This window comes from Idiomarina aquatica, assembly GCF_003987185.1.
GTDB lineage: Bacteria > Pseudomonadota > Gammaproteobacteria > Enterobacterales > Alteromonadaceae > Idiomarina > Idiomarina aquatica.
Genome location: NZ_PIPS01000001.1, coordinates 57,672 through 114,391 on the forward strand (window position 1 = coordinate 57,672; position 56,720 = coordinate 114,391).

General features: G+C 49.5%; 56 protein-coding genes, 5 tRNA genes and 2 pseudogenes (2 of these 63 cut by a window edge). 31 read left to right on the forward strand and 32 right to left on the reverse strand.

What is annotated here, in order from left to right; all coding sequences use genetic code 11:
- On the reverse strand, position 1 holds a 1-nt sliver of the coding sequence (locus CWE23_RS13925) for a hypothetical protein (RefSeq protein ID WP_275046260.1). 125 nt of this gene lie to the left of the window's left edge; just 1 of its 126 coding nucleotides falls inside the window; only part of the start codon is in view: it crosses the left edge, with 1 base visible at position 1; its stop codon lies beyond the left edge, outside the window.
- Between the two features lie 80 nt (positions 2-81).
- Here CWE23_RS13925 and CWE23_RS00305 point away from each other — a divergent pair, with 80 nt between their 5' ends.
- On the forward strand, positions 82-936 hold the full coding sequence (locus tag CWE23_RS00305; RefSeq protein WP_126819087.1) for a restriction endonuclease: 855 nt from the start codon (positions 82-84) through the stop codon (positions 934-936).
- Between the two features lie 197 nt (positions 937-1,133).
- Here the strand turns inward: CWE23_RS00305 and CWE23_RS00310 are convergent, their stop codons facing one another.
- The 3 genes from CWE23_RS00310 to CWE23_RS00320 all read right to left on the reverse strand — a co-directional run bounded on the left by CWE23_RS00310 (position 1,134) and on the right by CWE23_RS00320 (position 8,643).
- The gene (locus CWE23_RS00310; RefSeq protein ID WP_126819088.1) at positions 1,134-1,757 is read right to left on the reverse strand and encodes a hypothetical protein; all 624 of its coding nucleotides are present in this window, start codon (positions 1,755-1,757) and stop codon (positions 1,134-1,136) included.
- A 121-nt stretch (positions 1,758-1,878) separates the two neighbouring features.
- Positions 1,879-5,229 carry a DEAD/DEAH box helicase gene (locus tag CWE23_RS00315; RefSeq protein WP_126819089.1) on the reverse strand — a complete coding sequence of 1,117 codons (3,351 nt, stop codon included), beginning with the start codon at positions 5,227-5,229 and terminating at the stop codon, positions 1,879-1,881.
- Positions 5,230-5,262: 33 nt separating this feature from the next.
- Positions 5,263-8,643, reverse strand: coding sequence for a DNA methyltransferase (locus CWE23_RS00320; protein ID WP_126819090.1), 3,381 nt, complete (start codon positions 8,641-8,643; stop codon positions 5,263-5,265).
- Between the two features lie 845 nt (positions 8,644-9,488).
- Here CWE23_RS00320 and CWE23_RS00325 point away from each other — a divergent pair.
- Positions 9,489-9,737, forward strand: a complete 249-nt coding sequence (locus tag CWE23_RS00325; protein WP_126819091.1) for a hypothetical protein — start codon at positions 9,489-9,491, stop codon at positions 9,735-9,737.
- A 12-nt stretch (positions 9,738-9,749) separates the two neighbouring features.
- On the opposite strand, the gene CWE23_RS00330 is transcribed toward CWE23_RS00325, so the two are convergent.
- Both CWE23_RS00330 and CWE23_RS00335 read right to left on the reverse strand, forming a co-directional pair.
- Positions 9,750-10,643: a hypothetical protein gene (locus CWE23_RS00330; protein WP_126819092.1), complete on the reverse strand. Its 894-nt coding sequence runs from the start codon at positions 10,641-10,643 to the stop codon at positions 9,750-9,752.
- A gap of 70 nt (positions 10,644-10,713) precedes the next feature.
- A complete protein-coding gene (locus CWE23_RS00335; protein ID WP_206750259.1) occupies positions 10,714-11,286 on the reverse strand; it encodes a DUF2939 domain-containing protein in 573 nt (190 codons plus the stop codon).
- A gap of 380 nt (positions 11,287-11,666) precedes the next feature.
- Between CWE23_RS00335 and CWE23_RS00340 the strand changes: the two genes are divergently transcribed.
- A complete protein-coding gene (locus tag CWE23_RS00340) occupies positions 11,667-12,269 on the forward strand; it encodes a hypothetical protein (RefSeq protein WP_187346281.1) in 603 nt (200 codons plus the stop codon).
- Positions 12,270-12,293: 24 nt separating this feature from the next.
- Here CWE23_RS00340 and CWE23_RS00345 read toward each other — a convergent pair whose 3' ends face one another.
- The 4 genes from CWE23_RS00345 to CWE23_RS00360 form a co-directional block, all read right to left on the reverse strand.
- On the reverse strand, positions 12,294-12,725 hold the full coding sequence (locus tag CWE23_RS00345; protein ID WP_126819093.1) for a hypothetical protein: 432 nt from the start codon (positions 12,723-12,725) through the stop codon (positions 12,294-12,296).
- 84 nt (positions 12,726-12,809) lie between these two features.
- Positions 12,810-13,010 carry a hypothetical protein gene (locus CWE23_RS00350; protein WP_126819094.1) on the reverse strand — a complete coding sequence of 67 codons (201 nt, stop codon included), beginning with the start codon at positions 13,008-13,010 and terminating at the stop codon, positions 12,810-12,812.
- Positions 13,011-13,125: 115 nt separating this feature from the next.
- Positions 13,126-13,581: a cupin domain-containing protein gene (locus CWE23_RS00355; protein ID WP_126819095.1), complete on the reverse strand. Its 456-nt coding sequence runs from the start codon at positions 13,579-13,581 to the stop codon at positions 13,126-13,128.
- 150 nt (positions 13,582-13,731) lie between these two features.
- Positions 13,732-15,837 carry a TonB-dependent receptor gene (locus tag CWE23_RS00360; RefSeq protein ID WP_126819822.1) on the reverse strand — a complete coding sequence of 702 codons (2,106 nt, stop codon included), beginning with the start codon at positions 15,835-15,837 and terminating at the stop codon, positions 13,732-13,734.
- 532 nt (positions 15,838-16,369) lie between these two features.
- Here CWE23_RS00360 and CWE23_RS00365 point away from each other — a divergent pair.
- The 4 genes from CWE23_RS00365 (at position 16,370) to CWE23_RS00380 (ending at position 19,660) form a co-directional block, all read left to right on the forward strand.
- Positions 16,370-17,137: a hypothetical protein gene (locus CWE23_RS00365; RefSeq protein WP_126819096.1), complete on the forward strand. Its 768-nt coding sequence runs from the start codon at positions 16,370-16,372 to the stop codon at positions 17,135-17,137.
- A 100-nt stretch (positions 17,138-17,237) separates the two neighbouring features.
- Entirely contained in the window at positions 17,238-18,596 is a 1,359-nt protein-coding gene (locus tag CWE23_RS00370) for a hypothetical protein (RefSeq protein WP_126819097.1), read from the forward strand.
- 31 nt (positions 18,597-18,627) lie between these two features.
- Positions 18,628-18,957 carry a hypothetical protein gene (locus CWE23_RS00375; RefSeq protein WP_126819098.1) on the forward strand — a complete coding sequence of 110 codons (330 nt, stop codon included), beginning with the start codon at positions 18,628-18,630 and terminating at the stop codon, positions 18,955-18,957.
- Positions 18,944-19,660 (forward strand): serpin family protein, encoded by a 717-nt coding sequence (locus CWE23_RS00380; RefSeq protein WP_126819099.1) that lies wholly within the window; start codon positions 18,944-18,946, stop codon positions 19,658-19,660. The genes CWE23_RS00375 and CWE23_RS00380 overlap by 14 nt, the downstream gene beginning before the upstream one ends.
- Positions 19,661-19,824: 164 nt before the next feature.
- Here CWE23_RS00380 and CWE23_RS00385 read toward each other — a convergent pair whose 3' ends face one another.
- Positions 19,825-20,565, reverse strand: coding sequence for a thioredoxin family protein (locus tag CWE23_RS00385; protein ID WP_126819100.1), 741 nt, complete (start codon positions 20,563-20,565; stop codon positions 19,825-19,827).
- 340 nt (positions 20,566-20,905) lie between these two features.
- Between CWE23_RS00385 and CWE23_RS13870 the strand changes: the two are divergent.
- The 9 genes and pseudogenes from CWE23_RS13870 to CWE23_RS00430 all read left to right on the forward strand — a co-directional run.
- Positions 20,906-20,959 (forward strand): annotated as a pseudogene (locus CWE23_RS13870) (hypothetical protein); the annotation flags it as partial.
- A gap of 12 nt (positions 20,960-20,971) precedes the next feature.
- Positions 20,972-21,742, forward strand: coding sequence for a LysR family transcriptional regulator (locus tag CWE23_RS00395; RefSeq protein ID WP_241970559.1), 771 nt, complete (start codon positions 20,972-20,974; stop codon positions 21,740-21,742).
- A gap of 32 nt (positions 21,743-21,774) precedes the next feature.
- Positions 21,775-22,308: an acyloxyacyl hydrolase gene (locus tag CWE23_RS00400; protein ID WP_126819101.1), complete on the forward strand. Its 534-nt coding sequence runs from the start codon at positions 21,775-21,777 to the stop codon at positions 22,306-22,308.
- A 15-nt stretch (positions 22,309-22,323) separates the two neighbouring features.
- Positions 22,324-22,923, forward strand: a complete 600-nt coding sequence (locus tag CWE23_RS00405; protein ID WP_126819102.1) for a GNAT family N-acetyltransferase — start codon at positions 22,324-22,326, stop codon at positions 22,921-22,923.
- Positions 22,924-22,939: 16 nt separating this feature from the next.
- Positions 22,940-23,584: pseudogene (alkB, locus tag CWE23_RS00410) on the forward strand (DNA oxidative demethylase AlkB).
- A 10-nt stretch (positions 23,585-23,594) separates the two neighbouring features.
- Positions 23,595-24,458 (forward strand): hypothetical protein, encoded by an 864-nt coding sequence (locus tag CWE23_RS00415; protein WP_126819103.1) that lies wholly within the window; start codon positions 23,595-23,597, stop codon positions 24,456-24,458.
- Positions 24,428-26,020 (forward strand): intermembrane phospholipid transport YdbH family protein, encoded by a 1,593-nt coding sequence (locus CWE23_RS00420; protein ID WP_126819104.1) that lies wholly within the window; start codon positions 24,428-24,430, stop codon positions 26,018-26,020. Before CWE23_RS00415 ends, CWE23_RS00420 begins: the two co-directional genes overlap by 31 nt.
- A 12-nt stretch (positions 26,021-26,032) precedes the next feature.
- Entirely contained in the window at positions 26,033-26,218 is a 186-nt protein-coding gene (locus CWE23_RS00425) for a YnbE family lipoprotein (protein WP_053953607.1), read from the forward strand.
- A gap of 18 nt (positions 26,219-26,236) precedes the next feature.
- Positions 26,237-26,602 (forward strand): YdbL family probable chaperone protein, encoded by a 366-nt coding sequence (locus CWE23_RS00430; RefSeq protein WP_126819105.1) that lies wholly within the window; start codon positions 26,237-26,239, stop codon positions 26,600-26,602.
- A 366-nt stretch (positions 26,603-26,968) separates the two neighbouring features.
- Here the strand turns inward: CWE23_RS00430 and CWE23_RS00440 are convergent, their stop codons facing one another.
- The 11 genes from CWE23_RS00440 to CWE23_RS00490 form a co-directional block, all read right to left on the reverse strand.
- Positions 26,969-27,187, reverse strand: a complete 219-nt coding sequence (locus tag CWE23_RS00440) for an addiction module protein (RefSeq protein ID WP_058579207.1) — start codon at positions 27,185-27,187, stop codon at positions 26,969-26,971.
- Positions 27,188-27,255: 68 nt separating this feature from the next.
- A tRNA-Leu gene (locus tag CWE23_RS00445) sits at positions 27,256-27,342 on the reverse strand.
- A gap of 24 nt (positions 27,343-27,366) precedes the next feature.
- Positions 27,367-27,440, reverse strand: a tRNA-Cys gene (locus tag CWE23_RS00450).
- A 6-nt stretch (positions 27,441-27,446) separates the two neighbouring features.
- Positions 27,447-27,522 (reverse strand) — tRNA-Gly (locus CWE23_RS00455).
- A 96-nt stretch (positions 27,523-27,618) separates the two neighbouring features.
- The gene (gene pgsA / locus CWE23_RS00460; RefSeq protein WP_105306312.1) at positions 27,619-28,167 is read right to left on the reverse strand and encodes a CDP-diacylglycerol--glycerol-3-phosphate 3-phosphatidyltransferase; all 549 of its coding nucleotides are present in this window, start codon (positions 28,165-28,167) and stop codon (positions 27,619-27,621) included.
- Positions 28,168-28,193: 26 nt separating this feature from the next.
- On the reverse strand, positions 28,194-30,017 hold the full coding sequence (gene uvrC / locus CWE23_RS00465) for an excinuclease ABC subunit UvrC (RefSeq protein WP_126819107.1): 1,824 nt from the start codon (positions 30,015-30,017) through the stop codon (positions 28,194-28,196).
- Positions 30,001-30,663, reverse strand: a complete 663-nt coding sequence (locus CWE23_RS00470; protein WP_105306310.1) for a LuxR C-terminal-related transcriptional regulator — start codon at positions 30,661-30,663, stop codon at positions 30,001-30,003. Before CWE23_RS00470 ends, uvrC begins: the two co-directional genes overlap by 17 nt.
- 178 nt (positions 30,664-30,841) lie before the next feature.
- Positions 30,842-31,432: a DNA-3-methyladenine glycosylase family protein gene (locus CWE23_RS00475; protein WP_126819108.1), complete on the reverse strand. Its 591-nt coding sequence runs from the start codon at positions 31,430-31,432 to the stop codon at positions 30,842-30,844.
- A 4-nt stretch (positions 31,433-31,436) separates the two neighbouring features.
- A complete protein-coding gene (locus CWE23_RS00480; RefSeq protein ID WP_126819109.1) occupies positions 31,437-32,231 on the reverse strand; it encodes a thioesterase family protein in 795 nt (264 codons plus the stop codon).
- A 29-nt stretch (positions 32,232-32,260) separates the two neighbouring features.
- Entirely contained in the window at positions 32,261-33,226 is a 966-nt protein-coding gene (locus CWE23_RS00485) for a DUF3667 domain-containing protein (RefSeq protein WP_157982893.1), read from the reverse strand.
- Positions 33,227-33,364: 138 nt separating this feature from the next.
- Positions 33,365-33,456, reverse strand: a tRNA-Ser gene (locus CWE23_RS00490).
- A 298-nt stretch (positions 33,457-33,754) separates the two neighbouring features.
- Between CWE23_RS00490 and CWE23_RS00495 the strand changes: the two genes are divergently transcribed.
- The 6 genes from CWE23_RS00495 (at position 33,755) to CWE23_RS00520 (ending at position 38,598) form a co-directional block, all read left to right on the forward strand.
- A complete protein-coding gene (locus CWE23_RS00495) occupies positions 33,755-34,426 on the forward strand; it encodes a Bax inhibitor-1/YccA family protein (RefSeq protein WP_105306306.1) in 672 nt (223 codons plus the stop codon).
- A gap of 87 nt (positions 34,427-34,513) precedes the next feature.
- Positions 34,514-34,858, forward strand: a complete 345-nt coding sequence (locus tag CWE23_RS00500; protein WP_126819111.1) for a DsrE family protein — start codon at positions 34,514-34,516, stop codon at positions 34,856-34,858.
- 50 nt (positions 34,859-34,908) lie between these two features.
- Positions 34,909-35,217, forward strand: coding sequence for a hypothetical protein (locus CWE23_RS00505; protein WP_241970500.1), 309 nt, complete (start codon positions 34,909-34,911; stop codon positions 35,215-35,217).
- Positions 35,214-35,471, forward strand: a complete 258-nt coding sequence (locus CWE23_RS00510; protein WP_126819112.1) for a hypothetical protein — start codon at positions 35,214-35,216, stop codon at positions 35,469-35,471. The genes CWE23_RS00505 and CWE23_RS00510 overlap by 4 nt, the downstream gene beginning before the upstream one ends.
- A 20-nt stretch (positions 35,472-35,491) precedes the next feature.
- A complete protein-coding gene (locus CWE23_RS00515) occupies positions 35,492-35,821 on the forward strand; it encodes a TusE/DsrC/DsvC family sulfur relay protein (protein ID WP_105306302.1) in 330 nt (109 codons plus the stop codon).
- 80 nt (positions 35,822-35,901) lie between these two features.
- Positions 35,902-38,598, forward strand: coding sequence for a cation-transporting P-type ATPase (locus CWE23_RS00520; protein ID WP_126819113.1), 2,697 nt, complete (start codon positions 35,902-35,904; stop codon positions 38,596-38,598).
- Here CWE23_RS00520 and serS read toward each other — a convergent pair.
- From serS to lrp, 6 genes are all read right to left on the reverse strand, one after another.
- Positions 38,595-39,887, reverse strand: a complete 1,293-nt coding sequence (gene serS / locus CWE23_RS00525) for a serine--tRNA ligase (protein ID WP_105306300.1) — start codon at positions 39,885-39,887, stop codon at positions 38,595-38,597. The two genes, CWE23_RS00520 and serS, sit on opposite strands and share 4 nt — an antisense overlap.
- Positions 39,888-39,894: 7 nt before the next feature.
- Complete coding sequence (gene crcB, locus CWE23_RS00530; RefSeq protein ID WP_105307709.1) at positions 39,895-40,281, reverse strand: fluoride efflux transporter CrcB; 387 nt, start codon at positions 40,279-40,281, stop codon at positions 39,895-39,897.
- Positions 40,277-41,632 carry a replication-associated recombination protein A gene (locus CWE23_RS00535; RefSeq protein WP_126819114.1) on the reverse strand — a complete coding sequence of 452 codons (1,356 nt, stop codon included), beginning with the start codon at positions 41,630-41,632 and terminating at the stop codon, positions 40,277-40,279. The genes crcB and CWE23_RS00535 overlap by 5 nt, the downstream gene beginning before the upstream one ends.
- Positions 41,619-42,233, reverse strand: coding sequence for an outer membrane lipoprotein periplasmic chaperone LolA (gene lolA, locus CWE23_RS00540; RefSeq protein ID WP_105306299.1), 615 nt, complete (start codon positions 42,231-42,233; stop codon positions 41,619-41,621). The genes CWE23_RS00535 and lolA overlap by 14 nt, the downstream gene beginning before the upstream one ends.
- A gap of 19 nt (positions 42,234-42,252) precedes the next feature.
- Positions 42,253-44,676, reverse strand: a complete 2,424-nt coding sequence (locus CWE23_RS00545; protein ID WP_105306298.1) for a DNA translocase FtsK — start codon at positions 44,674-44,676, stop codon at positions 42,253-42,255.
- A 75-nt stretch (positions 44,677-44,751) separates the two neighbouring features.
- The gene (gene lrp / locus CWE23_RS00550; protein WP_105306297.1) at positions 44,752-45,243 is read right to left on the reverse strand and encodes a leucine-responsive transcriptional regulator Lrp; all 492 of its coding nucleotides are present in this window, start codon (positions 45,241-45,243) and stop codon (positions 44,752-44,754) included.
- A 142-nt stretch (positions 45,244-45,385) separates the two neighbouring features.
- Between lrp and ald the strand changes: the two genes are divergently transcribed.
- A complete protein-coding gene (ald, locus tag CWE23_RS00555; RefSeq protein WP_105306296.1) occupies positions 45,386-46,513 on the forward strand; it encodes an alanine dehydrogenase in 1,128 nt (375 codons plus the stop codon).
- Positions 46,514-46,584: 71 nt separating this feature from the next.
- Here ald and CWE23_RS00560 read toward each other — a convergent pair whose 3' ends face one another.
- Positions 46,585-47,292, reverse strand: a complete 708-nt coding sequence (locus CWE23_RS00560; protein WP_105306295.1) for a nuclease-related domain-containing protein — start codon at positions 47,290-47,292, stop codon at positions 46,585-46,587.
- A gap of 228 nt (positions 47,293-47,520) precedes the next feature.
- On the opposite strand from CWE23_RS00560, the gene trxB reads away from it, so the two are divergent.
- The 4 genes from trxB to infA are packed head-to-tail and all read left to right on the forward strand — an operon-like array spanning position 47,521 to position 50,212.
- A complete protein-coding gene (gene trxB, locus CWE23_RS00565; RefSeq protein WP_105306294.1) occupies positions 47,521-48,480 on the forward strand; it encodes a thioredoxin-disulfide reductase in 960 nt (319 codons plus the stop codon).
- Positions 48,481-48,521: 41 nt separating this feature from the next.
- Positions 48,522-49,229 carry a leucyl/phenylalanyl-tRNA--protein transferase gene (gene aat / locus CWE23_RS00570; protein WP_126819823.1) on the forward strand — a complete coding sequence of 236 codons (708 nt, stop codon included), beginning with the start codon at positions 48,522-48,524 and terminating at the stop codon, positions 49,227-49,229.
- Entirely contained in the window at positions 49,226-49,942 is a 717-nt protein-coding gene (locus CWE23_RS00575) for an arginyltransferase (protein WP_198678789.1), read from the forward strand. Before aat ends, CWE23_RS00575 begins: the two co-directional genes overlap by 4 nt.
- A 51-nt stretch (positions 49,943-49,993) precedes the next feature.
- Positions 49,994-50,212, forward strand: coding sequence for a translation initiation factor IF-1 (gene infA, locus CWE23_RS00580; RefSeq protein WP_105306291.1), 219 nt, complete (start codon positions 49,994-49,996; stop codon positions 50,210-50,212).
- A gap of 72 nt (positions 50,213-50,284) precedes the next feature.
- Here infA and clpA read toward each other — a convergent pair whose 3' ends face one another.
- Together clpA and clpS are read right to left on the reverse strand one after the other, a co-directional pair.
- Positions 50,285-52,555, reverse strand: a complete 2,271-nt coding sequence (clpA, locus tag CWE23_RS00585; RefSeq protein WP_105306290.1) for an ATP-dependent Clp protease ATP-binding subunit ClpA — start codon at positions 52,553-52,555, stop codon at positions 50,285-50,287.
- A 58-nt stretch (positions 52,556-52,613) separates the two neighbouring features.
- Positions 52,614-52,928, reverse strand: coding sequence for an ATP-dependent Clp protease adapter ClpS (gene clpS, locus CWE23_RS00590; RefSeq protein WP_105306289.1), 315 nt, complete (start codon positions 52,926-52,928; stop codon positions 52,614-52,616).
- Between the two features lie 225 nt (positions 52,929-53,153).
- Between clpS and cspD the strand changes: the two genes are divergently transcribed.
- Entirely contained in the window at positions 53,154-53,369 is a 216-nt protein-coding gene (cspD, locus tag CWE23_RS00595) for a cold shock domain-containing protein CspD (protein WP_105306288.1), read from the forward strand.
- 65 nt (positions 53,370-53,434) lie between these two features.
- Here cspD and yejK read toward each other — a convergent pair whose 3' ends face one another.
- Positions 53,435-54,478 carry a nucleoid-associated protein YejK gene (yejK, locus tag CWE23_RS00600; RefSeq protein WP_126819115.1) on the reverse strand — a complete coding sequence of 348 codons (1,044 nt, stop codon included), beginning with the start codon at positions 54,476-54,478 and terminating at the stop codon, positions 53,435-53,437.
- Positions 54,479-54,549: 71 nt separating this feature from the next.
- Between yejK and CWE23_RS00605 the strand changes: the two genes are divergently transcribed.
- From CWE23_RS00605 to CWE23_RS00615, 3 genes are all read left to right on the forward strand, one after another.
- The gene (locus tag CWE23_RS00605) at positions 54,550-56,196 is read left to right on the forward strand and encodes a DUF3413 domain-containing protein (protein ID WP_126819116.1); all 1,647 of its coding nucleotides are present in this window, start codon (positions 54,550-54,552) and stop codon (positions 56,194-56,196) included.
- 82 nt (positions 56,197-56,278) lie between these two features.
- Positions 56,279-56,355: transfer RNA gene (locus tag CWE23_RS00610), tRNA-Pro, on the forward strand.
- Between the two features lie 85 nt (positions 56,356-56,440).
- Positions 56,441-56,720, forward strand: partial view of an aspartate/glutamate racemase family protein gene (locus CWE23_RS00615; RefSeq protein ID WP_157982894.1) — the 5' end (the start) only. Its footprint extends 413 nt past the window's final position; only the first 280 of its 693 coding nucleotides appear in the window; the start codon lies at positions 56,441-56,443; the stop codon falls past the right edge of the window.

Consider the following 56,720-nt stretch of genomic DNA (forward strand, 5'->3'; position numbering starts at 1 on the left):
TGACGCCCTGGTAGCAGTCAGAATTTTTTTGTATTAAATTAATGAGCTGATCATCCACTACCGATTGCCCAAGGAAGGACAATGGCGCGCAGACGAAGCGGTAAATCATTAATAGAGGGACTCCTCGATCTCTTTGTGACTTGGCCCTGGTATGTCAGTCTTGCTCTCGCAATATGCATATTTTTTGGCATTGATACTTATCAGCAATTAACGCCCGAGGCCGCTGTTCGGCCTAAAAGCAGTAATCCGGGCGATGTTGTGGTTGCCGCATTTGAACCGGCTAAAGCGATGGCGCTTACGTTAGTAAAGATCTTTTTGCCGATATTGCTGGCAATTGCAAGTTTTGTGTCATTTATCAAGTCATTGCTAACGCAAAGACATTACCACTATGTTGAGCAGTCGCCGACATCAGCTTCACTAAATGAAATGTCATGGAGCGATTTTGAATCGTTAACCGGTGAATACTTTAAACGCGAAGGCTATACCGTAAAGCCCACAAAAAAAGGTCCTGATGGCGGTGTTGACTTACGCATAAAAAAAGACGACCGACTGTACCTGGTGCAGTGTAAACAATGGAAAATGCGTAAAGTACCCGTTGCGGTCGTTCGAGAGCTTTATGGACTCATTGCCGCTGAAAACGCCGCCGGTGGTTTTATGGTGACTTCAGGAGAATTGACACGTGAAGCACTCGACTTTGCGAAAGACAAACCCATTTACATGATTGACGGCACCACTTTTCACCGGTTTATCCGCCAACGTGAAAAAGACGCCGTTACATTTCCCCCTAACCATGTCAGTAAAGTTACCGTCATACATTGCCCTAACTGCAATAGCCCAATGGTTAAACGCACCGCTCGGAACGGCGCCAATGCGGGAAGGCAATTTTGGGGCTGCCGACGCTTTCCACGGTGTTATGGGACGCGGGATATCCAGTGAACATTTACTCGATGGAACCACGTGTTGGTTGCGAATATCTTCCCAATGGCCGCACACCAAGTAACTCAGACTGTCTAGTTGGTTATTAAACAATTAAACTGAGTGTCGGCGCCCCACAATCCCATTCGGGAACCTGATCTGGTACTTTGAATCCTGGCCATCTCGTGAAGAATTTCTTTTATTTGAGGTTCACCGGCTCACTCAGACTTCTTTTCAAACAGTTTTATGTAATGGGTAGCGACACGATTTATTAACTTATCGGCCAGTTCAGCAGCTTGATCGACGTTTGCTATACGCTTACGTTCACCAATATCAATCGACTCATCGTTGATGCGCGGGTCAACCAAAATATCCGCTCCAAACGACTGCTCTAACGCTGCTTTTAAACTCGTCTTAAACGAACCGGAACCCTGCGGGTCAGCAATGATTGACGCCGCGATGTAATCATACTCGTCATCGCAGTCATTTTCTTTACACATTGTACCTGCAGGGTCTTCGTTAAAAAGCGCCACTGACAAGTCACGGGTTAATTCAGACTCATGGGCAGCAACCAAGTCCGTTGCCCATTCATGAGCAAGCTTTTGACTCGTGCCGTCTTGCGCAAGCCCATCTGGACCTAGCTCAGACACACCCCACTCACGCCGTTTCGCATTCATCCTATCGGTGTATTCCTGGCTCATTGGGTTATTACCTCGGCGCCTTTCCTTAGCGTCCGAGATAGAGTCATAATGGAAGTCATACTCCTCAGAAAAATACTTTCCATGTAGACGGTTAGTTAAGGATTCTAATAACGTTTTTGTAAACGGTGATTCCATGCTCATGTTGCTATCCCATATTTGATCTTTAAATCTGTTATGCCCTATCTCGAGCTGCTGTTTACAAGTTTACGCATCCTTGCGTCATCTTGTGTCGCATATAGCCAAACAGTATTGTCTATGAAGACTACGCCTTCCTCAAAACACTCATTACTTGCTTTATATACTGCTCTTTATCTGACATAAAAAACACATGGCTATTTTCTAGATCGTTAGCTGTCACGTTCCACTGCGCCTGAATCATTTCACGTGTTGTTTTCGGCGGACTAATGATAATGCTTTCCAGCTCCACCTCATTATTCAAACGAGTTTGCACGTTTTTGATTTTTTGGCTGAATTCAATTTTGTCATCACCGATACCTGTGCGCAGAATACCGTGCGGATCAACAAACGCTATCCGCTGTTTTAGCTCACCTTGTTCATCTTTCCATAAACGCCAAAGAATAAAATCGGGGTAGAAACCACCTGCTTCAAAAAAACCAATACCTTTTCGCACGAGGTTTCTCAACAGATACACTTCTTCACCAGATTGCTCCAACAATCTTTGGTGACTAGCAAGCCAGTCCTTTAAGTCCTCAATAAATTCAAACTCGGAGAGCTCAAGGCCAACAGGTCGCACTTTTATTCGATCTGAAGTGGCACACAACAGTGGGTTAAAAAGGTGTTCGTTTAGCTTAATACCTTTGATTGATTCTCTGCCTGAGTCAAACAACTCTTCGGAGTGCTGTTCAAATGCTTCTTTGAGCTGTTGAATATCGTCAACCAAAGCCGAGCTGCTCGCATCGACGGTAATGGTATACTCGTTATCAATTGGTAAGTTATCGTTGGCTGAATCCAGAGTAACAAGCTCAAGGCGCGGCTCTAAATAACTGCGTTTGTGAAAGTTATGAATTTTGTCGGCCAGTGAACATAACAACTCAAGTGCAAGCTCTTGCCAGACTCGAATATTATTAGAGGCCATATTCCACTGATTATCTGGGATGTAAATGTCATACCAAGAGTGGCTCAGCAGTAATGACTGCAGCCGGCCTTTTTGTACCAATAAATTTGCATACCCTCTGCTTTGTACGTAACGATTTAAAGCTAGGTATAGTTTATCGTAGCGTAGAAGGTTTGCCCGCGTTGTGTCGAAATGAGCGGCTCTGGGCTCAGTAACCTGCAGAGCTGAGTTAGCCTCTTCGAGCTCTTTCGCGGTCATTGTTCGCATATTAGGACAGCGATCTAAAATAACCTTCCGCCCTCGCTTCAAAATATTAGGTGGAATACCTAAATCGTTACCAGTTCCCCCCAGCAAAACAAGGGGGCCATCCTTACTGAAGGAATAGGCTTTCTGGGTGTCCTGTCGTACTTTAGGGCGTAACATTTTCAGCCGTTCGCCCATACCTTCAACCACACTCAACTTAACATTCTCTATGTAAGTATCTTCGTTGCCGGGTAAACCTTCGTCAGCAAGGTAATCCTTAAAGCTCGCGATAAAGTCTGAGCCAACACCAAAAACATTGAGGGTTTCTAACAGTTGCACGTACTTTGGTGCTGAAGCCGGCAAGTAGCGGCTTGAGCGCATCAAGCTCATGTCTCGGCCACGCAAACGCACGCCGCGACCAAATAACTGGATAATCTGCGAACCTTCCTTTTTCCCTGTGTTCATCAAGCCCATTGATGACACGCGCCAGGAGTTCCAGCCCTCAACGAATTTTTTAGAGCCAATAAGAATATTAACTGGCGAATTTTCAGCATTAATTTCAGCAAAAAGCGGGCTAGCGAATTCTGATTTTGCAATCTGGATATCACAATCTAATTGTTCACGCTCTTGGTCATGACTAAGGCTAGACTCTAAATGGTCAGCCAAGCCTTTTGCATCACCTACGTTAATCAAGCCAAATGGCTTTGAGCTGTCACCCACTTTCAACAATAGCTCGCCCGAATCGCCCGTAATACGTTCAACAACAAGCTGACCGCCACTATTGCTTTGAAATACTTTTTGGCACAAATCGGTAAATATTTGACTGGGCGACAATTTCAATTCATTTTTTAAGTATGGGAAACTTGAACCAAAAATGTCATAGCCCTTTTCGTCTGTCAGTCCTGCTGTTTTAGCATTGGTATTCAAAACTGAATCAATCGCTTCAATTGCTTGCGATTGGTTAGACAAAAACCATCCAAAAAACTTTAAAACCTTGGCGATATCAGATGCGCGTTCACTGTAATTTTTAGCTGACTCTGTTTTGCCGTTATCCTTGATGACACTTGCACCAACGAAAACCCATAACGGCATTTCTAGATTAAAGTGCTCGAACTCAGACTTTCGATCCTGGAACAGTCTTAGTTGTTGATAAAACGCCAGTAACGCCGCCGTTAAATAAGGTTTTTGATGAATGATTTCTTCTTGTTTATTGGCTAAGTTAAAAATACGGTAATCCTTACCATAGCCATCCTCATAAAAGTATCGGTAAGCATAATCAAACACGACCGACTTGGCATAATCCATCTCAACTTTTGAATTTTTCGCAGCAACGACAGCTTCTTTGAAGGTAGCAGAATACTCAAAGGTAAAGCCGTTACCCGCAAGTTGTCGCCTACTGGCTAACCAACCGGTTTCGCTATCTGCTGTGCCAAGACCACGATGCCCCTCATCAACCAGCAACAAATTCTGGTCGCCAAAGCTGGCGGCATCCATCACCTTATCGCCCTGAGTGTCGCTTAACTTGGTTATTTCAGTCAGCTTAATGTCAACAAAGGGCGAGTCACCACTTGATAATGGCTGCTGGACGCTCTGTACAAGCCGACTCGGGTTGAAACCACTATCAGATAATTCAATTAAGTGCTGCTCGCTCAAACGCTCGTTTGGGCTTATTAGAATCACTTGGCTATAATCATCCAACTGCGCGAATCGCTTAGCATAGTGCTGAAACTGCAACACATTACAATGCATTAATAGGGTTTTGCCACTACCTGTTGCATTTTGTAAGCACAGCTTGTTTAAATCTTCGTATGCGTATGGCGTCAACGGCGTTTCATAACCTTGTTCATGATAATAGTTGTTGAACGCTGAAAGGTAGTTATTAAGCTTATTCAGCAAACTGTATCTATCGTTAAAAAACTCATACAGGTATATTTCAACGAATAACAAACTCAACCACTGAAAATACTTCCATTCAATTGCGTTGTCACGGCCCTCGTTAATTAAGTCCAAGTGCGCAACGATATTTTCATCAAACTTTCTTAACTGCTGTTCACTGTATTGCCAGCTCGGTTGCCAATGAGTTAATAGATCGGCCAAGTAAAAATGATGCCGGTCAGCTGCGAGACCAGATTTTGATTTACGAAGCGTATTTGCCAAAACATCCAGCGCGCGCAAACTGCCAGTTTTCAGAAATTTTTCATCTAACGGATTAATACCGAATTGCGTCGTTAACCACTGATTCAAAGCCAGCTTTTTATTAAAATGCTTGGTTTCAAGTTTCTTTAGTTTCGCCATGCTAACTCCTTACTATAATCTTGAAGAAACGCATTACGCGTCTTCCCACATTTTGGTCATGAAGGTGTCTTCAAGAGAGAGTAAACGAGTCTTTGCACTACCACGAAGTTGCAAGCCGTGTGGGCCATTGATATAAATCTTGTCAAACTGACTATCCGATTCAATAATTTTGCCGATGTCAGCCTTCTCTGAATCGAGCAATGCTTCTAAAAAGGCTGAATCTTTCTCTGGATCATCGCTTAAGTTACGCCAAATCACTAACACTTTATCCCGCAATTCATCATTACCGGGAATTCGACGCACCCAACCTTCTACCACACGAATCTGATAAATAGGGGCGTCTTCAGCATAGGCATTAGCTTCTGTCATCTGACTGACTTTCAAACGCGTGTTCTGGTCTTGCGGCAATTCAGGGTCTTGCTCGCGCTCAAACTCACAATCATAAGCACGCCATTTATCTAGCTTTTCTACGTGCAAACCTATTAGCCAGTTAAAGGTTTCGACTAAATCAATTACCTGTGGTGATGACTGATCGGAGTTGGGTTTCTTGATTTGTAATTTGTAGTTTCGAGGGTTACTGAACTGTTCCAAATTCAACAAAGACGGGCTTTCTGCTGTTTCTGCTTCCAATAAATACGACAGCATAAAATCTTTGGGAACAGATTCAGGGTTGTAAGAGTTGCCATCTACTAAGTTGTTGAGAGTATCTTCGTACTGTTCCAAGCGCAGATATTTGAAACACTGGCTAACGCCACCGGCTTTGCCTTCCTTATCAAAAATTGGTCTACCATCTTTCCAGCCCTCTGCGTAGATCGCTTTCTGAACTCGTGGTTTAGTGACTGCATCAAAATAATTACCCATTTCAACAAGAACAAAACGTCTGTTACCATTATCTTCTTTATTCAACCTAATAACTGCATGCCCAGTGGTTCCTGAACCGGCAAAATAATCTAATACATACCCTGATGTGTCGGACGCTGCGAAAATTGAGTCTCTTACAGTATACAAAGACTTAGGAAAGTCAAAGAGAGATTTATCTATTCCCATGTTTGTTAATATACTAGTTCCGTAATCACCTGCGTTATATTTTGAGTCATACCACATCGTTTTAAATTGTGAATCATTCTTTGCCTTTTTGATAGACAAATCCCCGTTTCTTGCCTTATCGACTTTTAATAAACTGCTAATTGATTGAACGGTATCTCTTGAATATCTCCATTTTCTTTCAATACCTTGCTCATCTATAGGGTAAATTTCGATAATACCATTTTCCCTCAGAATATTCGCAGATACAGGGCTGTAACTGTCTTCACACACATCGCCGAACCCAACAATTCGACCATTCTTTACAAGAATAGGATAAAAACACGTCTTCCCATCCGCTCTTAGAGATTCGCCGCCCCAATTTCTTAAATTAGAATACTCCCATTCAGATTCTGGCAATATAGCCCGATTTAACTTCTTCCTTTCCGGCGGTATAGCAAATATTCCAAATTCACTGGAGTATGAAAAATGGTTACCCTGAATACCTTTTTTATTATGTTGAATTGCTATTTTCACAACTTCAAATTGGGGAAATAGTTCGTACATTAGGCGTTCTAGCCCGTTAGCTTCATTTTCGTCAATAGCTACAATAACAGAGCACTTTTCATCTTGTAATTTCCTTGCAGATGACAAGCGATTTTCCATAAGACTCATCCACGAAGAGTGTTTATATTCATTTTTATAAGCAATCTGACTTGACGGAGAGTTGTAAGGAGGATCAATGTAAATACAAGAAACTGATGACTCAAGTTTGTTGGTTAACGCATTTATTGCTTGAAAATTCTCAGAGTGAATCATGATCCCATCAACTTTATCATCCAGTAATGTAATCCTCGACAATAAATCATCGCGATATGCTGGTAAGTAAAATTTTGTATCTATTATTAACTTGCTAAATCTCTCATCGTTGAATAATTTATCAGCGCCTTGCTCTCGCAATTTATCCATTTCCTTTAAGTCAATTCCAAACAAGTCGACCCACTCTTTTCGCTGAGCGTCATTCGATAATGCAGTTTCAAGCAAGTCAGTATGGCAGGCTAACCGATCCAAAGTGATGCAATAATTAGTTTCTGTCACAAACTTTTTTTTCAGCCAAAGTTTCTTCTGAAAATTTTCAATTTGAGCTAAAAATTTAATGATATCTTTTGCAACGCTACGTAGCGTTTTAATTTGTTTAAGCAATCGTGCATAGTTAGCCTCACTCGCTTGCTCAATATCATCTAGTCGCATTATTTCGTTTTTAATATAGAAATCTAACTCGCGCTGTAAAAATCCACCGAGGTCTTTATGAATAAAATAATCCATGGTGTTTTTACTAGTGTAGTTATTGATGTATTTTGTGATGAGAGGGCGCTGTTTGACTTTATCTGTCGGTGCAAGGATCTGAGCAAAAGTAATGAAATCTTCAGTACCCGCCTGTGATTGCATCGCTGATAGTTCATCTTGAATCACTTGCGTGATATACAAATTTGGTAAATCACCTTTTTTGCTTGCGCCGAATCGGGTCTTAAGCTGTTTTTCTCTCTCTGCGGTTATCGTGTCGGCTTTTGTTGCAACTCGGAATTCAAAGTATACTTCAAGCTCACCTTCATCATTGAGTGCAACGGGTTGCTCTGCTCGAATGAAAAACTGCCGTTTTTCAGACTCTTTATTATTGTTGTGCTCACCTTGAGCGGCATCCACCAATTTAAAATGAATGCGTTTATTGGCAAGCTGCGTGGCCTCTTCAAAATTAAGCAGCCCTGTTTTTGCTGACTGACCGAATGATTCAGCATGTTTTTTAGCAGCTTCGGAAATATCAAAGCTGTAGAGGTTAAAACTCTCGGTAGTTTTTATGTAATATTGATCTTTATTCGCCCAATGCAGATAAACTTCGCTACCATCGTAAGGCACGGCATAAACTGCGGCTCTAGACTTATTCTCCGCAACGTGGTAGCGGCGACTCATAAAATCACCGCCGTCATAGTAACGTTTAAAGAAGCGGATGAGGTGGTCATAAATCACCGCTCGTTCACTTAAATTGCCTTTAGTAGCTTTCGCTTTCTCTACCGCATTTAAATAATCTTTAGCAGCTGGAACAGTTTTAAAATGTTCAGCTAACTCGTCATTTTCATCAAATGCGCTGTAGCCCAGTTGGGTGATCAATTTCTGCTTAGCAGCCTCAATCACTTGGTTTTGGTTCGCTTGATCAGCGTCTTCAAATACTGCGTCAATTTGCTGAGCCAATTCGGTTTCTAAAAAACGGTTAATCCGATCCGCTTTGGCATGCATAATACGGTACAGACCAAAGTCCAACTCTGGCTGGTCCAACTGAAACATCGACTTCAGTACTTCAGTAAATTTGCTTTTCAACTCTGTTGCGTTAGCCATGGTTAATCCGTTTGTCCATTTTAATTCTTGTCTTATTAAATCTGTGAAAACGAGCTGTATCACACAACTCGCCAGCAAATCTCTGTTCTCTAACTGTCTGTGCTACTCGTGTATTTATTGCAACCACATGTAAATACAGTGCTCTTTTGAAGCTAAATTTCAGCCGAAAACACCTCATCTTAGGCGCTATATCGGACGTAGCTCGTTGCTCTCGCCATTCAATGGAAATCATAGTAAACGACATTGACTTATCGTTAAATACTGACTAGTCTGACAGGAGAAATTTTGTCAATAGTAAGAACAACTTTTGTACTCTATCGAACTACTTCGCGAATTTTGTGTTCCAGCGAGTAACAACTCATAATTGTATTCGTCATAATATTCTAGTTGCTTGACTCTCAGACAATATTTCCAACATTCGATGTTCGGCCTCGGCTCTCCAAAACTTACTCCAGTATTTACCCCATCTATTATCAGTTCTACCGTGCCTGTACTGACTTGAAAAGTGACTGATAAAGGCTTGCTGCAGTGTCTATCTGGTGAGATTTTGGCGATAACATCACAAAAAGCCAGCATGAAATACGAATAGGTGCTCTACTACATTACCAGACGACTATTGAAAATGGCACTATCAAATTTGTTAGTCTTTAAGTTCCTTAATTTCTACTCAAGCAGCCTCACGACCCACTCACTTCCCTCGTGATGTCCATATTAGATAGACTAATTCATAGCTGCGTCATTTTGCGTCGCAGCTGGTACTGAGGCAAAAGCCCCTCGTTTAAGACATTAGGTGACGCACCAAACTGTCACAATAACACTATCTCAAGCAATCAACGAGGTCTTATATGTTGTGGTTTTGGTTCGGAATTACGGTTATTTTTGCGACGCTGCTCAGTAGCGCAAAGTTATGGTGTCTGGCCGGTGGCATCGTGCTGGCGGGGAATCTTAATCTACCATTTGATGTTTATGTTGAGAAGTTCGCCAGTACGAACAACGAGACGCACAACCTTAGTATGTACCGCGGCCTGATGATTATCGCTGTGGCGGTGTTTAGTTTCGTGGCTTGGTGGGTTTACTCAAATTATTTAAAGTAGGCAATTAGCCGACTACTCACTCAATAGCCGCGTTGCATCGTGCAGCCAGCCGTGCCCTATCTGTGTTTTCTTGCAGAACTCTTTAAATACGTGCTCTAGCGGATATACCAGATGTCCGTTAATCGTCTCTATTTTGTTATGGTCACAAAAGTAAACCGTTTTATGGCCTGATTTGAGATACTGATCCAGTTTTTTAAACTTTTTACCTGCTTTATCGAAACGCCCATAAGTAACCTGCACGGACACCTTTTGCCCGTGTTTATCGACACCCAAAATATCAATGTCTTTCATGGTTCGACCAACCGGCATCAGAGTATATTCTAGTTGCGGCAAGTCGTTTTCGGCAGCCTTTTGAGTGCGCATATATTCCATACACATTACTTCTTGCAAGTCTGGTGTTAGACTGTCAAGACTCATGGTTGTATTGCCTTCGACTAAATCAACAACTCGTGAGCCGACTTTATGCCATTGACAAAAAGTGCCTTGACGGGGCTGAACGGCAGTTAGCGATATCGCCTGCCCAGCGTTTAGTTTGCGAGCTTTTTTAAGCTCGATTGATTTTAGTACTGCTTCACGCGCAGCCGAATCACCTTTCTGCCTCCACTCACCTCTAAATAGTTCTATCTCGCTACCTGGTTCAACAAAGCCGATTATACCGCCGGGCTTGCCTCGATAGGCTGCGAAAACATAACCACCTTTGCGTGCTAAGCCTTTGAAACGTTGCAAATTGGATTTAGCTGACCCTGAATAGTCCCCAGGCTCGAGACTTTCCGAATCAAAAAGCTCGAAATCACCGCTATTATCCACTGGGTAATGAATAGCAATTCGATCTTCCTGAAAAAGCCTATTCATTGTGTCTTTACTAATTGCCAGCGCTGAACTGTGGCGTATAAAGTAGGTTTTCATGGAGTCGTCCTTGATCCTGTTAACGCATTGATACCTTGAGCATACTTGAACACGCTCATACTTTTAATACCTAATCCATCGGAATAACGATTTCAGTCAGCTTCCACCCCAGACCACGACGGCGCAGAACAAATTTACCCTCGTCGCCCTGTTCATCCTTTACTCGCACAACAAATTTGTTGAGCGATTCGTAGAACATGGACGAATCGATCAGTGTTTTTTCATTGCGTTGCTGATTTTCGGTATTGTCAGCATCCAGTTTTTCCCCAGCCATTAATTTGGCGATACCGGCTGGAGTAACATAGGCATCAACAATACGCTCAGCCATGATACTTGCAATACCAGCTCCTAAAGCCGCAAATGGGTTACCTTTTGTTGTCTCGTCAGGCTCCATTGTGCTCGCCATCATCGCGTTTAGTTGATCTTTAAGGCTTTGTCGCACACTGCTGAATTCAATATGCTCTGATAACGCTTCGCTATCGCGACTTTCAGCCGCCGATTTAATCTGGTAAACGGTTAAGTAAGGCGATACCGCTTGGAAAACCAAAAAAGCGGCGATGATTAAACCAGTAATCAACTTCCCTTTATTCATGATCACGTCCTTATTGAACCTTTGAAAAATGCACCTAAGCATCAGCAGCATCCCTGCCCACTCACATCCGCTGTGATGTCCCTATCAACAAGCCTAACGACGACTTGCGACAGTTTGCGTCGCAACCGAACATTGGCGTTGAGCGGGACTATCTCCTTCACTAATGCGAGTTGGGTGCATGCCATTACGTGAGGCACTCTAGGTAAATAGGCGATTAGATGAACCGTTTACCTGACCCGAGTTCGTGAGGTGTTGAAGAATCCATTACTCGATTGGAAAAGGACAATTAAGCAATGAGCGAAAGAACTGCTGTTCGGCTTGTGCTTTTGTTTTCTCATCTCTGTAGACGAAAAAGACCGTTTTTTTACTGAGCTTTTCTTGATAGGCTGGGTAAAAAGCATTCAAAATTAACAATAATTAAAACTCTTTTTATGATCATCACCGCCAGCATTATCATTTACAGCACCGCCTTCTTACTCTGGTTTGTCGTTTGGTATGGGGCAACTGGCTATACACTAATGCGAACAAACAAACTTCTGATTTTTCCCTGGATTATTTGTCCGCTATTTTTAATTGGCAACTTATTGATGACGATTTTCTTTGGCGATGTCGGTAGTACAGAGTATGAGGAAGGCAGGTTCACTCATCTTACCGACCGAGCCTCAATCGCGGTGCAAGCAACGGCGAGTATTGTGATTGTTGCAACCATCGTCTACGGCATGAGCATTAAACGAGTGCCGGTTCATTTTATCCGCTTTATGGTTTATACCTTTATCTGTGTACTGGGTTTGATGGCGCCTGTGCTGTGGATTCCGATTGAAAGTCCTGAGATGTTTTATATTCTCCGCCACTTGCAAACTGTGGCATTGAATTATGGTTTGTTCTTCTGTGTGGCCGGTATTGCCATTTTGTTAAAGGACTTGGTCACGCACGGCGATGTCGCCATATCCTTCGACGATCACGCTGCTACGCTGGCTAACGCACCCAGAGATGTTGTCCAAAAAGATGAACGTGGAAATAATGAAGAAAAGTAAGCTTATACTTTCAGGACTTAGTACCTAATTAAAGCCAAACTCTTTGAGTATCCTTTTGAACTTGCCTGCCGTTTTACCAAACATCCATGGTTGAATACGAGTAGCTACTTCACCATAGGACACCAGAGTAACAAAGCCCGCCCCTTTGTCGATTTTGATTTTCTTTAGGTCAGAGGGTTTGATGACTTTTTTTACCCCTTTGCGACAAAGGGTCAAACTGTCTTTTGCCAAGGTCAGTTGATCATCAGCATGACGAAAATAGAAAGATAGGCGACGATAGAGATCCAAACCGATCACCAATAAAGCATACATAGCGTAGGCAGGAACATCTGAAATTGTTCCGCCGTAATCTTCGGTTATTTCGATAATGAAGAAAATTGTGGCTATTGCAATAGCGACTAGCCCGCCCATGTAATACCAAAAACTACGACTTCTTTTTAATTCTAATTGGTTCATAAGATGCCTAAACGCTAACCAATAAGCCTGCTGATGTGAGTGCAAGCGATTTTACTTCCGGCTGCCTTGCGCCAAAGGCGCAAGCTACTGTTTTACATCCTTTTTTAATACAAGCACGATGAGGAAGATTATGGCCAGCGGTGGGATCAGCGCGCTGAGCGCTGCAATAACCGCGGTGAGTACAGGGTTGGTGGTTTTACGCTTACCGAGATAATAGCCAAGCACTGCCATAATGATGGCAAATAAGATGATAGACTGACCAATAATTGTTGCGTTCATTTCCATTAACCGAATTCTCTGATTGTTATAACTTGAATGTATTTATTTTGTTAATATACACGCAATGAATAAGGAATTGCAATTAATGGTTGAGCTTGCGCCAAAGGCGCAAGCGACAGAGTCATTTCACGTTAGTGACATCCTCGACATCCACTAAATCCCAACCGCTTGGGTAGCGGTACAAGCGTTTGGCCTGACGCGGATAGTCGCTGACATCGGCATTCAGGCGATTTCCCACCACCAGACATTGCAACGGCTCGGAGCCGGTCGCCTCCATCGAATGCGGCACATGATCGATGGGACAGCCGATAAAGTCGCCCGCGCCGATGGCAAACTGCTCGTCGCCGATATGCACGATGCCGGTACCCGACAACACGTAGATCGCTTCTTCTTCAAAATGATGAAAATGGTGCTCGGTTGAGTCGCGCCCCGGCTCGACCGTGATCAGATGGATACCCATCGATTTCATGCCCGTTGCGTCACCCAGCGATTTGTTTAAGCGCTGTGCGTTAGCGTTTAAAAAGTGCGTTTTGTGCTCGCCCGGCATGGCATCGATTGCAGATTTTTTGAGTAACATGGATGGCTCCTCCCCCAGAATGCCTGACTGAAAGGAGCCATTATACAAAAAGACGCCGTTTATGAACCCTACGCATTTTATCGCCGTTGGTTTCAAACTGCGGGTCGGGCTTGCGCCAGAAGCGCAAGCCGCGAGGGATAAAAGCCTTGTTTAGAAGCGGTACGTTGCGCCCAGTGACACCGTTGCACCAACGCCCTTCACGCTATAACCGGTCCCGTAGCGCAGAGCCTGCGAACGCGCCGGGAAGTAATCCGCATTGAACAGGTTTTCGATGCCGCCAAACAGCTCCCAGTTGTTCAACTGGTAACGGACCGACAGGTTAACCACATCGTAGCTGTCGATCGGTCCCTGATCGCCGCTGTAAAACCCTTGTTCGTTGGCGTCGAAACGGTCACGGGAGAACACGTGTAACCAGTTCAGGTTAACGTCCAGATCTTGACTCGGGCTGTAGTTAACCGCGCTGGTAAGTTTCGGTGCGCTGATCTGACGGGCGCCCAAATAGGTGTCGTTCTGAGTATCTTTACCTTCGGTGTAACCATAGGCCGCCTGCAGGCTCCACTGATCATTTAAGGTGTACTCGGCCGTCGCTTCAAAGCCCCAGATTTTTTGCGGTGCACGGGCCGGACGGTAGATACCGCTTTCCGGATCGTAAACACTGCGGGTACCCAAATCGGATGTGCTGCGGTACAACGCACCGGTGAAGAACAGATTGTTCAACTGGCTGCTGAAGCCAACTTCGTAGTTCTTGATGATCGACGCTTCGTTCTCAATCAGACCCAGGTCGCTCACGGTGGCGGTGCGCAGCAACAAACCTAAATCAGGTACTTCATACCCTTCGGAGTAGCTGGCGAATGGCGAGAAGGCGTCCGAATAACGATAACGCAAGCCGACGTTATAAGTGGTTGCGGCGTAATCCATATCGCCACCCGACACTTGCATCGGTGTTGAACAGGTTGTTGCGTCGCGGCACAGGCGTAAGGTTTCGTAATCATCGACGGTGACTGAAATGTCTTCACGACGTACGCCGGCTTTTAGCGTCCAGTCCTGTGCCAGTTCCCACTTGGTTTGTAAGAAGCCGGCTTTCGAGCTCATGTCCATTTCCGGTACCCAGATACGGCCGTCCAGCAATGGCTGCGAGGTAACGTCGTTGAGCAGATCAAGGCCGTAGATGAAGGTGGCGTAGATACCGCCGATGTTAACGTCGCTGGTGAAGACCGAGCGGAAGCCTTGTTTTTCGGACAAAATCGCCGATTGTCCTCCGTCATAACCCGCGTCCGGGTTACCCAGGGTTGGCGACCAGAAGAACACGTTGTCGATTTTTTGCTGGTACGCATCAACGGTCAGTGAGGTGTTGGTGAACAGCGCGTCATTGTGATATTTGGCCATCACGTTGTAGTTGCCTTCCGGCCCCTGTGGCGCGCCAAGCTGCACGTCACCCTCTTCCAGCGGCACGGCGTAGGTTTTCTCACCAAGGTCGATGTTGCCGGGTACGTCTTTGTAGGCCGCATCCTGATCGGAATCGTAGTAGTTATAGGTCAGTTGCAGGTACTGGCTGTCGCTGAGATCGTAGCTCAATTTAAAGAAGGCATCGCGTTGCACGCTGTCGGACAAACCGTACTGCAACCCTAAAATGTCGCCCTCGGCGTCCCGTTGTACGCCATATTTTTCCTGGGCGAGTGTGGCCACAAAGCCAAGCGCGCCTTCGCTGCCGTCAACAGAAACCACGGTGCGATAGCCTAAGCTGTCATCGGTTTTCACCAGGCTGCTTTTTACCGCCTGGGTAAGGCTAACCGTGCTGCCCTGCCCGCTTGGCTTTTTGGTGATGTAGTTGATAACACCGCCAGCGGCACCGTTACCCCAGACAGAGGTTGCGCCATTCAGTACTTCGATACGCTCGATGCTGGCCGGATCGAGCGTGCGGATGCCCAGTGCGCCGTTACGTAATGGCGTGTCCTGTGGTACGCCGTCGATCATGATCAGCATGTTACGTCCGCGCAGAGTTTGGCCGAAATTGCTTGAGCTTCCGGTGCTCGGCGCCATGCCCGGTACCGCCAGCGCAAGCAGGCTTTGCAGCTCTGAGCTGACGCGTAAATTGGCTTCGATGGTGTCACGGTCAATAATGGTGATGCTTGCCGGTACTTCGTCAAAACTTTCAACGATACGGCTGCCGGTAACGGTAATTCGTTCGAGGTTTTGTTCGGCTTGCTCCTGCTCAGTTGGCTGTGAGTCCTGCGCCAACGCCGGATTCAACACCATCTGAACAGCGAACGCAACGGGTAATACATGAAACGATTTGCGCACGTTAATGCTCTCCTTGGCTGATTCTAGGTTTTTAACGGAGGCGATTGTAGTGTCTTTTTATGCAAATAACAATGATTTGCATTAAGGTCTTATTGGAAGGTTTCGCTGATCGGTCAATGCAATAATGGCCCGGGCTGCTGGAGCTATTACAGATCTTACCGGATTGAGCCGCTCTGTCTCGCTGGATGCTTTTGGTCACCAGTTGCGCAAAGCCTCGCTCCGCATATTCCCGGGTGATTCCAGAGTATCGCAACGCAAGGTTCAAGCTAGCATCCCAAACGTCGGCAAGTTCCTTTTTTGCTTTGAAACGTGATTTTGAGTACTTAAGAGGCTATAAAGGTAGAAATATCCCGTTTTTAGTGGGTTTGCTTATTCCCAATTTGTTATTTTGAGAACTTGACGCAAGTTGATAACCCACTGACCACATAAACGTGATATGTGTTTGAAAAGAGTTAACTTAAGCACTTTGAGATAAAAAGGATTTACAATGAGTGACGACGCCGAAAAAGTTGAAGAAAATACAGCAAGTGAAGCCATTGCATTATCATGTACCCCGGCCTTAACGGCTTTAGTAAAACCAACTTTTGAAATGCTTGGGAATGAAGTAAGAGACTCAATTAAGGAAAGTATCGACAACTGGCGTGATAAACGTCGTAGAAAAAACTTGGAGGCTCACTTAGAGGCTGTAAATGCTGAGCTAAATACCAAGGACAGTACTAATCATGAGCCTCCATCGTTAGCTCAAGTTGACACGGCCGAGGAATGGTTAACTAGCGTTCAAGACGTCGACCCACAGGACGAAGAGCTCAGTGCCATTTGGCAAGGCTTACTTATCCGCGCTGTTAATGGAGACAGCATCGCTGATGAGGTACGTCAAACACTTAAGCTATTGACTCCTGAACAAGCAAAGCTTCTCTTTGAATTCAAACGTCGCATTCCCGCATTTCCACTACATGCAGGTACTGTAGGAGCAAAGGAGCGCTATCTAGCCAAAAAACTCGAAGTAAATAAAGTGCTAGAAAAAGACTACACTTATACGATTATCTTCACCAGTACAATACTATTATCAACTGGTTTTTTTATTTATTTTTTTGGAAACGTTTTTTACTCGTCCATACAGCCTGTTCTGCTATGGGGCGCGGCACTTTTATTTACACTGACAAGTACTGCTTTAGCCTTCAGGTTAGGGATCTCACGCTGGCGTCTTTCTTGGCTGGGGAGAGAGCTAATGCGATTAGTTTCGGATAGAAATTAACTAAGTTTTCTATTAATCAGCCTGAGGTAAAACCTCTTGTTAACTAATATTTCATAATACTAGGTAGTAACCTTTCACACACCGAAAGACAGGGAATTCCATGAAATCTAGTGCACGCTTGAGTATTTATGATCTGAAACGAAAAGCAAAACGATTTCAGCGTGATTTAAAAATCAAAACTGCGAAGCGTCAGAGAATAGCTAGGCAACAGCTTAGATCCGGCAAAGTACCAATTGCAATAAGCTCTATCGTAAGAAGAATAAGTTCACAAGAGCCGAGGCGTAAATACCGAAAATATGAGACCTTCAAGCTTCCAAGGACATTTTCCTTCTTAGAAGACCCGGAACAAGCACTTAGCACTATACACGAAATCACATCCGCATTAACAAACCGGAGATGCAGAAGCATTCAGTTGAACTATCAACATTGCAGACGGTACAGTTTAGGCAGTGAAGCTTTGCTCGGAGTATTGGGCCGTGTTATAAAACATCAAAAACGCACAAATGGCAGAACCGTTACCATAAACGGCGTTTATCCATCCGAACCAAACCATACTGAAATAGTTCGAGATGTCGGTATAGTAAAGGAGATTGATGCAGATAAAGAGCATCGTGATCTTGCCGACACCAAGCAGCAATTTATTTTTATGAAGGAAAAGACCTCTACAGCAAAGGGTTCCGCGTATGCTCGTGATGATAAGAACCAAACTTCTGAAAACTTCGTAAAGTATATTAATGACTGCTTAGCAGAGAGCATAAGCAAAAAGCTAACAGAAAAAGCGTGTAGAACGCTAAAATCATGTGTCAGTGAATTGCTTGATAACGCTGAACGTCATGCAATGGATAAACAGCAAGGTAAATGGTATGTAAGGGCTCATGTCAACTTTTCTCATGAGCATCCTAGTTGTGAAATCGTTATATTTAACTTTGGTAAGACAATTGCGGCCACTTATGATGGCTTAAGCGCTGAGCACTTTTCATACAACCAACAAGTAAAACCGTATGTTGAGCGGCATATCGGTGTAAGGGGGTTGACTCGAGAAGCATTAATTACTGTAGCGTCGCTTCAAGGAAGAGTTTCGTGCAAAAATAACGATGAAAGAAGAACTTGCGGAACAGGGACGGTTGAATTATTGAACTTTTTTCAAGAACTTCATGACGACATATGTTCTTCGGGTTTGATGAAAAATAACGATCTGAGACCTTTAATGGCTCTCATGTCTGGTAATACCTGGATTAAGTTCGATGGAACCTATAGACTCTCTTTTACGAATGATGACTGGAATGATGGGCTGGATGACCGCAGTCTAGAACAAGCAATTTATCCTCTCAACGATACACCCGGTAAGTTAGCTGATCCACCTGATACCGAATTCGTTAAGAGTTTAGATACTGGATTTTTCCCGGGAGTTATGATAAACATCCGCTTCCCATTGGAAGTAACCCGGGATCAAGTTTAGAATTGGAGGGGTGATGTTGGAGAATATCGATATGGCAACGTATAAGATTGAGTTCCGTAGGTTATTGGAAGACGCTCCTGAAAAACGGCTTTTCTCAGGCAGAAGTAATGGAGAAAAGGCTCATGAATTCTTTAAACTCGATCATGCCGATAAGACCGATTTTTTTGAATTAGAAGTCCCTGAGGAGGTCGTCGTATCGAGCTCATATTTTTTAGGCATGCTTGAAGATATTATGCGAAAATATGATAGCGTTGATGAACTAAAGCAACATCTCGACTCTAGCTCTTTAAAGGGTGATACTTTAGCTGAATATAAGCGTGCTTTGAAAAGAGGCTTCTACACCAACCGTGGCTTCTTTTGAATTTCCTAGAAACGTGAAGCTATGGTTAGTGCTATTAGTTACTTTAACTAGCACTAGCGCATCCGCATTCACGCAAGAAAATAATGAAAAGACAGAGCAGGCTAAGACTGCTTCAGACAATCGCGTTGTTGCCAGCAACAATCCAACTGCTGGACTTCCTTTAACAATAATAAATATCAACCGTCTCGAAATACCTAACAGTTTGTCTAACACTCAAGTCTCTCCTGCTTGGTGGCAGGACTATCGTGCAATCCTTTCTATTTTAGCAATGATCTTATCCCTATCGACAATAGGGTATAATGTCTGGTCGCGAAGTCAGGATAAAAAGCAATCCATTCATGATGAGTTTTGGTTACGGAAAGTTATCTTTCCCAAAATAATAGAGCCACTACAAGATTTTTGGATGTCCTCCAGAAAGATTCATATTGAGGTTTTTGGAGAGCAGCCCAGTCAATCATCTTTAACACAACCTAAGATTGACGAGTACAACCTAAAAATATGGAACCATATCGGGGCAATAAGGGACTCTCTGCAAGCTTTGTCAATGGTGTCAAAAAATCTTGTACAGCAAGCTGAAGCAATAATTGACGAATATGAAGAGGACGTTAACGACATCACAGTGTTCCCCAGGGAACATGCTTCACATTTGCACTTCAAACTACTAGAGTTCCTTAAAAATGATGTTCATCACGAATATATGTAGCTGAGTTTAGTCTTCAAGTAGCAATTCATCTAATAAGCAAATTTTACAGTTCTGCTAACAAGTCGACTTACACATAAATTCCCCCACCACCCCATCATTTCAACCCGCTCATCCCAGTACTCAGCCATATGCAAGTGAGCGCCCTTAACCCTATTCCCAAACGGCTATTCCCATGCCTGCTTCGGGTAGCTCGGTAATTCAAGCGGTGTTTCCGGCGCATTCAGGGCTTTTTTATGGGCCGCCACGATATCTTCATGGACTTGATTGCGAAATTTGGCGACGGCCATCCATTGTTGGATAAAGCGTTGCGGGGGTTGCTGAGCGCCGGATGTTTTGTAGGCTTTTAACTGTGGTGCCACCCACTCATAGCCGGCTTTGATCCGTTCAGCCTGTTGTTGTTTAAACGCCGACAGTTGTTGACGATGAGCTTCGCTAAGCGGCTCTTCGGTGGGTGTTAAGAAATCTTGTTCCAGGAAATAGGCCTGAAACTCGTCGGCGGAGTGTTTGGAGGCATTGGTCCAATGCTGCCAACTGGCGAAGTTTTTGATTTGCCCGCTACCGGCGTCAATGATCATCACCGTGGGCGTACCGTAGTAAATGGGTTCGCCGTAGGCCTGCACGATGTCATAGCCGCGTTCAAAATAACTGACATCAACTGTGTGGATTTGATACTGCTGTTTAAGCTGGTCGCGAAACGGCGATTGATTGAAGCGCTCTAACAATGCGGTGCTGTCGTGGCACCAATTGGCGCCGAGCACCAACATCAGATCCTTACCCTGCTTCGCCGCCTGCTGCTGCCAGTCTTTGGTTTGCTCTGCAGTGGGTGCCTGCCCGGCAAACTGCCATTCCTGCGCTGCCGCTGGCCACGCTAACAAGCTGATCATCAGAAGAAGAACGTATTTCATCACAGTGCCTGATGGAATCAATGAAAAGGCTACTATAACGCAATTGGGGCTATATATCTTGCGCCGAGGGCGTAAGCTACTGAGAAATTTCAAAGGAATTGGTGCCCGGGGCCGGACTTGCGACAGCAAACAAATGAATTAACGCAATAGTTAAAAACTCACTCCAGTACGACAACGTATTCCTTCCTTGCTTTCCAGTAACTTACCTGCGAGAATCAAAGTTACATTTTGTTAATTACAAATACCAAATAATTAATATGAAAAAGCAAAGTTTCCTTCACTTAATGCACTTCGAGTCTTTGATGTTGCGGCCAGAAGCGGGTCTTTTAAGCAGGCTGCACAACAACTTGGAGTGACTCAGTCGGCCGTTACCCGTCAAATTCAAGCGCTTGAAGAGCAGCTCGACATGCGACTTTTCCAGCGTGATAACCGAGTACACTCATTAACACCGGTAGCGCTTGAGTTAGCCCCACAAATTGAACAAATATTTGATCAATTAGAGCGTGCTATAGAGCGTACCCGAAGTTTGAGTGATAACACAACAACTCAGCTGACCGTTGCTATAAGCTCTGAACGTTTCCGCTTTTGGTTAGCCGATAAGCTCGAGGACTTTCATGCCCTTTACCCGCATATACAATTAAACTTTACCCGCTGTGCTGACTACTTTGCCGGTGAACATGCCGCTGACATGGTCTCTGCCGTACAACATCAAAGTTGGGATATTGCTATTGGCTATGGTCAGATAAACGACAAACACTTGCAAAGTCAGCGTTTATCGAAAAATGATCTTGTTCCGGTATCGGCTATCTCAACCAATGACACGCCATATCACCAAAGCTGGATAATTAACCCAGATAATCCGGAACATACCAAATTGGCCGAAGCAAACCAGTCCAAACTTAAAAACCAGCGTATTATACATTGCGATGACTTTTACATGTCCCTGGACTTAGCTCAAACAGAAAAAGCCGTGACCTTAGTCGATAGCAGCCTGTTAAACGCTCAACTATCTCATTTAACGCCTTTTCGAGAGTATGCACAGCCAATTAAGTCACCACTCTCGGTATTTTACAAAAAACGGAAGCGTCAGTCAGTTGCCCTTGTCGCTTTTATTAAATGGTTACAATTAATTAACCAACAACTCGTTTACATACATTCGTGGATGTATGTAAAATAAAGGCACTTTTAATCAACCATTAAGAGAGCGATATGTTAAGACGTCTTTCGCTTCTAAGTGCCTTATTATTATCAAGTAGTTTAGCTTCAACCTCTACGCTGGCTGATGAAGTCAGCTTTACGGCTTCCTATTCAACCGATCAATTCCGTGGCGCTCGTGTGGCCTATCGCTTTACCGACATTCCGTTAGAAATGCCGGGCTTTTTTGGCTCGCCAACGTTATATATCGACACTGGATTAAACCATTGGCAGAACTCGAATGATACATCTGACAACATTACGGCGTTTACTATAAGCCCTGTTGCTTCCTGGCATATAGCCGGCTCAGAGCGACCGCTTTATTTAGAAGCGGGTATTGGCGGCAGTTATTTCGATAAGACCAGCCTCGGTAACAGAAAGCTATCAACCAAGTTTCAGTTTGAAGATCGTATCTCGTTGTCCTGGCAGTTCAGCAAAAACTCTGACGCCCGCATTGACTTTGGCTATACTCATTACTCTAATGGTGACATTAAGCGCCCTAACGACGGCCTCGACTTTTATTGGCTCAGTTGGGTTTACCCCTTTTAACTAACAAAGGTTATTATGAGCAGCGAAACTCCTTCAAGAGACAGAGTTTATCAGGTATCCAGTAACAGAGAGAGCGCCTCTCATAAACTCCGTTATGTTGAAGGCTCTGCACCGGCTTCCGGCGAGTGTCGGCTATGTGTCGGCTCGCTGGCACAAGCGGGTAAAAACGATGTACCTGTGACAGTACAAAGCGCTGCTTCTGACGATATTGCCCGGCTCGCTTTTTTTGAAAAGCAGCTTTATGACAACGACGCCTACTCCAGCTTGTTTTTTTACCAAGCCCTACGACAATGGCCTAGAGGTTTTTTAACCATAAAAAGTGACGAAAAAGTTGCCGGTTACAGCCTTATCGTGCCGCTCGATGGCAGCCGGGCAATCTTAATGTCTTTGCTTATTGGTAAAAGCTTTCAAGGTCAGGGGCTTGGCCGTATATTGTTGGAGCAGGCTATTAAATCGGCGGCTGAAAGCAGTTGGAAAACACTGGAGCTCAGTGTGGCTCCGGACAATGCCGCTGCCATCAAGTTATATAAGCAAACGGGCTTTTCAGTTATCGAAACCATTCAGGATTACTTAGGCCCGGGCGAAGATCGCCTAATTATGAGTCGCGCACTCTAACCGGATTTGCTGAGCTATGGCATCACTCGACTTATTTGCAAGCGAGAACCACGAGGTTACGCAGTTTAGTGAGCAAGCCTACCTACTCCATGGCTATGTCGCACCTCAGGCAGACACTATTTTAAGCCACCTCAGGGGCGTTATTAAACAGTCACCGCTAAGACAGTTTGTGACGCCCGGGGGCGGTAAAATGTCAGTACGCACCAGCAGCTGCGGCTATTTTGGCTGGATAACCGACAAAAAGGGCTATCGCTACACAGACACAGACCCGATAACTGAGAAGCCCTGGCCGCCTATGCCTGAAACGCTAAAAACACTTGCTGAACAGGCGGCTGCAAAGTGTGGATTTGAATCGTTTTCTCCCAATGCCTGCTTAATTAACGTTTACCACCCCGGCGCAGCTATGGGACTTCATCAGGACAAAGACGAGTCCGACTTTTCACAGCCTATTGTGTCTTTCTCGTTTGGCTTACCCGTTACTTTTCTCTGAGGAGGACTCAAACGGGGCGGCAGTCCACAAAAAGTGACGTTGCAACATGGTGACGTACTTGTCTGGGGCGGCTCCGATCGTCTTCGTTATCACGGCGTAAAAAAACTCGCAGACGGCCAGCATCCACTCACCGGCAATGTCCGCGTGAACTTAACCTTCAGAGTAAGGTAAGGGTCGGTAAATGCCTGACATTAAGCCCATGCTTTGGCGTCTATTAGCCATTACCGGCAGTGTCTTACTGACTCTTGTCCTGTTTATTGGCATTGGGCTATTAATCGGCCTGTCGATAGCTAACCGTGAACTGGCAAAGGTTGGTATCGAGGACTGGTCGATAAGCATCGGTTCGCTGTCCAAAGAGCGAGTGGTCATTGAACCGTTAAGCGTGACAATGAACGAGTTACCGTCACCCTCCACGTCGAACTCAGCTGCTGCACCGCTTACCATTAAAAAGCTACTAAACACGCCTGTGCCAAGCTGGCTTCCTGAAACGGTTATTCTTAACAACGTCACGCTGAAAGGCGAACTTTTTAAACGGTATTCACCGCTTCAGGGAGAAGTAACATTAAACACAAAGCGCCCTAACCTCAGTTTAAACCTTTCTCATCCTGAAACATTTGCTACTCAGCTATCTCGCGACAACTCAATTTTATCGGTCGATATAGAGCATAACCTTGGCCATTTCAACGCCAATTACGAGCTTATTAGCGGTGAATGGAACATTGAAGGTTCAGCAAAGGTTCCAACCGAGCAACTTGCTCAAGCATCTGAGTTTGTAAAAAACGAGCGCATTGCTCTATTGTTTAATGCCGAAGGCTCGCTTTCACCAGAAACCGAATTAACAGGTCCAGAAGGCCTCATTAACGCGACTTCCGGTAAATTCATCTTACAATTACAAAAGCCTGTGAATGTCGCAGCGTCAGGCGTTACATCCGTCGCTGACGGAAATATACGTTTCAATGTTAAAAGCGGCGTTATTGAAAGCTATGGCTTAAATATCAGTGGCGACTTAACGGAATGGCCAACTCTGCCTTTAGAAAAGAAATAAGCACGGTAAAGTGGCAACTGACCAGTCAGGACTTTTTAGTGCTTGAACCATTAAGCTATCAGCAAATACTGAATAAAACAGCCTGGCCGGTTCAGCTTAGTGCTGCGCTTAACGGTAAAGACGTCTCTGGCGTTAGGGTAACTGCAACGGGTCACTTCGTTCAAAACGACGCCCAGTTTGTTCGACTTGAACTCCCAAAAACTAACCTAAGTGCCGACAGAATTGTAGTACATAATATTGACGCCATAAGCCCACTCAAACTTAATACGTTAAGTGACTTAGTATTCAACGCTGATATAACGCTCAAGAGCGATAAGCTGATGCTTAGCTCAAAGCAGCCCTCTTCGTTTTTTGCCGAATCAGAGTTTGCCAATGCTGACCTGTCAGTTCCAACGATCTTTGCTGAAATACCTTTTACCGCCCCCGAAACGGCAACAGCAAAACTGACAACGGAAGTTAATAATGTCACGATAAAAGTAGCAGGCATTCAGAGTTTAAAGCCTCAACTCTCGCATAATATCCATTACAAAAACGGCCGTGTTGACGCCGAAGGCACTATTGAATTAGCTCAGGGCGCGGCATTGAATCATAGCAGCACACTGACAGAAGATTTAAGATTGACCTCGAATATAGTTATAAACATTCATGACTTAGCGCAAGCAGACTTACAGGCACAATTGTCACCGTTGATACAAGACACTCTCCCATTATTAACGCTAAACAAAGGCACCGCTACGGCGGGCTTTAGGCTGTCAGGCAATTTAGAAACAGGAAAATGGAGCATTGATGAAGGAGACGCGAACTTACAGTCTATCGATGCCATATATGACACAACGTCTGTGACCAACGCTAATTTGAACACTCAATTTAACGCGACTCCAGAGCGTTTGAGTTTTCAACAGGCAAGCTTATCCGTCGGCAGTATTCAGCAAGGGTTTACTATTGGTCCTGTAGAAGCTGAGCTTGCCGGCGTCATTCCTTTCAAGAACCTGCGAAACAGTACAGTGCAGCTCAATAGCCATAGCATTAAAGCACTGGGAGGCTCGGTTAGAATACCAGAACAAACTTATAAGTTTGTTAACGAAATACGTATTCCTATTGTCTTCGAGCGTATCAACCTCGGCGAACTCATGCGTCAGTACCCAAGTAACCGAATTGCTATAGACGGCGAAATTTCGGGAACCATCCCCCTCGTTTGGGATTCTCAACAACTAACAGTCGAAAAAGGCTATTTAAGTGCTGTCGCGCCTGGCGGGCATTTGCAGGTAGACTCTTCGGCGTTGCGCTCTGCCGTTGGTACAAACCCAAGTCTGAAAACACTCGCCAGTGTGCTGGAGGACTTTTACTACCAAGAGCTGTCGAGTGTCGTTGGCTATGACAAGAACGGTGAGCTAACCTTAGAGTTACAGCTGAACGGATATAATCCAGCTGTTGAAAATGGTCGTAAGGTAAAATTAAACGTCACTTTAGAGGAAGACCTACCTGCGCTCATTAAAGGCATACAGCTCAGCAACAGTGTCAGCGACGTTATTCGTAAACGGATCCAGCAACGGGTCAATTAATCAGAGGACGATATGAAACAATTGCTTGTCATTACACTATCGGTGCTGCTCATGTCCGCCTGCACCCCAACCGTTCAGGTGGCGGCTCCGAAAGAGCCAATAACCATTAATTTGAACGTGAAAATTGAGCATGAAATTTACGTCAAAGTCGACAAAGCACTCGACGACGTTATTTCAGAGTCGAGCGGTTTATTTTAATTTTCAAAGGATTGTGACATGAAAAAACTAACAATTAGTGCGTTCGTCGCCCTACTTTCCATTTCAAGCATGAGCGTGCCAACAGCAAGTTACGCACAGGAAATAACCTTACAAGAAGCCATGGATCAACTGTCATCAGCCAAAGATAAAGGCTGGGTTGGCGAGCAACCTAATGGTTATTTAGGCGTTGTTGAGGATTCTGAGCAGGCAAAGCAAATAGCAGAACAAATAAATGAAGCCAGACGTCAGGAATATGCCCGCATAGCAGAAGAAAACGACATTGCCGTTGCTGATGTTGAGCTACTTGCTGGTAAACGCGCCATTGAACGCACACAGTCAGGGCATTATGTGAAGGTTGATGGTCAGTGGAAGAAGAAGCCTTAACAACGGTAGAACCTATAAAGTATAAGGAGTGCGTTGAAGAGGCGAGGAATTTTTTCCTCGCTTTTTTACCTATTGAGCCCTACTATGCCAATACCCCGGCTTCCGCCTGTTATTAATAACCGCTATAACAAAGATGGAGTCACCTTTTACACTAAAGATGATGGAAAATGGGAACCAGTTGAGTACATAGCGCTTAAAACGAGAGTAAAAAGTAGGCCAAGCTTCTGGGTATTCAGATATGACTTTATAGGAGGCTTCCAACTCTGAGAAAAAGTCATCCCCTAGCCCTTTTGCATGGCTTTCATACCAATGATACGCGGCACCAACTTCGTGAGCTACATTAGGGTGAAAGGTAAGAGGCTTCAATTACTTGCCTTTTACTTGCTCTTTAATTTCGGACCATGAAACGCCTTTTACTGCCCCGCTATTAAGTTGAGACAGTCGCTCTTCGGCCAGTTCTGCCCAAGCGCCATCGACATTATCATCTTGGGCTGTATCTAAAGAAGAGATCAAACAATGAGCAAGCTTAGCTTTGTCGTTGCCGGACAAATGCTTAGTGCTTTCAAGGATGTCTTTGATGTCCATAATGAAACGCCTTGTACCAATTAGATACAAAAGAGTTTAGCATCAAATTTATTTATTTTATACGGAATTGGTGCCCGGGGCCGGACTTGAACCGGCACGCTGTTACCAGCGAGGGATTTTAAATCCCTTGTGTCTACCAATTCCACCACCCGGGCACTACAAGAAGTGTTCTCGAATAATGGAGGCGGGTCCCGGAGTCGAACCGAGATCCACGGATTTGCAATCCGCTGCATAGCCATTCTGCCAACCCGCCGATGTTTGGAGCGGGAAACGAGATTCGAACTCGCGACCCCAACCTTGGCAAGGTTGTGCTCTACCAGCTGAGCTATTCCCGCACCGTCATCTGCCGTGGCATTCTACTGTCTATTCGTTTTCAGTCAACGACTTTTTTCCATTTTTATGACCGTTTGCCTAAATTTGCGGCAAAGCAGTTAATTTCTGGTCAGTTCGCTGCCGGCGGCGCGCAAATATTCCCACATTGACCACAATGTCAGTACAAACGAGAGGATAAATAATACCAGCGCCAGTACGAACACATAGACGTTAGCGTTCCACAGCAGCCCTATCAGAGCGACCATTTGCGCGATGGTTTTTAATTTACCCAGGTTCGACACCGCCACTTTTGAGCGGCTACCGCGCTGGGCCATCCATTCGCGCAAGGCGCTGACGATCAGTTCGCGGCAGATCATGGTTAATGCCGGAATGGTGATGTACCAGGCGTTAAAATCTTCGACAACGACCACCAGCGCGGCCACCACCATGGCTTTATCGGCCACTGGGTCTAAAAATTCGCCGAACTCGGTATATTGGTTAAACTGACGGGCAATAAAGCCGTCCAGCGCGTCGGTTACCGCTGCTAACAAGAAAATGAACGCCGACCAAAACCGAGCTTCGTCGATGGGTAAGTAAAAAACGATCAAAAAGACCGGAATCAAAACGATTCGAAAACTGGTCAGTATGTTCGGGATATTCCACTTCATTATCCGCCATTTCCTTTTAGGCTGTGTTATTCATCACGAAATGAATAATAGATTTTTTCCGCTAGTGCCCGACTGATGCCCGGTACATTTGCTAATTGTTCAATACTAGCGTTTTTTACCTCATGTAATCCACCCAGATTTTGCAGTATTTTCTGCCGGCGCTTAGCGCCGATACCTTCTATCTGCTCAAGGCTGGAGGTGCGTTTTACTTTACCACGTTTTTGCCGGTGTCCGGTTATCGCAAAGCGATGCGATTCGTCGCGGATGTGCTGGATCAAATGCAGCGCGCTGGCGTCTTTGTTCAGCGGGATGGTTTCGTGGCTGCCGGCCATGATTAAGGTTTCCAGCCCCGGTTTCCGCGACTCCCCTTTTGCCACACCGATCAGCATCGGTGCGTCATCGCCCCAGTCGGCAAAGTATTTTTCGGCCTGCGCCAACTGCCCTTTACCGCCGTCGATAAACAGAATATCGGGAATGTTGCCGGCTTCCTTGGCGTTGTCGTAGCGTTTTGCCAGCGCTTTGGCCATGGCGGCATAGTCATCGCCGGGGGTAATGCCGTCGATGTTATAACGCCGGTAGTCGGATTTCTTCGGCCCGTTCTGATCAAACACCACGCAGGATGCGACGGTTTGTTGCCCCATGGTGTGACTGATGTCAAAACATTCCATCCGCTGGATCGGTACGCCCAGTTCCAGTACCTGTTGCAGTGCTGAGGTGCGGCGGTTCATGGTGCTTTGCTGGTTAAGTTTGCTCTCGAGCGCGTTAACGGCGTTTTTGTGCGCCAGTTGCTGGTACTGTTTGCGTTCGCCGCGCACATTCTGCAGCAACCGGATTTTACGGTTCAGTGCCTGCCCCATCACTTCCGCCAGCAGGTCGTCACGTGGCACATCCAGTGGTAGCACGATTTCGGCGGGCACTTTGCGACCGGCGGTATCGGACAGATAAAACTGCAGCAAAAAGGCGCGCAGAACTTCTTCGTCCGGGGTGTCCGCCGGCACTTTGGGGAAGTAACTGCGACTGCCCTGCAGATGATTGTCGCGCACAAACAGCATTTGTACGGTGGTGACGCCGTTGCCCCGGGCCAGACCAATTACGTCCAGCTCCTGCTGGGCGCCGGTCACCGAGTTACGTTCCTGGGTGCGCCTTAACATGGCGATTTGGTCGCGGTAACGGGCGGCTTTTTCAAAGTCGAGTGCGGCGCTGGCGTTTTCCATTTTAGCCACCAGCTCGTCGATCACCTGTTGGTTCTTGCCCTGCAGAAACTGCTTCGCAAAGCCGACCTGTTCGGCGTATTCCTCGTCGGTGCAGACGTTGACGCACGGCGCCAGACAGCGCTGCAGCTGATATTGCAGACAAGGCCGGCTGCGCGCGCGGTAATATGAATCTTCACATTGGCGCACCGGGAAAATTTTCTGCATCAAGCGCAGGCTTTCCCGCACTGCTGCGCCGTTGGGGAACGGCCCAAAATACTCGCCTTTGGTGCGCCGTGCGCCCCGATGGAAGCCCAGCCGCGGATGCTGATGATCGGTCAGAATAATGTACGGATAGGATTTATCGTCGCGCAGCAGCACGTTGTAGCGCGGCCGGTACTTTTTAATGAAGGTGTTTTCCAGGATCAACGCTTCGGCTTCGGTGTTGGTCACCGTTACGTCCATGTCGGCAATTTGCTTAACCAACACCTGAGTTTTTACTCGATCGACTTTTTCCCGGAAATAGCTGGATACGCGTTTTTTCAGATCTTTCGCTTTACCAACGTAAATCACGTCACCCGCTTCATCGTACATGCGGTAGACACCCGGCTGATGAGTCAGGTGACGAAGAAAGTTTTCAGCATCAAATGTGCGTGCCATAGTCCCTTTGTTGTTTGAGCTCGACTAAGCCATTGCGAATGGCAAGATGGGTCAATTGTACATCACCTTGCACGCCGAGTTTAGCGAAGATTCGATAACGAAAGGTATTGATGGTTTTGCTGCTGATGTTCAGGTGGTTGGCAATGTCGGTGACTTTGACGCCACGGCTGATCATTTGTGCCACCTGTAGCTCGCGTTCGCTGAGCCGGTCGATCAGCGGCATCGTCCGTGCCAGGTGTGGATTTTGCGCCAGATAACGCGCCACCGGTGCGGCAACATACACGTTGCCGTGCTTCAGCGACAGCACCGCCTCTTTCAGTTCATGACCGCTGCTTGATTCGAGCAGATAGCCGTCGACGTGTGGCAGGCTGCACTGAAAATCCAGTACGTCCTGATAGCTTTTGCCCCACACAATCAGCCGCAGCTCGGGGTAGCGCTTGACCAGCCGCCGCCAGGTTTCGACCGTCGAGTCGCCGCCCAGTTTACTGCACAGGACAACAATCGCGTCGTCATGCTGATTACAGGCATGGCGCAGTTCAAGCATTGATGTAACGGATTCGATAGTGTGCCCCAGGCCGTCTTCCAGAAAGTTAGCCATACCTGCACTTACAAAAGGATTTGATACCGCCAGAATAATATGGTCCATAGTCACGTCCTCATGTTCTGATTAACTGTTGATTCCATTCTTAAGTGATGACCGCGACCACGTTTACCCTGCGACATCGGCAATAACCATTTAACTAAATATCGTATTAGACAAGTGGCAATAAGTTGCGCTTCGGCAATTAGGTTCAGGCGGCCGACAACTGGGGTTCAGGCTGATTCTACAACCGCGCCTGGTCGAGAAATTCCCACAAATAGCAGGCCAAATAACTGCGGTACGGCGCCGCCCGCTCGGGGATAACGAGGATGTCCCGATCTTTCAGTAAGCCGATGGCTTTTCGCAACGAGCTGTCCTGAATGGGGAATAAATCGTGGTGGGCGAAGTGAAACATCGCCAGAATCGACGCCGACCAGGGGCCGACGCCTTTGATCGTGGTCACTTCGTTAAGCAGCGCGCTGGTCGGCAGGTTTTGCCAGTTGTCCATCTGCTGCGGGTATTGCTGGTAATAAGCTTCGATAGCGCCGATGGTGGTGGCTTTACTGCGGCTCATGCCGCACTCCAGCAACATTTCATACGGCAATTGTGCCAACCGGCAACCGAGCTCGTTGGCGCGGTCCTCGGCGCGTTTTATCAGCGTGCGTGACACCACCAGCGACAACATCTGGCGGATAACGATACGCGGCAGCGCCTCAACCGGGTGCGAACCGGATGGCGTCAATACCGGTTGCAGCGGTACTTCCAGCATCAACAGTTCGATACCGGCCTGGGTATCAATCAGATGTTGGCGGATCTGCTCGGCGCTGGCGTTCATGGGCTTAAGCAAACACCGTAAAGGACTGTCGACTGATTGCCAGCAGTTCGCCGTCTTCCCGCCAGAGACCGGCGCGACTGTGGCCGTAACCGTCGGCGGCGTGCTCGATAAAGGCTTCATACTGATACCAGTCGTGGGTGTTAAACGAGCTTAGATCTTTATCCGGGAACTCGATGGTCCAGGTCAGTGACGACGCCGGTGCCGGTTGTTTCAGGTGCGGCAATACGGCCGGTGGCCAGGCATCGACCAGCGCAATAATCGCGGCGGTAGTCAGCGTTTCCTGTTCGTGCCGGAAGCGGATCCAGCCGCCGAAGGTACGTCCCGGCTGACCGCTGAACGGCATGCCGCCGGAGGTGATGCGATAGTCATAGTTTTTCGCAAACTCCGGTACGATCTCGGCATCCGGCAGACCCGGACCGTCGTTAACGGTTTTAAGATCCGGTGCGCGCTCGCCGTCGACCTGAACTTGTGAAGCGCGGGCTTTGCCCAGACTGGCCAGTGCTGACAACATCACGTCACCCTGCTGTTTGAGCTCAACGGCAACCTGAATCACCGACGAACCCTGTCGCAGTATGCGGTAACTGAGGGTTGCACTGCCCGGTGCCGCCGGTGCCACAAAGGAGATGCTCATGCTGCGCAGATGGTATTCAGCCGCAAACTGACGCAACAAAAACTGTGCGGCCAGCGCGGCACTAAAACCGCCGAAGAACGCTCTTCCCTGCGCCCAGCCTTGCGGTAACTCAATGTCCTGATGGTTTTGGTTGGCCTTAATTAAAGCCAGGGTTTGATGAAACTGCATCTGACGTCCCTATAAAACAAGCGTTTGAATTAGCTGTTGAGAATACCAATGATCACCATAATTACAAAGGATACGGCCAACAATATCAGATAGACAACACCGGACAGCATGAACTTAAACACCGTCATGCCCCAGCCCTGCTGATAGAAGTGCTTTTGTGTCAGCAAAATATAGAGCACCAGCCACAGCAGCAGGCCGTTGGTTATCCAGTCGCCAAGCTCGCCCAGCCAGCTCCAGATTTCCATGCTCAGCAGCGGTGTGGTGAGGCTGCTGACGATGGTCACCAGCATCAGCATCAACAGGATAAAGGCGTGGGTGTGCAACGCGACGGTCAGGTGTTCGAGGTAATAACGGTGACCGAACAGATAGATAAATTTTAACACCAGCGCCCAAAACGGCAGCATCAGCAGCATCATCTGCGGCGTCATCGACACCAGTTTTTGAGACAACTGCGCCGGGTTTTCGAGTAAATACTGCATTTTGGCTTCGAGTTCGGCTTTTTCGGCTTCGTCCATCCACGGCACCGTCATATCGCCGAGACTGACCGTCGGCGGCTTCACTTCGCCGTTTTCGTCAATCAGAGGTTTGATCGGGTTGGGCAGGTTTTGGTCGAGATCGTCCTGTACTTGCGCCAGCACTTCTTTGTCCTGCGGCTGCGCGCCCCGGAATTCAAAGTCGATCAGTGAGGTGAGCACCATGAAGGAGATCAGTGAGATAAAAAAATACAGTCGCAGTGGCGGTACGTAAGACGCATGCCGGCCGCGCACAAATTCCAGCGATAAAAAGGCGGGTTTAAACAGTAACCCGGTCAGCGTGCGGTAAAAGCGGGAATCCCAGTGCCCTATTTCTCCAAACAGGTCGCCAACCACGGCGAAGATACTACGGATATATTGTTTGTCTTGTTGCCCGCAGCGGTGACAATACTCGCCCTGCAACTCGGTATCGCAGTTTTTGCATAGATGTTGGTTGGTCAGCAACGGGGTTTCGGTGCTCATGATAAATTCCATTTTTTTAATGGAATATACCAGCAAACTGAGATTTGTCGAACCCTTGGGGTTTTCATTGAGCTGCCATTTTGCGACAACTGAAAACAAAAAGGCCCGCTCGATGAGCGGGCCTTTTTGTTTTGAATTTGGCGGAGAGGGAGGGATTCGAACCCCCGGTGGGTATGAACCCACGCCTGATTTCAAGTCAGGTGCATTCAACCGGACTCTGCCACCTCTCCGAATTGTCTTGCTGTTGGGGCTTGCCCCTCAAGACGAAGCGAATATTAAAGGGCTGAGATTCGCTTGTAAAGTAAAAATTGAAACAAAATTGCAGTTTTTGGTTCGTTTGGCGATGAAATAAACAAACCGATCGATATTCCACCAGAATACGTATTACCGGTTAGCAAAAAGCCTTGATTTAACTACCCAACGCCCCTATTAGTGCGGTAGTATCAGTTACAGTAAATTCATTTACTCATAAGAAACTTTTTAACGGATAAAAAGTCTTATAAGCAGTCGTTAAACACGGAGACAACTATGAACGATCGCAGTCAGATGTATGTCGGTCAAGAGACGTCGACACTGGCCGTCAACAAGGTACTACGTAACACTTACTCATTGCTGGCAATGACACTGGCGTTCAGTGCCGTTACAGCAACCATCAGCACGATGATGAATTTGCCTTATCCAGGCTTCTTTATCACCATCATTGCTTACTTTGGTTTGTTGTTTGGTATTCACAAAACCAAAGACAGTGGTATGGGTATCGTACTGACCTTCGCGTTGACAGGCTTCCTGGGTTACACCTTAGGTCCGTTGCTGAACATGGCGCTGTCCATGCCCGGCGGCGGTGAGATGGTGGCGACCGCGTTGGGCGGTACCGCGCTGACCTTCTTTGCGACTTCAGCGTATGTGCTGACCACGAAGAAGGATATGTCGAAGTTAGGCGGATTGATTACTGCCGGTATCATCATGGTATTTGTCGCGATGATCGCTAACTTCTTCTTCCAGATGCCTGCGCTGCAGTTGGCGTTGTCGGCGTTAATGATTCCATTAATGGCGATGCTGATCATGTGGCAAACCAGCGACATCATTCACGGTGGTGAGCGTAACTACATCATGGCTACGGTAACCTTGTATGTTTCGCTTTATAACCTGTTTGTAAACTTGCTAACATTACTGATGGCGTTTGGTGGCGGCGACGATTAATCGTCGGTTAAACCGAAGTATCGAACGCCCCGCACTGCGGGGCGTTTTTGTTTCTGCGCAGATTTTTCGTTTTAACGGGACGATACCGTGACAACACTTTGTATTATGTTGCAGCACAGCATTGCACAACCGCAGTTTAGCCGTCGGGCGCTGCGTTTTTGCCGGCAGGCTCTACAGCAGGGGCACCGCATTGAGTGCGTGTTTTTTTACCGCCAGGCGGTGGATCATGCCGCCCAATCTGACGATGCCGACACCCGCGCGGTGCAACAGCAATGGCAACAGTTTGCCCGACAGCACGATGTGGCGCTGGTGGCCTGCCATACGGTGGCTGAACGACTGAACATTGGCGAGTTTGCCGAGGGCTTTGAGGATTCGGGGTTAACCGCGTTGGTGCAGGCGATGGCCAACGCCGACCGCACCCTTCAGTTTTAACCCCAGCCGTTTTAACAAACGCACGTTAACAGAGGCGTGAAGCGAATATCATGAGCAAACGAACCGCTATTTTACAAACCCGCGCCGACGGCGACACCGCCACCGAGGCGCTGGACGTTGCGCTGGCACTGGCCAGCCTGGATCAGCCGGTGCAACTGATTTTAACCGCAGCCGCCTGTGCGGCGCTGCAAACCGGTCCGGTCAAACGCTACGGCATGCTTGAGTTGTTGGACGCCGAACCTATCCTGCTGTGTTGCGACGATCCGGCGGTTGCCACCGAACTCGACGTTGAGCATTTGTCTCCGGCGCAGTTGCGTGCGCACTTATCCACTTTTGATGAGGTTTTGCAGTTTTCATGATATTGCACTGGATCCGCCAAACGTCACTGCAGCAGTGGCTGCAACAACAGCCGACCTTGCCCGGCGCTGACGATGCGCTGCTGCTCACCGATGCGGCTTTACAACAACTGCCGGCAACAACACCCACGTCACTGCCGGTGTACGCCCTGGCTGAAGAAACCAGCGCGCTGTCGCTGCCGGACTATGTGCAGCGCATCGATGACGCCCAATGGCTGCGTCTCGTGCTAAACTACCCCCAACAAATCACCTGGTAACCGCGGGAACGTCCGTAACGATGATTGAGTTTAATGGTCAGCAGTACGAAACCGACAAACATAATTACCTTGCCAGCCTCGACGACTGGAGTGAGCCGCTGGCGTTGCACATTGCCGAACTGGAAGGCATCGAAATGAGCGATGCCCACTGGGAAGTGGTCTACTTTGTGCAAAACTTCTATAAAGAGTTTGATACCAGCCCGGCCATGCGGGTGCTGGTTAAGGCGATGAAAAAACAGTTGGGCGAGGATAAGGGCAACAGCCGCTATCTGTACAAGCTGTTCCCGAAAGGTCCGGCTAAGCAGGCAACCCGCATTGCCGGACTGCCAAAACCGGCCAAGTGTATTTGATCACGCTCATTTAATTCGCTTTACCCCGGGCCGCGAGATCGCTTAAATTATCGACAAAGGGAATCGTTAATGAGGTCGGTATGGCGGACAAGCGGTCAGTGCACAGCTGGCACAGTGCCTCTACGGAAGCGGTTTGCGCGCAACTGCAAACCGGTGATCAGGGGTTAACCCCACAGCAGGCCCGTCAGCGCCTTGCTGAACACGGCGACAACGAGATCCCCCAAGCGGCCCGGCGCAGTGCGCTCGGCCGCTTTTTACTGCAATTTCATAACGTGCTGATTTATGTGCTGATGGGCTGCGCGCTGATTACCGCGGCGCTTGCGCACTGGATCGATACCGTTGTTATTCTCGCCGTTGTCATCGCCAACGCCGTCATCGGCTTTTTTCAGGAAGGCAAAGCCGAACAAGCACTGGACGCCATCCGCCATATGCTGGCACCACAGGCGACGGTGATCCGTGGCGGTCAGCGGCAACGCATTGACGGCGCGCATCTGGTGCCGGGCGATCTGGTGCTGCTGGAAGCCGGTGACAAAGTGCCGGCCGATCTGCGACTGCTGAGCGCGCATAACTTAAGGATTCAGGAAGCGGTGTTAACCGGCGAGTCGGTGGCGGTTGAAAAATCCGCCGATGCGGTGGCGGCGGATGCGGCGCTGGGCGACAGAGCCAGTATGGCGTTTTCCGGCACCTTGGTCACCAACGGCCAGGCTCGGGGCGTGGTGGTCGCAACCGGTGTTAACACCGAAATCGGTAAAATCTCCGGCATGATAGCGCAAGTCGAAACGCTCACCACACCGCTGGTGCAGCAAATGGGGGTGTTTTCCAAATGGCTGACGCTGCTGATCCTTAGCGTCGCGGCCGCCCTGCTCGGCTTTGGCTATTACGTGGCGGATTACGGCTTTACCGAGATGTTTATGGTGGTGGTCGGGCTGTCGGTGGCGGCCATTCCCGAGGGGCTGCCGGCGGTATTAACCATTACTCTCGCCATTGGAGTACAGGCGATGGCCCGGCGTAACGCCATTGTCCGCCGCCTGCCGGCCATTGAAACCCTGGGTTCGGTGTCGGTTATCTGTACCGACAAAACCGGCACCCTCACCCGCAACGAAATGATGGTCACTACGGTGGTCACCCGTCACAGCCATTACCGGGTCAGCGGCAACGGTTATCAGCCCGAGGGACAGGTTCACGGCGATAACGCCAGCGCCGACCAGGACGACGATTTGCACACCCTGGGTATTGCCGCGCTGCTGTGCAACGAAGCAGAGCTGCGCCATCAACAGGGTCAGTGGCAGGTTCAGGGCGACCCGATGGAAGGCGCGCTACTGGCGCTGGCCGGTAAGTTAGGCGGCGCCGAGCGCAGCGATTACCCGCGCCTGGATGTGATCCCCTTTGATGCAGAATCGCGCTATATGGCAAGCCTTAACACCGCGGCGGATGCTGACAGCAGTGCTGCACCGATGCTGTACGTCAAAGGCGCACCGGAGCAACTGTTTACGATGGCGGCGCTGGATGCTGAGGCGCTGGATTACTGGCATCGCCAGGCTGAGGACATTGCCGCCCGTGGCCAGCGGGTACTGGCGTTTGCGGTAAAACCGCTACCCGATGCGACATCACCCCTGCAGCCAGGGCAGTTTAACGGCTCCCTGCGCCTGCTGGGGCTGGTCGGGCTGATTGATCCGCCCCGTCAAGAAGCCATTGACGCCATTGCTGAGTGCCGTTCAGCCGGTATTCGGGTAAAAATGATCACCGGTGACCACACCAAAACCGCGGCCGCCATTGGCGCACAAATTGGGCTTAGCAACAGCGACAAGGTGCTGACCGGTGCCGATATTGATGATCTCAGCGACAGCGAACTGCAACAGGCCGCGATTGACTGTGACATCTTTGCCCGCACCAGCCCGCAGCATAAACTGCGGCTGGTGACGGCGTTGCAGGCGCGCGGCATGACGGTGGCGATGACCGGTGATGGCGTTAACGATGCGCCGGCGCTGAAGCGAGCAGACGCCGGCATTGCGATGGGGCTGAGCGGCAGCGAGGCGGCCAAGGAAGCGGCGGATCTGGTGCTGGCCGATGATAATTTTGCCTCCATCGTTCACGCTGTGCGCGAAGGCCGTACCGTTTATGACAACCTGAAAAAGGTCATCAGTTGGACCCTGCCGACCAACGCCGGTGAGGCTCTGACCATTATTGCGGCGTTACTGGCCGGGATGACGTTGCCGGTAACGGCGGTGCAGATCCTCTGGATTAACCTGGTCACGGCGGCCACGCTGGGGATTGCGCTGGCGTTCGAACCGAGTGAAAAACATACCATGGCCCGGCCACCGCGGGCGCGCTATGAACCTCTGCTGGACGGGGCGCTGGTATGGCACATTGTGCTGGTGTCGGTGTTGTTTTTGATCGGTGTCTTTGGCATTTACGATTACGCCGTGCAACGCGGTTATTCGCTGGAGCTGGCCCGTACCATGGCGTTGAATACTCTGGTGGTGATGGAAATTTTCCATCTGTTCTTTATTCGCAATATCTACAGCAGCTCACTGAACTGGCGGGCGCTGAAAGGCACTAAAGTGGTCTGGGGGGTGGTGATTCTGGTGACCCTGGCGCAATTTGCGGTCACTTATTTGCCGCCACTGCAACGCTGGTTTGCCACCGAAGCGGTGCCCTTTACCGACGGTTTGCTGATTGTTGCGGTGGGCATGGCGCTGTTCGCCATCATCGAGCTGGAAAAACAAGCCCGCCTGGCGTTAACCAAACGCGGCGGGCTTAAGCGCACGGCGGATTAAGGAACGAGTTTGTCGATACCGCCCATGTAAGGTTTTAGCGCTTCCGGGATGACCACAGAGCCATCGGCTTGCTGATAGTTCTCCAATACCGCCACCAGTGCACGGCCAACCGCCAGACCGGAGCCGTTCAGTGTGTGCAGCAACTCGGGCTTTTTCTGGCCTTTACGGCGGAAACGGGCCTGCATGCGGCGCGCCTGAAAATCGCCCATGTTCGAACAAGAGCTGATCTCACGGTAGGTGTTCTGCGCCGGTAGCCACACTTCCAGATCGTAGGTTTTGGTGGCGCCAAAGCCCATATCCCCGGTGCACAGCAGCACTTTACGGTACGGCAGTTCAAGTTTCTGCAATACCATTTCGGCGTGGCCGGTCAACTGCTCCAGCGCGTCCATGGAATCTTCCGGTTTGGTCATCCACACCAGCTCGACTTTATCAAACTGGTGCTGACGGATAAGGCCACGGGTGTCACGACCATGGGAACCGGCTTCACTGCGGAAACACGGCGTGTGCGCGGTGAACTTGTACGGCAACGTTTCTTCGTCGACGATTTCGTCGCGCAGCATATTGGTCAATGGCACTTCCGCGGTCGGGATCAGTGACATGGGCACCTGATCCTGTGACTCACCCTCGATGTGGAATAAGTCTTTACCAAATTTTGGCAACTGCCCGGTCCCATACAGTGAATCGTGATTGACCATGTACGGCACATAAGTTTCGCTGTAGCCGTGCTGCTCGGTGTGCAGGTCCAGCATAAACTGGGTCAGCGCACGGTGCAGACGGGCCATACCACCGCGCATCACCACAAAGCGGGCGCCGGTGAGTTTGGCGGCGGTTTCAAAATCAAGGCCGCGCGACAGGCCATCGGCCACGTCAACGTGGTCCTTAACCTCAAAATCAAACGACCGGGGCTTGCCCCAGCGGCTGATTTCTTCGTTCTCGTCCTCATCGGCGCCGACAGGTACGCCGTCAGCCGGTAAGTTCGGTACGCCCATGATGATGTCCTGCAACTGCTGTTGCACGACTTTCAGTTCCTCTTTAGCGGCATCCAGCTGCGAGCCCAGGTCGCTGACCGCGTCCAGTAACGGTTGAATATCCTCGCCGGCCGCTTTGGCTTTACCGATAGCTTTGGAGCGACTGTTACGTTCCGCCTGCAATTGCTCGGTGCGCACCTGAATTTCTTTACGCTGCTGCTCGAGCTTTTGCAAGCTGTCCACATCCAATTCAAAGCCGCGTGTTTTTAGTCGTTCAGCGGTCTGTTCTAATTCTTCGCGGAAGTATTTCGCGTCTAGCATGAGTGTCCTACTTAACTGAGATATTCAACAAACTGTTCATTAACACCACCGCCAGTGCCACAGCGGCGATACACAAAATCATATTCAGGCCGGCGTGCAACAAGGCTTTATTGAGTTCGCCCTGGGTTAACATCGCCACCACCTCCACCGAGAAGGTCGAGAAGGTGGTAAAGGCGCCCAGCACACCAACACCGAGGAATAACCGCCAACTTTCGGCGACGGACTGTTGTTGCGAATAGGCAAATAACAGCCCCAGTAAAAACGAGCCCAATATGTTAACGGTCAACGTCGCAAAAGGGAACCGCGCGGCATAATTCATTAGCGCCAGACTGACACCGTAACGGGCTCCGGCGCCAACGGCACCGCCGGCGGCGACCAGTAACAGCGCACTAATGTGCGTCATCGTCCCGTCCCCGCGCCCATGGGCTGCGTTCGTCCAGTGACTGCAAACGCAGCAGTTTTTCTTTTATTTTGATTTCCAGCCCGCGCTCGTTGGGCTGATAAAAACGGCTGTCCGCCAGTTCATCCGGCAAATACTGTTCACCGGCCACATAGGCATTGGGGTAGTCGTGGGCGTAGCGGTAATCCTGACCGTAGCCCTGATCCTTGTGGACCTGAGTCGGTGCATTGCGCAAATGCTCGGGTACCGGCGCATCGCCGTGTTCTTTGGCAGCCCGCAGCGCCTGCTTAAAGGCATTGTAAACGGCGTTACTTTTCGCGGCACAGGCGCAGTAGATGGTTGCCTGTGCAATCGCCCGCTCGCCCTCTGCCGGCCCCACCCGGTGATAGGTATCCCAGGCGTTCAGCGCCAATTGCATGGCGCGCGGATCGGCATTACCGATGTCTTCGGAGGCGATCGCCAGTAACCGTCGCGCAATAATTAACGGGTCACCGCCGCCGACCAACAACCGTGCATACCAGTACAGCGCACCGTCCGGTGACGAGCCGCGCACCGATTTATGAAACGCCGACAGAATGTCGTAATAATGGTCGCCCTGGTGATCAAAGGCGGTGGCTTTCTCGCCGATGGCATCGGTGACCAGCTCGACACCGACCTCATGTTGATCCAACGGCAGGTAGTCGGCCACCACTTCCAGGTAGTTGAGTAACCGCCGCGCATCGCCGCCGGCTAAATCCAGCAGCCGTGCCTGCGCTTGCGGTTGCAACTGTATCCCGCGCTTGCCAAGGCCGTACTCGCTGTCACTGAGGGCGCGCTGCAGCAGTTGCAGCAAATCGTCGTTACTGAGGCTTTGCAGGCGGTACACACGGGCGCGTGACAACAACGCGTTGTTCAGTTCAAAACCGGGGTTTTCGGTGGTGGCACCGATAAACACCACGGTACCGTCTTCGATGTGCGGTAAAAACGCGTCCTGCTGGCTCTTGTTAAAGCGATGCACTTCGTCAACAAACAACAGCGTACGACGCCCCTGCTGCTGCGCCCGCTGTTTGGCCTCGTCGATGGCCAGGCGAATGTCTTTAACGCCGGAGGTTACCGCACTTAAGCGGCTGACCGAGGCATTGGCGTGGCGGGCGATCAGCTCCGCCAGCGTGGTTTTGCCGGTACCCGGCGGTCCCCACAAAATCATCGAATGCAGATGACCTTGCTCTATCGCGACGCGCAGCGGTTTGCCGGCCGCCAGCAGATGTTGCTGACCGACGTACTGGTCCAGGTTTTGCGCGCGCATACGCGCCGCCAACGGCTGAAAATCGGGTTTGAAATCGAGATCCAGGCTAGCGTTGGTCATCCACATCCACCCCGGCGGGGACGTCAAACGTAAATAAACTCTGTTCGAGAGCGGGATTCACCACAACCTCACTGAGCTGCAGCTCGATCACATCGCCGCCGGGCTGCTGCAGACCGATGCGGCTTAAGGTTTCGTCGTTAAAGCTTAAACGCAGTTCACTGCCCCCCGCGTCGGCGGTGACCAGATACTGGTTTGGCTCAGGTTCCTGCACGCTGTACCCCTGCCACTGCTCGTCACTGCCGGTCAGCAATAACAGCATTGGACTGTTTGCCGCCGCGTCCTGCTGTTGGTACAACGACACCTGCTCAACGAACGGGTTGTAGTACCAAACCGTGTCACCGGAGGCGACCATCAGGGTGTCGTCCGGCGGGTTGGTCTGCCAGCGCATTTTATTGGGTCGCTGGATCGCCAGTTCACCGCTGAGTTGCTGCAATAACTCACCGTTATCGGCGGTTACCTGCTGCTCGAATTTGGCGGTCAGGCTGTTCATCTGCTCCAGTTTTTGCTGCAGTTCCTGCTTGGCGTTGTCTGCGGCGGCTGATACCGGCAGCGCCACCAGCAGGCCGGCTGCAAGCATCCAGGTAGATACGGCTTTATACATCCTTCATCCTTCTTTGGGGTTATCGTACCGGCGGCGGTGCCAGCACATCGCGCTGACCGTTGTTGCCTGCCGTAGATACGACACCACTCATTTCCATTTGTTCGACGATACGTGCCGCACGATTATAACCGATGCGGAATTTACGCTGTACGCTGGACACGGACACCCGCTGCGATTCGGTCACAAAAGCCACCGCCTCGTCGTAGAGCGGGTCTGATTCGCCGTCTTCGTCTTCACTCTGCTCACCCGGCAACAGCGCGTCTTCGCCCTGGTCGCCGGACAAAATTTCGTCCAGATAATTCGGTTTGCCGCGTTTTTTCCAGTCGGCGACGACCGCATGGACTTCGTGGTCGTCGACAAAGGCACCGTGTACCCGCACCGGTGAGCCACTGCCCGGCGGCAGATACAGCATGTCGCCCTGCCCCAGCAGCTGATCCGCGCCCGGCTGATCCAAAATGGTCCGGGAATCGACTTTCGACGACACCTGGAACGCAATCCGCGTCGGGATATTGGCTTTGATCAAACCGGTGATAACGTCCACCGACGGCCGCTGCGTCGCTAAAATCAGGTGGATACCCGCGGCCCGCGCTTTTTGCGCAATGCGGGCAATCAGCTCTTCCACTTTTTTGCCGACGATCATCATCATATCGGCAAATTCGTCGATAACGACGACAATATTCGGCAGTTTATCCAGCTCCGGTGGCAACTCGTCCATCGAGTCGCCCGGTTTCCAGATGGGGTCTCGCAACGGTTTGCCTTCCGCTTTCGCGGCGGCCACTTTGGCGTTATAACCCTTGAGGTTACGCACACCCAGTGCTGACATCAGTTTGTAGCGACGCTCCATTTCACCGACACACCAACGCAGCGCATTGGCGGCGTCTTTCATATCGGTGACCACTTCGGTCAGCAAATGCGGAATGCCTTCATAAACCGACAGTTCGAGCATTTTCGGGTCGATCATGATCAGCCGCACGTCTTCCGGTGTGCTTTTGTACAACAGGCTGAGGATCATCACATTAACCCCGACCGATTTACCGGAGCCGGTGGTACCGGCCACCAGCAGGTGCGGCATTTTGGCCAGATCCACCACCACCGAACCGCCGGCAATGTTTTTACCGAGAATCATGGTCAGCGGTGAAGTGCTGTTCTGGAAGGCATCACAGTTAATGACTTCGCTGAGCTGCACAATCTCGCGGTGTTTATTCGGCAACTCAAGGCCAACGTAGGATTTGCCCGGGATAACTTCGACCACCCGCACCGCGACCGCAGACAGCGTCCGCGCGATGTCTTTGGCGAGGTTAGAAATTTTCGACACTTTCACACCCGGTGCCAGATCCAGTTCAAAACGGGTGATCACCGGTCCCGGCTGTACGTGTGCAACGGTCACATCAACACCAAAGTCTTTCAGTACCGTTTCTACCGTGCGCGACACCTGATCCAGCTCTTCCTGAGTGATCGGGTTTTCTTTCTTGTTCGGTCGGTCGAGCAATTCAATCGACGGCAATGGCGGCAGCGTTTCAGCTTGCTCATTATCGTCGCTTTGCGCGGTGGCTTTTTCGCTGACCGTTAACGCCGTCGACGACGGCTGACTGACCTGCTGCTTGCGCTCAGCCGCCTGCTTGGAGAAGCGCGGTGGTTCGGGTTCGTCTTCTGCTAACGGATTAATGGACGGTAAATCCAGCGTCGGTTCGGCTTTATCGTCGGCGTGCTCGTTTTTACCGAACAGGCCTTCCAAATCGATTTTCGGCTCGTCCGCCCGGCCCTGCTCGTCGCTCTCAATGGCCAACACGCTGTCATCCGGCTCCGCCCGTTGCGACGGCTGCTCGGTTTGTTGTTGCGGCTCGCTGTCGCCGCGCTGAGTCCAGGTGGTGCGGATTTTTTCAACCAGCCACAATACGCCGTTGATGCTCCACTCACCCAGCTTATCCGCTACCTGTAACCAACTGATGCCGGTAACCAGAGTCAGCCCGGTTGCCAGAAAGGTCAGCAACAACAAGGTTGAGCCGACAAAGTTCAGATACGGCAACAGCGATGATGCGATGACATCGCCGAAGATGCCACCGGCTGAGAAGTAATAAATGTCGTCAAAGTTAATCGACGATAGCGCCGACGCGCCAATCAGTGTGAGTAACGCCCCCACCAACCGCAGGCTGACCGCGAGGTAATCCAGCTCCAGCAAACGATGGGTCTGACGGAACAGCAGATAGCCCAGCCCGGCAAAGGCAAACGGAATAAGGTAAGCAACAAAGCCGAAGGTAAACAGCAACACGTCCGCCGTCCACGCGCCAACGGCACCACCGGCGTTATGGATGGCGCCCTCAAAGCCTGTTTGCGACCAACTGGGATCGGCCGGATTAAAGCTTACCAGCGACAAGAAAATAAAAATCGCCAGCGCTCCGCTGATCAGTAACCCTGCTTCAAGTAATCGTTGTACACCTGTCATTGCGCGTATCGTGTGTCCTGTTTTTATCGTTATATCCGGCTAACGCATTGATTGTAGCGAAACTGACGCTGAATGTTAGCCCTTTACTAATACTTTATTTTCTTGTTTGACCTCTTCCATCACCACGTAGGTGCGCGATTCATCCACCCCCGGCATCATCAATAAGGTTTCGCCGAGCAGTTTGCGATAAGCACGCATGTCCGGTACCCGCGCCTTGATCAAAAAGTCAAAATCACCGGCGACTAAGTGGCATTCCAGAATTTCGTCGGTTTTACGGGCCGCTTCGCTGAATTCAGCAAAGGCATCGGCGGAAGTACGGGTTAAGGTGATTTCGACAAACACCATCAGGTTGGCGCCCAGTTTGGCGGGGTTGATTTTGGCGTGATAACTTTCGATAACGCCCTCTCGTTCCAGCTTGCGAACCCGCTCCAGACAAGCGGTTGCGCTCAGGCCTACGCGTTTGGCCAGCGCCACATTGGAGATGCGGCCATCGTCCTGCAAAATTCGTAAGATCTTCCGGTCGATTCTGTCAATAGTGATTTCTGCGGGTTCTTCAGCAATAAACATAATTTTATTCTGCTAATGGCTTTATATGTATCACTTTATACTAAAAAGGCACCTAAAAAAAGTACGTCATACACTGCCTTTTGCGTCTATAATTTGCCGCAAATTTTGATGTTCTAACCACTAACAATTTAGAGGCTGTGAAATGCTGATTGGTGTACCTAAGGAAATTAAAAACCACGAGTATCGTATTGGCTTAACCCCTGCGGCAGTGCGCGAATACGTAGAAAATGGTCACGACGTTATTATCGAAAATAACGGTGGTGCGGCGATTGGTTTTACCAACGACCAATACATTGAAGCCGGCGCAAGCATTGTTGATACGCCGGAAGAAATCTTCGCCCGCGCTGACATGATCGTGAAAGTGAAAGAACCACAGCCAAACGAATGCAAAATGCTGCGCGAAGGCCAAATCCTTTACACCTTCCTGCACTTGGCACCGGACCCAACGCAAACCGAACTGCTGGGTAAATCGGGTTGTACCGCGATTGCTTACGAAACCGTTACCGACAACCGCAATGGCTTGCCGTTGTTGGCTCCGATGAGTGAAGTGGCCGGTCGTATGTCGATTCAGGCGGGCGCGCACTACCTGGAAAAAGCTCACGGCGGCAGCGGCACCCTGTTAGGTGGCGTACCGGGCGTAGCACCGGGCAAAGTATTGATCATCGGTGGCGGTGTCGTCGGTACCAACGCCGCGAAAATGGCGATTGGTCTGGGTGCAGAAGTTACGATTCTGGATCGTTCATTGCCGCGTCTGCGCGAGCTGGACGATATCTTTGCCGGCCGTGTACAAACGGTTTACTCAACCGTTGATGCCATCGACAAATACTCACGCGAAGCCGATTTAGTGGTTGGTGCGGTACTGATCCCAGGTGCGGCAGCGCCGAAATTGCTGACTCGCGAGAACATCAAAAACATGAAGCCAGGCTCAGTGCTGGTAGACGTTGCTATCGACCAGGGCGGCTGTTTTGAAACATCTAAAGCCACCACCCACCAAGACCCTGTGTACGTTATCGACGACGTGGTTCACTACTGCGTTGCTAACATGCCAGGTGGTGTTGCACGTACCTCAACCATCGCCCTGAACAACGCGACACTGCCATACGGCATCGCGCTGGCGAACAAAGGCGTTAAAGCCATGCTGGAAAACGAGCACCTGCTGCGCGGTCTGAACATGCACAAAGGCAAGATCACTTACAAAGCCGTGCACGACGACCTTGGCGAGCAACTCGGCCTGGATTACCAGGACCCGCGTGAAGCCCTGCAAGGCTAAGCAAAAGCCGGTCGTAATCAGTTGTTTTAAAGCCCCGCTTTGCCGGGGCTTTTTTGTTGTAGCGTATTAAATCAACTGGCGGCCTGTTTCAGCACAATAAGCTGCTGAATGACGTTATCCAGGTTAGTCGGCGGGCGCTTCGGCTGATACGCGAGAATGTACTCAACCAGCCCTTTTCGTTCCAGCACAGGCACACTTGGCGGAGAACTTAGCTTAACCCGGGCGTTGCGGTGGGAGAAAAATACAACACCTTCAAGCCAGGTCGAGGCTTTTTTGCCTTTTAGGTAGGTCGACAGCACATGCACCTGCTTTTTCAGCTGTTTGATGGGGTTGCGCACTTCAGCCGTATAACGACCTCCCTTCTGCCCCACTTTGTGAGCTGTCCAGTTGGGGGCCTGTTCATCCCCCGTTACTTTCGAATTATTATTTTTGACCTCAATAACAAACACACCATTAGGCCCAACCACAACCAGATCCAGCTCGGTGTAGCCGCGTTTTGTTTTCGCGTTAGGGACGTCAACCTGATTAAATAACACATAGTCGTCAGGTAGCTTATCCAGTTGTTTTAACGTCTTCAGTTCGCCACTGGCACCGGCTTGTTTTGTGGCCGCCGCGCCAATAACGATGATTGCGTATGCAAACGCAAAAAACCACCATAGTTGTGGCAGGGAAAACATCAGCACAGCAGCGATCGGAGCGCCAATGATAGCGACCCATTTGCGGGTCTGGTTTACTTCTTGGGAGAGACGGTTTTTTGTAATGTATTGAGTATCGGCCATGAACTGCTACTGAGTTTTTATTATTAACATACGGTTATTAAACCATTTTACCGTGTTAACGTCAGCTGCAATTGACGGCGGCGGTTCGCTCTTTATCAATAACGGTCAATTACGATGCCATGGGCTTTTTTCTTTTTTGTCTTGTTCCACAAGCTTGCAAACCCTACAATCAATCCCCATACATCACTTATCTTATCGCAAAAGAATACAAGAAGTCAGGAGTTATCGATGGCAGACGCCAAACATTGCAAGTTATTGATTTTAGGTTCAGGCCCCGCTGGTTACACGGCCGCGGTTTATGCCGCGCGCGCTAACCTGGACCCGGTCATGGTAACCGGTATGCAACAAGGCGGTCAGTTGACCACCACCACGGACGTGGAAAACTGGCCGGGCGATGCTGAAGGGCTGACCGGTCCGGATTTGATGGTGCGGATGCAGAAGCACGCGGAGCGTTTTAACACCGAAATCGTGTTTGATCACATCAACTCGGTGGATTTCTCTAAGCGTCCGTTTCAACTGAAAGGCGATGTTGGTGAATACACGGCCGATGCGGTGATCATCAGCACCGGAGCCTCAGCCAAGTACCTTGGCCTGGAATCTGAAGAAGCCTTTATGGGTAAAGGCGTTTCTGCCTGTGCGACCTGCGATGGCTTTTTCTACAAAAACCAGAAAGTTTGTGTCGTTGGTGGCGGTAACACCGCCGTTGAAGAAGCGCTGTATCTGTCGAACATCGCCAGCGAAGTGCACGTGATTCACCGCCGTGAAACCTTCCGTGCGGAGAAAATTCTGGTTGACCGTCTGCGTGACAAGGCAGAGAACGGCAATGTCACCTTCCATCTGAACAAAACCTTGGATGAAGTGCTGGGTGATGAGATGGGTGTCACTGGTGTGCGCATTAAGGACACTCAGGACGGCAGCACCAGCGAGCTGGACGTTGCCGGCTGCTTCATCGCCATCGGCCACCAGCCGAACACCGGCATTTTTGACGGTCAGTTGGAAATGAACAACGGCTACATCGTGGTACAGAGTGGCCTTGAAGGTAACGCCACCGCCACCAGCGTACCGGGTGTGTTCGCCGCCGGTGACGTGATGGACCACATTTATCGTCAGGCGATTACCTCAGCGGGAAGCGGCTGTATGGCGGCGCTGGATGCTGAGCGTTATCTGGATGCCCTGACCAAAAACTGAGGTGAGTGAGCGTAGATGAGTTTAACGACGGTTATACCCTTATGATTGTCCAGCTCAGCCAGCGCTCAATCAGCTTCCCTCCCCCGGCAACCGCACTGCATGAGCCGAACGGCCTGCTTGCGGTTGGCGGTGATTTGTCGCCGGAGCGGCTGATGCACGCGTACCGGCATGGGATCTTTCCGTGGTTTGGCAACGACGATCCGATATTATGGTGGTCACCCAACCCGCGGGCGGTGTTTTACCCTGAGCAGATCCACATTTCACGCAGCCTGCAGAAGTCCTGGCGCAAGTTCCCCTGGCAAATCAGTATTAATCGCTGCTTCGACGCCGTTATCGAGCAATGTGCGGCCAAGCGTCGTGATCAGGAAGGCACCTGGATCACCGACGAGATGCAGGCGGCGTACCGGCAGTTGCATGAGCTGGGTCATGCCCACTCGGTGGAGGTCTGGTGCGAGGAGCAACTGGTTGGCGGCCTTTACGGCATTTCGGTCGGCCTCGCTTTTTGCGGCGAAAGTATGTTCCACAGCCAAACCGATGCCTCTAAAATTGCGCTGGCGGTGTTTGCCCGTCAGTTTGCCGAACACGGCGGTACCCTGATTGACTGCCAGGTCGGTAATCCGCATTTAACCTCACTGGGCGCGCAAAATCTCAGCCGTGATGGCTTTTTACGGCGTTTGCACGATGCCCAGAACGGCAGTCTGCCGCGTTCCTTTTGGGCGCCGCGGTTACTCAGCGAGGCCCGTTTATGACGCTGCAGTTTGGTGTTACCCGCGAGTCTCAGTGTGGCTATCTGGACGAACAGCAAGAACGTCTGCTGGTAGCGGTTACCGACGGCAATCCACCGATGAGTGCGGCCTTGTACGAGCATCTGTTGAGCCACGGCTTCCGCCGCTCGCACAATGATGTCTACCGCCCCTATTGCCGTTTTTGTCAGGCCTGTGAATCGTTGCGGGTGTTGGCGGATGAATTTGCACCCAGTCGCAATCAGCGTCAGGTGATCAGCAAAAACCGTGACCTGACCCGTAAGCTGGTGACCGAGCCGGGCGAGGACTATGCCGCACTGTTTTGCGACTTTATTGAACAGCGCCATAAAGACGGTGCCATGTACCCACCCGATCCAGACAGTTTCTGGCAATGGTGTGCGTGCGACTGGATGCAGACGCAGTTTGTCGAATGGCGCGACCGCGATGATCAACTGGTGATGGTGTCGGTCATCGATAACCTGCCCAACGCCTTGTCGGCGATGTACACCTTTTTTGACGCTGCGCTGGCGAAGCGCTCGTTGGGCACTTATTCGATTCTGCAGTTGATCGAGCTGTGTCAGCAGCAGAATAAAGCCTATTTGTACCTGGGTTACCAGATTGATGCCTGTAATAAGATGAATTACAAAGCCCGATTTACGCCAAATGAACGTCTAATTGGCAATCAGTGGAAAAAAGCGGTAAAATCGCCGACACTTTAGTTTAAACCGTGCGACAAATCGCACATCAACGATAGAAATCAGAGGATATTAATGGCGAAAGAAGACAGCATTGAAATGCAGGGAACCGTTTTGGAAACTCTGCCCAATACAATGTTCCGTGTCGAATTAGAAAACGGACACGTCGTTACGGCACACATCTCTGGCAAGATGCGTAAGCACTACATTCGCATTTTAACCGGCGATACCGTGACCGTTCAGCTCACCCCTTATGACTTGAGCAAAGGACGCATTGTCTTCCGCGCCCGTTAATCTGAGTTTTAAAAAAACCATAAAAAAAGCTGCATCACCTGAGTGACGCAGCTTTTTTATTATCCGTTGCGGTTAGCCTTCGACGGTTTCGTTACTGCTGTCGTAATCAAACTTCAGCTGGTCGTCGGCACCGATAGTGACTTTGACACTGCCACCGCGGGTTAACTGCCCGAACAGGATCTCGTTGGCCAGGGTTTTCTTGATGTTTTCCTGGATCACACGACCCATTGGGCGCGCTCCCATCGCTTTGTCGTACCCTTTCTTAGCCAGCCAGTCGACGGCGGCTTGGTCGACTTCCAGCGATACGCCTTTGCGATCCAACTGCGCCTGCAGTTCGGTGATGAACTTATCGACCACTTGTTTGATCACTTCTTCGTTCAAGTGATTGAACCAGACGATGCCGTCTAAGCGGTTACGGAACTCCGGCGTGAAGGTGCGGTTGATTTCTGCCATCGCGTCGTGGCTGTGATCCTGCTGTTTAAAGCCGATGGATTTGCGCACGGTTTCACGCACACCGGCGTTGGTGGTCATGACAATGATGACGTTGCGGAAATCGGCTTTGCGACCGTTGTTGTCGGTCAGTGTGCCGTTATCCATAACCTGCAACAGGATGTTAAACACGTCCGGATGCGCTTTTTCGATTTCGTCCAGCAGCAACACACAATGCGGTTGTTTGATCACTGCATCGGTGAGCAAGCCACCCTGATCGAAGCCGACGTAACCGGGCGGTGCACCAATCAGGCGGCTAACCGCATGACGCTCCATGTATTCGGACATATCAAAGCGTACCAGCTCGATGCCCATAGCTTTGGCCAACTGCTGGGTGACTTCGGTTTTACCCACCCCGGTGGGGCCGGCAAACAGGAACGAGCCGATTGGCTGATGTTCGTTGCCCAGGCCGGAACGCGACAGACGAATGGCGGCGGTCAGTTTATCAATGGCCTCATCCTGCCCGAACACCACCATTTTCAGGTTGCGGTCAAGCTGCTTGAGCACGTCCTGATCGGTCCGCGAGACCGACTGTTCAGGGATCCGTGCGATCTTGGCGATGATGCTCTCGATGTCCTGTACGCCCACGGTTTTGCGCCGCTTGGACGGCGGTAGCAAGCGCTGTGAAGCGCCGGCTTCGTCCATCACGTCAATGGCCTTGTCCGGCAGGTGACGTTCGTTGATGTACTTGGCCGATAACTCAGCCGCCGCTTTAATGGCCGGCTGGGTATAGCGAATACCGTGGTGGCTTTCGTAGCGATCTTTCAGCCCCATCAGAATTTTGGTGGTGTCTTCAACCGATGGCTCAGCCACGTCAATCTTCTGGAAGCGACGCACCAACGCGCGGTCTTTTTCGAACACGTTCTTAAATTCGTTGTAGGTGGTAGAACCAATACACTTCAACTGACCGCTGGACAACAACGGTTTCAGCAGGTTGGAAGCGTCTAATACGCCGCCACTGGCCGCACCGGCGCCAATGATGGTATGAATTTCATCAATGAAGAGGATGGCGTTTTCTTTTTCGCTCAGCTCTTTCAGCAATTGCTTAAAGCGCTTCTCAAAATCACCACGGTACTTGGTGCCTGCCAGCAGGCCACCCATGTCCAGTGAATAGATAACCGCATCGGCCAGAATGTCCGGCACTTCTTTATTTACGATGCGATAAGCCAAACCCTCAGCGATCGCGGTTTTACCGACACCGGCCTCACCGACCAGCAACGGGTTGTTTTTACGGCGACGACAGAGGATCTGCGCGCAGCGCTCAAGCTCGGCATCACGACCGATTAACGGGTCGATTTTGCCCTCTTTCGCCTGCACGTTCAGATTGGTGCAAAAACGTTTCAGATGGCTTTGCTGTTCTTCCTGAACTTCGGCCGCCTCTTCTTCGTCCATGCGTTCTTCGCCCGGCTCCTGATCCTGCATCCGCGAGATGCCGTGCGAGATAAAATTAACAATATCCAGACGGGTGATGTCGTGTTTGTTCAACAGGTAAACCGCCTGCGACTCCTGTTCGCTAAAGATAGCCACCAGCACGTTAGCGCCGGTTACTTCAGCGTTACCCGAGGACTGTACGTGAAACACGGCGCGCTGCAGCACGCGCTGGAAACCCAGCGTCGGCTGTGTATCCGATGCTTCGTCGTCGGCTTCGAAACTGGGTGTACTGCGGTCAATATAAGACAACAGTTCATCCTTTAACTGTTCGAAGTCGGTCCCGCACGCGCGTAAAACCTCGGCTGCATCGGGGTTATCCAGCAGTGCGACTAACAGGTGCTCGACCGTCATTAACTCGTGATGACGCTCACGCGCTAAACGAAACGCGTCGTTTAACGTCAGTTCAAGGGCTTTGTTCAACATATACCACTCCTTACCGCCATGCTGGCTACTTGCTGCGACCCGTTATTGCTACGAGCAATCATTCCTGCTCCATGGTACAAAGCAACGGATGCTGGTTCTCACGAGCATATTGGTTGACCTGTACAACTTTGGTTTCTGCAATTTCTGCCGAGTAAACTCCACAAACTGCTTTTCCTTTATAGTGCACCTGCAACATAGTGTCAGTAGCACGCTCTTGATTCATCTTAAAAAATTTCATCAACACTTCAATGACAAAATCCATTGGCGTGTAATCGTCATTATTCAGTATGACCTTGTACATCGACGGAGGTTTCAGCTCCTGCTTTTCTTTCTCTTCTAAATCATGAAGATGTTGATGATCAGACTGACTCATTGGTTAACAACCTATTATCACTATAGTGTATTTGTTAATGGGTTTTCGGAATTTTTTTCGAAAATGATTAACAAAAATGTTGATTTTTTCACCGCAAATGCTTGACTATTGCACTGCGTTTTCTAGAGTAAAACATGGTGTTGTCGATGGCTCTTTTCAAGAGCACCCGTTCAACGCTCAACATAATAATAAACATTCTCTGTTGCAAAAGAAGGAAGTAGATGTATGGCTACCGGAAAAGTCAAATGGTTTAACAACTCAAAAGGCTTCGGCTTTATCGAGGCGGAAGACCGTGATGGTGACATTTTCGCTCACTATTCAACCATCGAAATGGAAGGCTACCGCACCCTCAAAGCTGGCCAGACCGTTGAGTTTGAACTGGAAGAAGGTCCTAAAGGACTGCACGCTTCCAATATTGTTCCGGGAAACACTGATAAATAGTGTTTACACCTAAAACTCTCTAATTTCAAAACGCCGGTCAAGTACCGGCGTTTTATTTTCCTTCCTTAACTATCAATACCGAAATAACGTCTTAATTGATCACGAAGATTAGGCGGCGTTCCGTGAATCGTCAATGTGTCGGTCGCGGCATCGTATTGAATCCGCTCGCCCAATTGCGTGTGGTCAAAGCCCACACTGACACCACCGCCCTGCCCCTGGAACTTAACCAGCTTGCGCAGGGTTGCTTTGTCGGCCGGGAACTCCTCCGGTAATTCGGCTTCGCGCTGCTGGGTATACTCACGGCTGAAATCTTCGAACGAACGCTCACTTGGCTGTGCCTGGGCAAAATGTTCGGAAAGATCTTTCACCCGCACGTCTTCGCCCTGCTTCCACTGCTGGTCGCAATACTCGTAGGCAACCGCGTTTAACGACTGCCGTTGCTGTGGCTCCAGCTCAGCCGATTTGCCGTACTCGTTGACCGCTTCGATTAACGTCTGAGTCTGCGATTTTGCGTTCAAACGCTCGGTACAGCCCAAAAAGTCGAGGAAGAAGTCGGACACTTTACGACCGGCGCGGCCTTTAATAAACGAGATGTAACGCTCGCTGTCGGCTTCGGTTTCCCAGTCGGTCAGATTAATCCGTGCCGCCAGCTGCACTTTGCTGATGTCCAACTGCGACGATTTATTAACCGCCAGATTGGGGTTAATCGACACCCCTTCCTTCACCGGCAAAAACGCCACCAGCAGATAATCCGTGCTGAGGTGCTGATAACGTGTGATCAGTAAAAAGCCCGCTTCCAGCATATTGTGGTTTTGCAGCTGTTCAAGCAGCAACTTAGCCGCCTGCTGGCTGAAATCGACAAATTGCAGTTGGTCGGTATGCCATTGTTTCAGCACGTCCGGGAACGGACCCCGTTCGCCGTCGTCCTGCTCGGTTAAAAAGCTGGCGTAACCTTTGGCGGGTTTATTGGTGTAGACCTGGGTCAGCTCTTCCAGCAATTCGTGTAATTGCTCGTCCTCGGCCAGGGCCTCAGGCGCCAACCGCAGACCGACCTGATCGTCGTGACTGTAAAACTGATGAATAATGCTGTTTTCAATACGCAGTTGCATATACGGGACTATCCTTGCAAAATCCGTGTGTTAGACTAATTGCTAATAGTGTACCACGGGACATAACCAGAATGGGAAAACACCAACGCAGGGATAAAATTGCCCGCCTGATCAGCTGGGGGCATTGGTTTACTTTTATCAACATTCTTCTGTGTCTGGCGTTGGGTGCGTTGTATATCGAAACCTCACCGACGTCGCCTTCGGCGCTGGCCACGTTATACGGCATTTTAAACTGGGTTGGTCACTTTGCCTTTCTGCCGTTCGTGTTTTTCATCATTCTGATTTTTCCGCTCTGTTTATTGGTCCCCTACTCCCGTATTTTGCGTGGCTGGTCGGCTTTAATCGGCTCGCTGGGTATCGTCGCATTAGCCGCTGACCTGTTGTTTTATCGCCAGTACGGTTACCACCTGAACAGCTACTCACTGGCGCAAATGGCAAAAGACGCCGAAACCGTGTTCGCCGGTGCCAGCTTTTTGATCATCCTTGGCGTGCTGCTGGGCTTTTTGGTGCTGCTGGGGTTTGAATTACTGATAGCCAATTACACCTGGAAGCACTTGCAAGACTTGCAACGGCGCCGCATTGGTGCGCCCGCCACCAGTGTTTTTGTGTTTTGCTTTTTTGCCAGCCACCTGATTCACGTATGGGCGGACGCCGAGCTTTATGAGCCGATTACGCAGCAGGATGACATGTTCCCGCTGTCCTACCCGACCACCGCCAAGACCCTGATGGCCAAGCACGGTTTTATTGATGTTGAAAGCTACCAGGCGCAGCAACAAATGCTGATGGCGGCCAATAACATCAAGTTACGCTACCCGCAAAACGACTTGTTGTGCACCAAACAAAACACCGATCAAGCCATTACCGTGTTCGTGTTTGACCGTTTATCCGCTGAGCAGCAGGTGCGCTTAACCGAACTTGCCGGTGCGGCGCAACTACAGCCTGTTAAGGCCCGTTTGCTCGGTCATCCGAGCCGTGAAGGCGGGTTGTTTCAGTTTCTTTATGGGCTACCCGATTTTTATCAGGACACCATTGAGCAGCAGAACATTGCGCCGGCGTATTTAAAACCGTTGGATGATTTTGGTGTGCAGGTTAACTGGCTAGCCAGTGAACACTGGGGCAACGAACTGACCCTGACCCGTTACAGTGAGCAGTGGCTGACGGAACCTTTAGGCAGCTTCGCGCCAAAAGCCCGTAACCAGATAAATGTGGTGTTTCTCAGTGCGGATGATTTGGCCGCATTACCAGGACTGCTTGAACGCAGCGCCCGCCATAAAATTATGGTGACTGCACTGGCGCCGGCCGGTTCCGAATCGCTGCTGGGACAAGAACAGTTTATGCCGAAGAACATGGCAGTGCCGCTGTTTGAACGCGGTTTTGATATTCCTGCCCAGCCCATTGCCGGGTTAATGGATATTATGCCAACGGTGCTGGGCGACCTGATGTCCTGCGCCGGTGGTACTAAGAATTTCAGTAATGGGGAGAACCTCACCGCCGATGGCGAGCGCTGGCCACTGATCGAAACCTACAGTCCGTACATCGTGATTTATGACGCCAATGAAATCACCATTCTGGATAACACCGGTCAGTTCAGTGTTTACGATTTCGACAGCTTCGAGCTGAAAAAAGGTGCGGAGCCACCGGTTCCGGTACTGATCGATGCGCTGAAGGATTTAAAACGCTTCAGCCGTGACGATCGCAGCAGCAACGATGGCCAGTGAGCAAAAAAAGAGCATTCGCACCGCCGACCCCGCATTAGCCCTTGCTAATTGCGCGTAAATCCGTAACATATCGCTCCACGGTCGGCGTGTAGCGCAGCCTGGTAGCGCACTGTCATGGGGTGTCAGGGGTCGGAGGTTCAAATCCTCTCACGCCGACCAATTCTTCTCTCTTGCACCTTCTCTTTCTCGTCCGAATAAAACTCTGTTAACATCAATGATTCGTTATCCCGTTAAAAGAGTTGCGATGAAAACGATCGGTATTATTGGTGGTATGAGTTGGGAGTCCACGCTCAGCTATTATCGTCTGATTAATCAAAAAGTTAACGCTAAACTTGGTGGGTTACACTCCGCCAAAATCCTGTTAAACAGCATCGATTTTGCGGACATAGAACCCCTACAACGTCAGGGCGACTGGCAACAAGCCGGGCATTTGCTTGCGAATGCCGCGCGTGCGCTGGAGTCTGCCGGGGCGGACGGCGTGTTAATCGCAACCAATACCATGCATAAAGTCGCGCCTGCCGTCG

Bases quoted from the DNA above. Each gene is read 5' to 3' on its own strand.
- serS (WP_105306300.1), bottom strand. From the start codon at position 39,887: ATGCTAGACGCGAAATACTTCCGCGAAGAATTAGAACAGACCGCTGAA.
- uvrC (WP_126819107.1), bottom strand. From the start codon at position 30,017: ATGGCACGCACATTTGATGCTGAAAACTTTCTTCGTCACCTGACTCAT.
- CWE23_RS00400 (WP_126819101.1), top strand. From the start codon at position 21,775: ATGTTAAGACGTCTTTCGCTTCTAAGTGCCTTATTATTATCAAGTAGT.
- CWE23_RS00360 (WP_126819822.1), bottom strand. From the start codon at position 15,837: ATGGTGTTGAATCCGGCGTTGGCGCAGGACTCACAGCCAACTGAGCAG.
- lolA (WP_105306299.1), bottom strand. From the start codon at position 42,233: ATGTATAAAGCCGTATCTACCTGGATGCTTGCAGCCGGCCTGCTGGTG.
- CWE23_RS00320 (WP_126819090.1), bottom strand. From the start codon at position 8,643: ATGGCTAACGCAACAGAGTTGAAAAGCAAATTTACTGAAGTACTGAAG.
- CWE23_RS00535 (WP_126819114.1), bottom strand. From the start codon at position 41,632: ATGACCAACGCTAGCCTGGATCTCGATTTCAAACCCGATTTTCAGCCG.
- ald (WP_105306296.1), top strand. From the start codon at position 45,386: ATGCTGATTGGTGTACCTAAGGAAATTAAAAACCACGAGTATCGTATT.
- CWE23_RS00520 (WP_126819113.1), top strand. From the start codon at position 35,902: ATGGCGGACAAGCGGTCAGTGCACAGCTGGCACAGTGCCTCTACGGAA.
- CWE23_RS00495 (WP_105306306.1), top strand. From the start codon at position 33,755: ATGAACGATCGCAGTCAGATGTATGTCGGTCAAGAGACGTCGACACTG.
- CWE23_RS00395 (WP_241970559.1), top strand. From the start codon at position 20,972: ATGCGACTTTTCCAGCGTGATAACCGAGTACACTCATTAACACCGGTA.
- CWE23_RS00545 (WP_105306298.1), bottom strand. From the start codon at position 44,676: ATGACAGGTGTACAACGATTACTTGAAGCAGGGTTACTGATCAGCGGA.
- CWE23_RS00330 (WP_126819092.1), bottom strand. From the start codon at position 10,643: ATGAAAACCTACTTTATACGCCACAGTTCAGCGCTGGCAATTAGTAAA.
- CWE23_RS00335 (WP_206750259.1), bottom strand. From the start codon at position 11,286: ATGCTGCTGATGCTTAGGTGCATTTTTCAAAGGTTCAATAAGGACGTG.
- clpA (WP_105306290.1), bottom strand. From the start codon at position 52,555: ATGTTGAACAAAGCCCTTGAACTGACGTTAAACGACGCGTTTCGTTTA.
- CWE23_RS00475 (WP_126819108.1), bottom strand. From the start codon at position 31,432: ATGAACGCCAGCGCCGAGCAGATCCGCCAACATCTGATTGATACCCAG.
- CWE23_RS00405 (WP_126819102.1), top strand. From the start codon at position 22,324: ATGAGCAGCGAAACTCCTTCAAGAGACAGAGTTTATCAGGTATCCAGT.
- CWE23_RS00430 (WP_126819105.1), top strand. From the start codon at position 26,237: ATGAAAAAACTAACAATTAGTGCGTTCGTCGCCCTACTTTCCATTTCA.
- CWE23_RS00355 (WP_126819095.1), bottom strand. From the start codon at position 13,581: ATGTTACTCAAAAAATCTGCAATCGATGCCATGCCGGGCGAGCACAAA.
- CWE23_RS00325 (WP_126819091.1), top strand. From the start codon at position 9,489: ATGTTGTGGTTTTGGTTCGGAATTACGGTTATTTTTGCGACGCTGCTC.
- cspD (WP_105306288.1), top strand. From the start codon at position 53,154: ATGGCTACCGGAAAAGTCAAATGGTTTAACAACTCAAAAGGCTTCGGC.
- CWE23_RS00385 (WP_126819100.1), bottom strand. From the start codon at position 20,565: ATGAAATACGTTCTTCTTCTGATGATCAGCTTGTTAGCGTGGCCAGCG.
- CWE23_RS00480 (WP_126819109.1), bottom strand. From the start codon at position 32,231: ATGCAGTTTCATCAAACCCTGGCTTTAATTAAGGCCAACCAAAACCAT.
- pgsA (WP_105306312.1), bottom strand. From the start codon at position 28,167: ATGAAGTGGAATATCCCGAACATACTGACCAGTTTTCGAATCGTTTTG.
- CWE23_RS00515 (WP_105306302.1), top strand. From the start codon at position 35,492: ATGATTGAGTTTAATGGTCAGCAGTACGAAACCGACAAACATAATTAC.
- clpS (WP_105306289.1), bottom strand. From the start codon at position 52,928: ATGAGTCAGTCTGATCATCAACATCTTCATGATTTAGAAGAGAAAGAA.
- yejK (WP_126819115.1), bottom strand. From the start codon at position 54,478: ATGCAACTGCGTATTGAAAACAGCATTATTCATCAGTTTTACAGTCAC.
- CWE23_RS00315 (WP_126819089.1), bottom strand. From the start codon at position 5,229: ATGGCGAAACTAAAGAAACTTGAAACCAAGCATTTTAATAAAAAGCTG.
- CWE23_RS00365 (WP_126819096.1), top strand. From the start codon at position 16,370: ATGAGTGACGACGCCGAAAAAGTTGAAGAAAATACAGCAAGTGAAGCC.
- CWE23_RS00415 (WP_126819103.1), top strand. From the start codon at position 23,595: ATGCCTGACATTAAGCCCATGCTTTGGCGTCTATTAGCCATTACCGGC.
- CWE23_RS00505 (WP_241970500.1), top strand. From the start codon at position 34,909: ATGAGCAAACGAACCGCTATTTTACAAACCCGCGCCGACGGCGACACC.
- CWE23_RS00440 (WP_058579207.1), bottom strand. From the start codon at position 27,187: ATGGACATCAAAGACATCCTTGAAAGCACTAAGCATTTGTCCGGCAAC.
- CWE23_RS00345 (WP_126819093.1), bottom strand. From the start codon at position 12,725: ATGAACCAATTAGAATTAAAAAGAAGTCGTAGTTTTTGGTATTACATG.
- CWE23_RS00485 (WP_157982893.1), bottom strand. From the start codon at position 33,226: ATGAGCACCGAAACCCCGTTGCTGACCAACCAACATCTATGCAAAAAC.
- CWE23_RS00375 (WP_126819098.1), top strand. From the start codon at position 18,628: ATGGCAACGTATAAGATTGAGTTCCGTAGGTTATTGGAAGACGCTCCT.
- trxB (WP_105306294.1), top strand. From the start codon at position 47,521: ATGGCAGACGCCAAACATTGCAAGTTATTGATTTTAGGTTCAGGCCCC.
- CWE23_RS00350 (WP_126819094.1), bottom strand. From the start codon at position 13,010: ATGGAAATGAACGCAACAATTATTGGTCAGTCTATCATCTTATTTGCC.
- infA (WP_105306291.1), top strand. From the start codon at position 49,994: ATGGCGAAAGAAGACAGCATTGAAATGCAGGGAACCGTTTTGGAAACT.
- CWE23_RS00305 (WP_126819087.1), top strand. From the start codon at position 82: ATGGCGCGCAGACGAAGCGGTAAATCATTAATAGAGGGACTCCTCGAT.
- CWE23_RS00425 (WP_053953607.1), top strand. From the start codon at position 26,033: ATGAAACAATTGCTTGTCATTACACTATCGGTGCTGCTCATGTCCGCC.
- lrp (WP_105306297.1), bottom strand. From the start codon at position 45,243: ATGTTTATTGCTGAAGAACCCGCAGAAATCACTATTGACAGAATCGAC.
- CWE23_RS00605 (WP_126819116.1), top strand. From the start codon at position 54,550: ATGGGAAAACACCAACGCAGGGATAAAATTGCCCGCCTGATCAGCTGG.
- CWE23_RS00560 (WP_105306295.1), bottom strand. From the start codon at position 47,292: ATGGCCGATACTCAATACATTACAAAAAACCGTCTCTCCCAAGAAGTA.
- CWE23_RS00310 (WP_126819088.1), bottom strand. From the start codon at position 1,757: ATGAGCATGGAATCACCGTTTACAAAAACGTTATTAGAATCCTTAACT.
- CWE23_RS00420 (WP_126819104.1), top strand. From the start codon at position 24,428: ATGGCCAACTCTGCCTTTAGAAAAGAAATAAGCACGGTAAAGTGGCAA.
- CWE23_RS00470 (WP_105306310.1), bottom strand. From the start codon at position 30,663: ATGGACCATATTATTCTGGCGGTATCAAATCCTTTTGTAAGTGCAGGT.
- CWE23_RS00370 (WP_126819097.1), top strand. From the start codon at position 17,238: ATGAAATCTAGTGCACGCTTGAGTATTTATGATCTGAAACGAAAAGCA.
- CWE23_RS00340 (WP_187346281.1), top strand. From the start codon at position 11,667: ATGATCATCACCGCCAGCATTATCATTTACAGCACCGCCTTCTTACTC.
- CWE23_RS00575 (WP_198678789.1), top strand. From the start codon at position 49,226: ATGACGCTGCAGTTTGGTGTTACCCGCGAGTCTCAGTGTGGCTATCTG.
- aat (WP_126819823.1), top strand. From the start codon at position 48,522: ATGATTGTCCAGCTCAGCCAGCGCTCAATCAGCTTCCCTCCCCCGGCA.
- CWE23_RS00510 (WP_126819112.1), top strand. From the start codon at position 35,214: ATGATATTGCACTGGATCCGCCAAACGTCACTGCAGCAGTGGCTGCAA.